Raw genomic sequence first — 56,340 nt, forward strand, 5'->3', positions numbered from 1 at the left:
GATTCAGCCCTTTTCAGGCCGCCGCGCCCTGCTTGAGGAGGCCCTTCCAGCCGCCCGCCGGACGCTGTCCGACGTCCAGCGTGCGCAGCTTCGCGAGCACCTCCGGCTTCTGTACGTCCATCCAGTCCACGAACTGCCGGAAGGAGACCAGCCGGACGTCGGCGCCCTTCTCCTTCTCCCGGGCGATGTGCTTGAAGGCCTGCTCGACGGCGTCCATGTAGATGCCGCCGTTCCACTGCTCGAAGTGGTTGCCTATGAAGAACGGCGCCCGGTTCGTCGTGTATGCCCGCTCGAATCCCGCTATGTACGCCTGGGCCGACTGGGTCCGCCAGCCCGGGTAGTTGTAGGCGGGGGCCTTGGTCGAGTTGACCGACTGGTTGGCGAGCATGTTGTAGTCCATGGAGAGGACCTCGAAGGAGTGGCCGGGGAACGGCACCTGTTGCAGCGGCAGGTCCCAGATGCCCAGCTTCTTCTCCGGCCAGACCTGCCGGCCGCCGGGCGAGGAGGCGTCGTAGCGCCAGCCGAGCTCGCGGGCGGTGGGCAGCAGGTTGTTCTGGCCGAGCAGGCAGGGGGTACGGCCGCCGACCAGCTCCTTGTCGTAGTCGAAGGGGAGCGAGGGCAGGTCGGTCCAGCCGGAGTTGGTGCGCCACTCCTTCACGAACGCCTTGGCCTGGTCTATCTCGCTGCGCCACTGCTTGGGCGTCCAGTTGCCGACGGTGCCGTAGCCGCCGCAGAAGTGGCCGTTGAAGTGGGTGCCGATCTCGTGCCCTTCGAGCCAGGCCCGGCGGACGTTGGTGAGCGTCGCCTTGATGTGCTCGTCGGTGAGGTAGCCGATGTCCGAGGCGCCGCGGGGGTTGTTCGGGGGGTTGTAGAGCCGCTTCTTCGACTCGGGGAGCAGGTACAGCCCCGAGAGGAAGAAGGTCATCGACGCGCCGTGTTCCTTCGCCAGGTCCAGGAAGCGCGGGAAGAGGCCGGTGCCGACCTCGCCGGCGCCGTCCCAGGAGAAGATCACGAACTGCGGCGGGGTCTGCCCGGGCTCCAGCGGCTCGGGGGCGGCGGGCTGGTGGGGCTGCTTGCCGGTGCGGGAGGTGGAGCCGTCACCGAGGGGGCGGGCGCTCGCCGTCGGCTTTTTCGAGGGCTGCCGGGTGGAACCGCCGGCGTGGTTCGCACCGTCCGACGGTGTGTGCGTGCCGCAGCCGGCGAGGCCGAGTCCGGCCGCGGCGCCCGCGCCGACGCCGAGTAGTCCCCTTCGGGTGAAGGTCCGCATGGTTCCCCGATTCGTCACGTCCTCTGGTGGTCACCCACTCAGAGGGCGGGACGAACGGGGAGGTTCCGCAAGGAACCGCATATTTTCAGACTAATTTCATGAAGCAGGGTTTGACGCCGCGCCGCAGGCCACCGCGCCGCAGGCCACCGCGGCGCAGGCTCCCTCGGCGCAGGCCCCCTCGGCGGCTCACGCCCCGAAGGCCTTGTCCTTCCCCTTCACCGGCTTGGCGCCGGCGCGGAGATGGGCCGGAACGAGGTCGATGGCCGGCTCGGAGTACCCCACGGAAACGATCCTGTCGCCCTCGTATGTGAAAGTCGTCAGGGAGGCCAGGGTGCACTGCCGCTTGCGCGGGTCGTGCCAGAGCCTGCGGTTCTCGACGTACGACCGCAGGATCCAGATCGGCAGCTGATGGCTGACCAGCACGGCCTCGTGCCCGCGGGCCCGGTCCCTGGCCGTGTCCAGCGCGCTCTTCATCCGTACGACCTGGTCGACGTACGGCTCGCCCCAGGACGGCCGGAACGGGTTGACGAGGTACTTCCAGTTGGCCGGGTTCTTCAGCGCACCGTCGCCGACGCCGAAGGTCTTGCCCTGGAAGATGTTCTCGGCCTCGATGAGCCGCTCGTCGGTGGCGAGGTCGAGCCCGTGCGCCTTGGCGATCGGGGTGGCGGTCTCCTGCGCGCGCTCCAGCGGGGAGGCGCCGACATGCACGACGTCCCGGCCGGCGAGGTGCTCGGCGACCCGGTCGGCCATCTGCCGCCCCAGCTCGGAGAGGTGGTAGCCGGGGAGTCTGCCGTACAGCACCCCGTCCGGGTTGGCCACTTCCCCGTGCCGCATCACGTGCACGACGGTGATGCCGCTGTCGGTGCTGCTGTCGGCGCCGCTGTCGATGCCCCTGTCGATGTCGCTCACGCGGTGGCCTCCGCAGCCGCTCGGGCCGCTGCCGGGAGGGCGTCGGCGATCTTCTGGACGGCCCGCTCGTCGTGGGCCGTGGAGACGAACCAGGACTCGAAGGACGACGGCGGCAGGTAGACACCGTCGGCGAGGAGGGAGTGGAAGAAGGCGGTGAACCGGAAGGACTCCTGGCCCCGCGCGTCCTCGTAGTTGCGCACCGGACGGTTGGTGAAGAAGACGGAGAACATGTTGGAGGCGGTCTGCACCTGGTGCGCGACGCCCTCCTTGTTCAGCGCCTCGCCGACGAGCCCCTGGATCTGCTCCGAGACGGCGTCGACCTTGTCGTAGGCCGCGTCGTCGAGCAGCCGCAGCTGGGCGAGGCCGGCGGCGGTGGCGACGGGGTTCCCGGAGAGGGTGCCGGCCTGGTAGACGGGCCCGGCCGGGGCGAGGTGCGCCATGACGTCCGCGCGCCCGCCGAAGGCCGCCGCGGGGAAGCCACCGCCCATGACCTTCCCGAAGGTCATCAGGTCGGGCACGACGCCGTCGATCCCGAACCATCCGGCGCGGCTCGTCCGGAAGCCGGTCATGACCTCGTCGGAGATGTACAGGGCACCGTTCTCGCGGCAGGCGTTCTTCAGCCCCTGGTTGAACCCGGGCGCGGGCGGTACGACGCCCATGTTGCCCGGCGAGGCCTCGGTGATCACGCAGGCGATCTCCCCGGGGTGCCGGTGGAAGGCCTCCTGCACCGCCTCCAGGTCGTTGTACGGCAGCACGATCGTGTCGCCGGCCTGGGCGCCGGTGACGCCGGGGGTGTCGGGCAGCGCGAAGGTGGCGACGCCGGAGCCGGCGGCGGCCAGGAGGCTGTCGACGTGTCCGTGGTAGCACCCGGCGAACTTGATCACCTTGGTGCGCCGGGTGAACCCGCGGGCGAGCCGGATGGCGGACATGGTCGCCTCCGTACCGCTGCTGACCAGCCGGACCTGCTCCAGCGGCTCGATCCGGGCGACCATCTCCTCCGCGAGGGCGACCTCGCCCTCACCGGGGGTACCGAAGGAGGTACCGCGGGAGACGGCCTCCTGGACGGCGGCGATGACCTCGGGGTGCGAGTGCCCGAGGATCATGGGCCCCCACGAGCACACGAGGTCGACGTACTCGCGCCCGTCGGCGTCCGTCAGGTAGGCCCCCTTGCCGGAGACCATGAACCGGGGGGTGCCGCCGACGGCGCGGAAGGCGCGCACCGGGGAGTTCACGCCGCCGGGCGTGACGGCGGAGGCGCGGTCGAAGAGCGCCTGTGAGACGGGCGCGTCGTAGGGATAGGGCGTTTCGCTCTGGGCACTCATGACGTGCGACTTCTCCGACTTCTCGGACTCCGGATGCTGGGTGACCTCCTCAGGGTAGGCGGAGGAGGGCCGTCCTCTCACAGCGGAGGACCGCGGTCCCCGCACGGCGCCCGGGGCATCTGCGAGACTGTGACCCGATACACCCAGCTCATCCGGTACGCAGGCGGCCGGAGGCTGTAAAGATCCTGCGGACTGATGTTTCGACGCACGTTTCGGCGGGCGGCCGTGGGGGAGGTCACTGACACGATGATCGGGTTGCGCGGCGGGGGCCACGCGTCCTAGAAAAGCAGTCGGGTGGAGATATGCATCGCGGTGGCGGACTGGGCGAGGGGACCGATGACCTGGGTCCTCGACGTGCCGAACGGGGAAGGCACCGGCGCGACGCGGAGGAATCGACCGAAGCAGCACGTCAGGAACAAGGCGTATCGAGTGAGTCGGAGCGGCGCGATCGACGTATCGATCAGCGGGACCGCGATCAGAGGGATCGGGGCCAGCGCAGCGATCGGCGGATCGACCGTCTGCAGACCGGGAGCAGGAATGGTGGTCGGGTGGGGGTGACGTACAAATACTTCGGCGCACCGGACGGCGCGACCGCGGCCCGGGTCCCGATCTCCATGCGCCCCGAGGAACTCGGCGGCGACGAGCTCGGCATGAACGGCATGTTCACGAAGATCAAGCCGGAGACCATGGCCGCGATGGTGCTGACGGGCATCGAAGGCGTGCCTCTGCACAAGGTGCCGCCGCTGGAGCTGGTGGTGCTGCACCCCGACTACGCGGTCGTGAAGCTCCCCATGACGGTCGTCGACCCGCTGCGCGGCATAGGCGAGGAAGCGGTCGGCGCAGCCGCCTTCATCTGGTCGACGGTCCCGGACCGCGGCGGCCCGCGCGACGCGTTCAACGTGTACCAGCTGCTCCACGAGTGGCAGGACTTCTCGCACCGGCTGCATGAGGCGGGGCATCAGCCGTACTGCCTCGTGTGGCCGTGAGCTGAGGTTTCACCGGTGTCGGGCGGGGTCTTCGGGCCTCGCCCCTTTTGCTGCCGCAGGAGCCGGCCGCGCTTCCGTACGCCTCGCACAGGAGGCCCGGGGCGAGGGCCACGCCGAGCGGATCGGACATCAGGACACGAGGACCGGCGCGGGTGTGGCCGTCGGCGTAGGGGATGACGGCGCCGTCGGCGGCCAGGTTGTCCAGTCCCGCGAGGGGACAGGTGAGGGAGCTGGGCTTGGTCTGCTCGCCGTCGGTCACCACCGGCGACCCCAGCGACGGGAGGGTCTCGACGGTCTCCTTGACGGCCTTGTCCTGAAGCGCGGCCGGCGCCGCGGCGTCCGGTCGGCCGCACGCGAAGTCGGCCATCGCGCTCAGCAGTTCGGGGGAACGGGGAATGCTGCCCAGGGGCTCGGAAGGGATCACGGCGGCAGCGTAGAAGCGGAACCGCCGCAAACCGGCCGAACGGGATCCGCCGGGCGACGTGGCCACCCGCCGGGGTGGTGGAAGGGGCAGCGGTTGACGGCCGGGGCGGGCCGTGAGGTGCCATCCGGACGCTTCCGGACGTCGTGATCCGCGTACCCGACCCCTCCGAGCGGGTGACGCACCCCGACACCCGGGCGCACAGCACGGATGTGAACGTGTGTCTGCGCTTGGATCCCGGTGTTCTCGGTCTCGCGCCCCTATCCGGAGAGAGCCGTGGTGCTGCACGCGGAAGTCGCGGTCGTCGGAGCCGGCATGTTCGGCTCGGCGGCGGCCAAGTATCTCGCCCGGGGCGGCGCCGACATCCTGGTGATCGGCCCCGGACAGCCGCCGCGGGACGGCACCCCGCCCTCGCCCGCCGCGTTCGGCGCCCATCACGACGAGGCGCGGATCGTACGACGCCTGGGGTGGGACCAGGTCTGGGGCACGCTGGACACCCGCTCGGCCGACCGGATGCGCGCCCTGGAGTGCGCGTCCGGGATCGGCTTCCTCACCGAGTGCGGCGCCCTGGCCCTGATGGGCAAAGGCGTACGGCACCGGACGGCCGAGATGCTCCGGCTCTCCGCCGCGGCCGGCGTCACGGTGGAGGAACTCTCCGGCTCCGCGCTGGGCCTGGACTTCCCCGACCTGGCCCTCCCTCCGGTGGCAGGCGGAGTCGACGGCCTCCTGGAGCGGCGGGGCGCCGGGTACCTGAATCCGCGGCTCCTGGTAGCGGCCCAGTTGCGACTGGCCGCCGCGGCCGGCGCGCGGTTGCTGGCCGGTGAGGTGACGGCCGTACGCAAGGACCCCTCTCCGGGCGGGCGTTGGCTGCTCCGGGCCACGACCGCAGACGGCGTCGCCGTTCAGGCGCGGGCGGAGCAGGTCGTCGTGGCGACCGGCGCCCTCGCCAACCAGAGCGGCGCCCTGCCCGCCGGGCAGCGGCTCGACCTGTACGCCTTCACCGAGCCCAACCTGCTCTTCGAGGTCCCGGCCGGGCAGCTGGAACGGCTGGGCGCCCTGCCCACGGTCGTGGTCGTCGACCCGGAGGACCGCGGCAACGACAACCTGTCCGTCTACCTCCTGCCGCCCGTCCGCCACCCGGACGGCAAGTGGTACGTCCGGATCGGCCCCGGCATGCAGCCCCTCGTCCGCGAACTGCGCACCGGCGAGGAAGCGCTGGCCTGGTGCACCGGCGGAACGCTCACCACTAAGCAGTCACGGTTCCTCACCACCATGCTGCGCACGCTGGTCCCCGCCCTGGAGCCCGTCTCCGTACGCCCGGCCTGCTGCGTCGTCGACAAGACGCCGACCCGCCACCCCTACATCGGCCCGCTCCGTGACCATGACGGTCTCTTCGTCGCCGTCGGCGGGAACGGCCACGGCGCCCGCGGCTCCGACGAGATCGGACGCCTCGCCGCGAACCTCGTCCTGGGCGGGGAATGGGACTTCCCCCTGCCCCGGGAGGTCTTCGCGCCCGTCGACGCTCCGTCGCCCCGGACGTCGGGGGCGGACCGCCCGGCGTTTCTCACCCCGCCCTTCGGACTCTGCTGACGTTCACCACCTTCGCGGCCACCGGCTGGGCCAGCGCCGGCGCCATCGCCCTCGTCCACGGCTACGACAACCGCATCCACGTCTTCATCCGCGGCACCAACGGCAACCTCTGGCAGATCCCCCCAGAGCTTCGTGTGACCAACGCCCTCGACGGCCCCGATCGCTCCACGAGTTCCCGGGTTTCCTGCGGACCGGGGGCGGGCGGGGGCCTCGGGCCTCGCCCTTTCTGGTCGTGGTGGCCGGGCCGGGGCACGCGGGCCGTGGAGTGACGTGAAGGTCACAAGGCCGCATCCCGCCGCGTGATGTTGGGCAGGTAACCCGGCCGGATCAACCCTGACACGAGGAGCGTCAAGGTCGTGACCGCCTCACCCGCCGCATCCGCCTCCGTCCCGACCGCGCCCGGCGGGCTCCCGCTGATCGGGCATGCCCATCTTCTGGCGCGGACCCCGCTGCCGTTCATCACCTCGCTCCGCGACCACGGCAGCGTCGTCCGCATCCGGCTGGGTCCGACCCCCGCGTACGTGGTCACCGATCCCGTGCTCACCCGCACCGTACTGGTCACCGAGGCGGCGCACTTCGCCAAGGGCGGGAAGATCTTCGACGTCCTGCGGGGTGTCTTCGGCGACGGTCTGGCCACTGTCGCCGACGGCGAAACCCACCTGCGCAACCGCCGCCTGATGCAGCCCATGTTCAACCGGGCCCACATCGCCACCCGCGGCAACGCCATGATCGACCAGGTAGGGGCCATGGTCGGCGCGTGGGAGGACGATCAGCTCCGCGACGTGTTCGCGGACATGAACGACGTCACCCTCGCCGCGTTCCTCGTCGCTCTCTTCGGCATGGATCTCCCCACGGACCTGCAACGGGAGTTCACCGTCCTCATGCCCGTGATAATGAAAGAAACGATTCGGCAGACCATCCTGCCGCCCTGGGTGACGCGGCTCCCGCTGCCCGCGAACCGCGCCCACCGGCGGCACATCGCCCGCCTGCGCGTCCTCATCGACCAGGCCGTCGACCACCACTCCGGCCGGTCGGCCGGCACATCCCTCGCGGCCCCCGACCCCGCCACCGCCCCCGACCCCGATCCCGCCCCGGCCGACGCCGCCGGGTGCCCCCACAAGGCCGCCGTCGGCGACGTACAGGCCGGGTTGTTCGAGACCCTGTCGGCAGCCGGGGACCAGTTCACCCGCCGACAGCTCCAGGACGAAGCCATCACCCTGATGAACGCGGCGATCGAGACCACGGCCACCGCCCTCGCCTGGACCTTGTACGAGCTCACCCGGCACCCCGAGATCGAACAGCGGCTGCGCGCCGAACTCGCCGCCGTCTGCACCGGCCGGTCCCTGCGCCAGGAAGACCTCGACCGGCTCCCCTACGCCCGGCAGGTCCTCCAGGAAGCCGTCCGCAAGTACGGGCCGGCCTGGATGGTGACGCGGACCGCCACCCGGGACGTCGACCTCGGCGGACACCGCATCCCCCGGGGCGCCGACGTCGTGTGGAGCCCCTACCTCCTCCAGAACGACCCCGCCCGGTTCCCCGAACCCACAGCCTTCGACCCCGACCGCTGGCCGCCCGACCGCGTACCCACGACCCGCGACTCCCTCTTCGCGTTCGGGGACGGCCGCCGCAAGTGCATCGGAGAGAACTTCGCCTGGACCGAAATGCAGATCATCCTGGCGACCGTCCTGCAGACCTGGCCCCGTCTCCGCCTCGCCTCCCGGCCTCCCCGCCCGCAGACGGCCATCACCGTCAAGCCGGACAGACTGGCCATCGCCTTCGGCACCTCGTGACCGCCGGGCGCCGTGCGGCCGGTATGCGCCGGGGGTACGGAAAGAGGTGCGGGCGATGCTGCGACCGATCGGAGCCGGGGGCGGTATGAGTAGCTCTGTCAGCCAGATCCTGGTCGCGGTTCTGGGCATCGGCGGCACCCTCGCGTCCGCGCTGCTCACCCAGCGCGGCGCCAACCGCGCCAGGGACCGTGAGCTGCGGCATGCGCGACAACTCCAGGCGGACGAACGCGAGTACGCCACCCGCCGGACCCAGCTCGAAGCGCGGCGCACCTGCTACGCGGCCCTCAACTCCGGTACGCGCGACCTCATCAACGTGATGACGAGACTCGTCCACGCACTGGAGAGGGACGAGGTGACCGAGGACCTGCGGTCGGAACTGGACCGGTCACGCCGGGACCACCGCCTGCGTCACGCGGAAGCCCAGATGGTGCTGCCCGATGCCGTGATGGCGGCGGCCAGCACCGCGAACCGGCACTTCGGTGACCTCTACGGGCTGCTGCTCCGGCTCGAAACAGGCACCGCCCGGCCGGGAGAGAACGTCGAAGCCGCCCGGGAGAGCATGGACCGGCTGTGGGACTCCCTGTGGAGAATGCGCCACGTCATGCGCGTCGACCTCGGCATCACGCCACCCGACCAGGGCTCGTAGCCCCGTTCCCGCGGGCCCAGGGCGCCGACGGGCCGGGGAGGCGGTTCGGTGGTCGGTGGTCGGTGGTCGGTGCGTCACTCGTACCGGTACTTCAGCGAGTCCGCCTCCGTCTGTTCGATGTCGGCGATCGTCAGCTCCGGCATGCGCAGCTGGGCCAGTGTGACCTCGGCCGAGGTCGGCTGGGCGTCCGCCGGCAGCCACTGGTCCGGCTTCCAGGCGCCGCTGCGCAGGAGGGACTTGGGGCAGTGCGGGTAGACCTCCTCGATGCCCACCACCAGCGCGCTGGCCGGCGGCTTGCCCACGGCGGTCAGCTGTGACAGCAGCTCGGGGCGGGTGGAGACGCAGGCCCGGCCGTTGACCCTGAGCGTCGTGGTGCGCCCCGGGACGACGAACAGCAGTCCGGCCCGTCCGGTGGCGATGACGTTCTGGAGGGTGTCCAGGCGCTTGTTGCCGGTCGCGTCCGGTATCGCCACGGTGCGTGCGTCCAGGACGGAGACGAACCCGGCGGGGCCGCCGCGCGGGGAGACGTCGCAGTTGCCCTCGGCGTCCGCGCTGGCGACCAGGACCAGCGCCGAGCATCCGATCAACCGCCGGGTCTCCGCGGTGAGTTCGGTCATCTGCTTGCGCACGGCCGCCGCGCCGGGAAGGGCGTAGACCCGGCGCAGCTCCTCCTGGTCGGACACGGCGTCGAGACGGAGCGAGTCGAAGGCACTGCCGGCCGGGGATGTCGTCATGCCCCCGACAGTAGTGGGCCGACCTGCGAACCGGCCGACGTGCCCGCCGTCGTCCCCGACCGGGCGGACCGGATGCGGCTCGTGCACCGGCTCACGGACCGCAACCGGCGTGAGGGGAACGGCGGTCCGTTCGCCGCGCTCGTCGCCGAGCCGGACACCGGCCGCATCGTCCCGGTGTCCGCCCTCCGGACGGGAACAGCCGTCGCCCGGGCAGCGATCGCCGAGGCCGTGCCCGCTCGAAACCGCACACTGCCCGAGGGCCAGTCGCTGCCGACCGCGTTCCCCGTCAGCGTCGTCTCGGTCTTCGGCACGTTCGTCGCCGCCCCGGTGCTCTTCCTCCGGGGCCGCCGTTACAACGGCGTCAGCATGCTGGACGCCCCCGAACCGCGCCGGAGGCACGGGATCGTCCCGGTCCGCGGCTGAGCACCGCCGGCCCCGCCCCGGGCCCGACGCACCACATCACGGCCACAGCTCAGTCGGCCTACTGAGCCGTCGTCGTGATGTGGTGCGGCCTGTTGCGGATCAGCAGGGCCGAGACCAGGGCCGCGCAGAGGAACACGGCGGCGACGACGGTCATGCCGGCGTGCACGCCGGAGGTGAAGGCGTCTCCGACCGCGGCGGTCACCGGGGGCGGGGTGGCCCCGTGGCCGCCGGTGCCCGTGGCGACGGCGTGCTCGACCGCGGGCCAGGCCGCCCGGGGGACGTGGTGCGCTTCGAGCCGGTCGGGCAGCCGGGACCGGAGCCGGCTCGCGAGCAGTGCGCCGAGGAGGGCGGAGCCGGTGACGGAGCCGATCTGGCGGAAGGCGTTGACGGCTCCGGAGGCCATGCCGGCGTGTTCGTGGGAGACGCTGACCAGCGCGGCGGCGGTGCTCGGCGCGGCCACCATCCCGGACGCGGCGCCGAAGAGCACGTACAGCCACCACACCCGGGCGTAGGGGGTGGCCGGATCGAGCGTGGTGAATCCGGCCGTGGCGGCGGCTCCGAGGAGGAAGCCCACGGTGAGCGGGAGCTTGAAGCCGGTACGGCGGATCACGCGTCCGGTCGCGTAGGCGACGACGACGTACACGCCGAAGAAGGCCAGCAGCCGCCAGCCCACGTCCAGGGCGGACAGCTGCTGGACCCGCTCGTAGAAGAGCACCGACAGGATCGCCACCCCCGTGAAGCCGAACAGGGAGACGGCCGCGACGAACATGACCGCGCTGAACGACGCCGACCGGAACAGGCTCATGTCCAGCATGGGGGTACGGGCGGACCGCTCGACGAGGACGAAGCCCCCGAGGGCCACGGCCGCGAGGATCCAGGCGGTGAGGATCCGGGGGCTGGTGTAGCCGTCGTGTCCGCCTTCGATGAGGGCGTAGACGAGGGCGGCGATGCCGACGGCGGCCAGGATCTGGCCGGGGATGTCGAGCTTGCCTGCGGGGCCGCGGGACTCGGCGACGAAGACGGCGGCGGCCATGGTGACGACGGCGAGGGCGGCGGTCGACAGGAAGACCGTGTTCCAGTGGAAGTGGCCCAGCAGGGTGCCGGAGATCAGCGGTCCGGCCGCGAGTCCGATGCCGGAGGCGGCGGCCCAGGCGGTGACGACCTCGGTGCGCCGGTGCGGGTCGGGGAAGGCGGCGCCCAGGATGGCCAGGCTGTTGGGCAGGATGAGGGCGCCGCCGACGCCGGAGATCAGCTGGCCGGCGATCACGCCTCCCGTCGAACCCGAGGCGTAGACGGTGAGCGATCCGACGATCATCACCGCGGCGCCGGCGAGGAAGGCGCGCTTGCGGCCGTAGAGGTTGCCGATGGTGCCCGCGGACATCACCAGACTGGCCACGAGCAGGGTGTACGCGGAGGGGATCCAGACCAGGCCGGTCGGCGAGACGTGCAGGTCGTCCTGGATGGCCGACAGCGCCGACACCGACGCGGTGATCAGCAGGAAGGTCGTCATGGCACCCAGGCACATGGCGACGAGCGTGACGGTCGCGGAGCGCCGGGAGGGCCGGTCGGGCCGGTGGGTCCGCTCGGCGGGGAGGGGGTCGCCGGGGTGCCGGCCGGCCGGCTTGAGCCGGCCCGGGGCGGGGGAAGGGGTCGGGGCGTCGGGGGCCATGGTGTCCTCGTCTCGGAGCCGGTCTGCGGGCAGCGCACAGCGGTCAGCGGAACGGCGGACGGCGGCGCCGTCGCAGGTCCCGGCTGACTTACGATTGCGGAAGTCAGCCGTGACGCTATAGGCTGACTTCGCATGAGGCAAGCCAGCAGTGGGGCACGGAGGGCGGAGCGATGGACGGCGAGCTGAAGGACCCGCTGAAGGACCGGGACGCCTGGTCCATGGCCAACTGCTCCGTCGCCCGGACGCTGGAGATCGCCGGCAACAGGACGGCGCTGCTGATCCTGCGCGAGGCGTTCCTCGGCACGCGCCGGTTCGACGACTTCGCCAGGCGGGTCGGCATCGGCGAACCCGCCGCCTCGGCCCGCCTGAAGGAACTGACCGCCGCCGGGCTGCTGGAACGCGTGCCCTACCAGGAGCCCGGCCAGCGCACCCGGTACGCCTACCGGCTGACCGGGAAGGGGCGGGACTTCCTGCCCGTCCTCACGGCGCTGCGGCAGTGGGGCGACACCTGGGCCGCGGACGAACAGGGGCCCCCGCTGGTCGTACGGCACAAGGACTGCGGCGCCGAGGTGCACGCGGTACTGCGCTGCGACGACGGCCACGACGTGCCGCGCGGGGCGTCGTTCGTCGAGGCCGGGCCCGGTCTCATCCGCGTCGCCCCGGACAGCCCCTGAACCTCACGGCACCGGGAAACACGCCACCGAAGCACTCGGACGCACTCGGACGCACTCGGAAGCACCACGAGGAAGCACCACGAGGAAGCACCAGGAGGAGTTGCCTTGACGCACGACGTCGGCCCCGGGCAGGGGTCCAGGTCACGCACGTTCGGCTGGGACGATCCCGCCGTCTCCGCCGCCGCGGTCCCGCACCACAGTGGCCTCGACTTCCTCCGGGAGATCCTGGCCGGGCGGCTGCCCGCGCCGCCGATAGCCGCCACCCTGGGCTTCACCCTGGAGGAGGCCGAGTACGGCCGGGCGGTCTTCGTGCTGGTCCCGGGCGAGGAGCACTACAACCCGATCGGCAGCGTGCACGGCGGCGTCTACGCCACGCTCCTCGACTCGGCGGCCGGCTGCGCGGTGCAGTCCGTGCTGCCACAGGGCACGGGGTACACGTCGATCGACCTGACGCTGAAGTTCCTGCGCCCGGTCACCGTCGACACCGGCAAGGTCCGCGCCATCGGCACGGTCCTCAACAGCGGCCGTCGCACGGCACTCGCCCAGGCCGAGCTGCGTGACTCCGAGGACCGGCTGCTGGCCCACGCCACCAGCAGCTGCATGCTCTTCCCGGTCCCGGCCCGCTGAGCCGGGGGTTCAGCGGACGCGGGCGACGCCCGCGTAGATGCCGGCGTCCGGTTCCTGGGCCGGGGCGGGGGCGGTGCCGAGCCACTGCGTCGACGTGACCAGGCCGGGGGAGACCAGGTCCAGGCCGTCGAAGAAGCGCTCCACCTCCGGGCGGCTGCGGAAGGCGAGCTTGATGCCGCCCTTCGCGTACTCGGCGACGACCTGCGCGGCGAGCTCCGGGTACACGTCGGACGCGGCGTGCGACAGGATCAGGTAGCTGCCCGACGGCAGGGTGTCGACCAGGGCGCGGACGATCCCGTGGGCGTCCTGCTCGTCGCCGATGAAGTGCATCAGGGCGATGAGGGAGAGGGCGACCGGGCGGTCGAAGTCCAGGACGTGCCGGGCGTGCCGGACGATCGCCTCCGGGTCGCGCACGTCGGCCTGGACGTAGTCGGTCGCACCCTCGGGCCGGCTGACCAGCAGCGCCTCGGCGTGCCGGAGGACGATCGGGTCGTTGTCGGTGTAGACGACCTTGGCCGCAGGCACGATCTTCTGCACGATCTGGTGGAGGTTCGGCTCGGTCGGGATTCCGGTGCCGATGTCCAGGAACTGGTCGACGCCCTGCCGGGCGAGGTACGCGGCGGCCCGGTTCATGAACTGACGGTTCTGCCGGGCGGCGTCCCGTGCCTCGGGCGGCAGCTTCTCGCCGACGGCCTCGTCGACCGGGTAGTTGTCCTTGCCGCCGAGCAGCCAGTCGTAGACCCGTGCGGGGTGCGCCCTGCTGGTGTCTATCGGCAGGGACGGCTGAGGGCTGGTCGTCATGGCAACTCCATCGCGCCGGGGAGACGGTGAGAGACCGGGATCGCAGTGATCGTACGGCGATCGTACTCGGGCCTCTCATCTGCCTTGGCCACGGGGCGACTTGGGGTGACGGCGGCGGGTGGGCCCCTCAGAGGGTGAGCAGTTCCTCGTGGAAGCCGCCGAACCGCCTTTCCGGGGCGAGGAGATGGATCTCCAGGATCCAGTGGCAGGTGCGGCCCGCCTTGTCGGTGCGGCGCAGCGGGGTGTCGTTGCCGGGCGTGATGTACGACTCGACGTCGGCGCCGTCGATCGTCTCGTGCGGGAACTCGCCGACCAGGTGCCCGGCGTGCCAGCCGCCCAGCTCCCAGCCCGCCTCCTCGGCGAGCCGCTCGACCTCGGCGTGGAGCCGCGCGCCGGTGATGTCCGGGTCGGCCTCGAAGAACCGGCGGCCGGCGGCGAACACCCGGGGGAGGTCGGCGCGGAGGCGGTGCTTGACCGGGTCGTCGCCGAGGACGAAGGTACGGCCGAAGTCGGCCTCGTACTCCTCGAAGATCGGCCCGAAGTCGGCGAAGACGATGTCGTCCGTGCCGATCACCCGGTCCGGCGGGTTCTCCCGGTACGGCAGCACGGTGTTCGGCCCGGAGCGCACGATCCGCTTGTGCCAGTGCCTGACCGTGCCGAACATCTCGTTCGCCAGGTCCCGGATCCGGTCGCTGACCGCCCGCTCCCCCGCGCCGGGCACGACGAGCCCGCGCGCCTCGATCTCCGCGAACAGCCGTACGGCCTTGCCCTGGGCATCGAGCAGGCGCGCCGCGCGCGTGTGTTCGTCATCCGCATCCGCCATGGGCCGAACCTAGTCAGCCCCGGTCGTCCCGGGCAACGGGGTTCTTCCGCAGGGCCGTGGCCAGCCGCAGGCTCTCGGCGACCGCGTGCGGGATGTCGACGACGGGGAACAGGACGTTCCGTACGGTCCGTTCGGCGTCGACGACCAGGATCAGGCGCTTGTGCCGCAGCCGGCCGGCACCGCGGAAGACCGGCAGGCGCAGGGCCGCGGCCAGCCGGTGGGACGCGTCGGAGAGCAGGGGGAACGGGACGCCCTCCGCCCTCGCGAACTGCTCCTGCTCGTGGACGAGTTGGGTGCTGATCCCGCGCACGTCCACGCCCACCCGCCGGAAGTCGGGCCACGCGTCCCTGAAGAGGCGGTTCTCCAGCGTGCAGCCGGGGGCTCCGGGGATGGACGGCTCACCCCAGTCGACTCCGGTACCGGGGTAGGTGAACAGGACCGTGGCGCGGGCATCCGGCGAGACGAGGGGCGTATCGGCGCCCGGCACCTGGAGGCCGTCCGGCAGGCGGGTGCCCGGCAGGGCGTGCACGCGGGCGTGTTCGGCGCCGTCGGCCTCCGCCGTCGCGGTGAGCGTGCCGTCGCCGAGGGCCCAGCGGTCGCCCCAGTCCTGCATGGCGACGAGCACCGGGAGCAGGGCCGTACCGGCGTCGGTGAGCAGGTACTCGTAGCGCACCGGACGCCGCTGGTAGAGGGCGCGCCGCAGGACGCCCTGGGCGACCAGCCCGCCGAGCCGCTCGGTGAGCACCTTCCGGGACAGACCGATCTCGGCGGCCAGCGCGTCGAACCGGACGTGCCCGCGGGCCACCTCCCGCAGCACCAGCACGTTCCACCAGTCCCCCAGGACCAGCGCGGCCTGGGCGACGCCACACGTCTCGTCGGCGTTGTGCATCCTCATGCGCCCATAGTAAGTTCCTTTTCGGGACTCACTTTGTTTCCGAATGGAACTTACCGCTCGCCGGTGCAGAGAACCGCGGGCCCAGCGTGAGGAGTGGCCGTGACCGCCATCAGCCGCGTCGTCGCACGCGAGATCATCGACAGCCGGGGCAACCCCACCGTCGAGGTCGACGTGGAACTCAGGGACGGCTCCCTCGGCCGCGCCGCCGTCCCCTCGGGCGCCTCCACCGGCGCCCGGGAGGCCGTAGAACTCCGCGACGGAGACCCGGCCCGCTTCCACGGCAAGGGGGTGCTGCGCGCGGTCGACGCCGTCAACGAGAGCGTCGCGGACGCCGTCGTCGGCCTCGACGCCGAGGACCAGGCCACCGTCGACCGGACGATGATCGAACTGGACGGCACCGACACCAAGTCCCGGCTCGGCGCCAACGCCCTGCTCGGCGTCTCCCTGGCCACCGCCAAGGCCGCGGCCACCGCCCACCGGCTGCCGCTGTACCGCTACGTCGGCGGGGTCGACGCCCGCCTCCTCCCGGTCCCGATGATGAACATCGTCAACGGCGGTGCCCACGCCGACAACCCGCTCGACTTCCAGGAGTTCATGATCGCCCCGATCGGCGCGGCCACCTTCGCCGAGGCCGTCCGGATGGGCTCCGAGGTCTTCCACACCCTGCGCGGCAACCTGCTCGCCGCCGGCCACAGCGTCAACGTCGGCGACGAGGGCGGCTTCGCCCCCGACCTGCGCACCGCCGAGGAGGCCCTCGACTTCGTCGTACGGGCCATCGAACAGACCGGTTACAAGCCCGGCACCGACATCACCCTCGTCATGGACCCGGCCAGCTCGGAGTTCTTCCGCGACGGGGTCTACGACTACACGGGCGAGGGCGTCCGCCGCACCCCCGCCGAGCACGCCGCGTACCTGGCCGACCTGGTCGACCGCTACCCGGTCGCCTCGATCGAGGACCCGATGGCCGAGGACGACCACGCCGGCTGGCGCGACCTGACCGCCCGGCTGGGCGACCGCGTCCAGCTCACCGGCGACGACGTCTTCTGCACCAACGAGACCCTGCTGCGGGCCGGCATCCGCGACGGCATCGCCAACTCCGTCCTGGTGAAGGTCAACCAGATCGGCACCCTCACCGAGACCCTCGCCACCGTCGCCACCGCCCACCGCGCCGGCTACACCGTCGTCATGTCCCACCGCTCGGGCGAGACCGAGGACACCACCATCGCCGACCTCGCCGTCGCCACCGGCTGCGGCCAGATCAAGACCGGCTCCCTCTCCCGCGCCGACCGCACCGCCAAGTACAACCAACTCGTCCGCATCGAAGAGAACCTGGGCCCCCAAGCCCGCTACGCAGGCCCCGAAGCCCTGGGCCTACGCCACTGAGCGCCCCGTCAAGGACGCGAGCCACAGCGCCCCGTAAGGGGCGCGGGGAACTGCGCGACCAGCCACAACGGCGCCGCAGACGGCAGACGGCACATCGCGGCGCTTCCAGCGGAACGCTGAGCGGTCAGGGTTGAGGTGACCGGAGCGGCAGCAGGCTGACGGCCTTCACGGCCAACCCGTCCCGGCCCCCGTCCCATCGGTCCCCGTCCCCGTCCCCGTCCCCGTTCGCCCCGTGCGTCGCCTCCGTGTCGGACCACCAGTCGGCGCCGTCCTCCAGGTAGCGCAGCAGGATGCCCTCGCGCAGGGCCCAGGGGCAGATCGAGAGGCTCTTCACGCCGCTCAGCTTCATCGCGGTGTGGCCGACCACCGCTCCCGCCAGGCTCTGCCGGGCCCGGGGCACGGAGATGCCGGGCAGGCCGGCGCGTTCGGTCACCGGCAGGGCGGCCAGCCGGTCGATCGCGCGGCGCAGGTCCCCCCGGCGCAGGGTCCGCTCGGCGAACGGGCCGTTGCGCCCCGGGGCCGCGCCGCACAGCCGGGCCAGCTGCTGGAAGGTGCGGGAGGTGGCGACGACGGTGTGCGGGTGCTCCCAGCGGATGCGGGAGGTGGCGTCGCGCAGCTGATGGCGGGCCCGGCGGCGCAGCGCGCGCAGTTCGTCCGGCGTCGGCGGGCCGTCGTGGCCGAGGAACTCGTTGGTCAGCCGGCCCGCCCCGAGCGGCAGCGACACCGCGAACTCCGGCATCCGGCCCCGCCCGAAGGCCACTTCGAAGGAGCCGCCCCCGATGTCGAAGACGGCCAGGGGCCCGGCCCGCCAGCCCATCCAGCGCCGGACGCCGAGGAACGTGAGCTCGGCCTCCACCTCGCCGGGCAGCACGCACAGCCGTACCCCGGCGTCCTGGGCCACGGCCCGCAGGACGGCCGCGCGGTCGGGTGCGTTGCGGACCACGGCGGTGGCGAACGCCAGGGGTTGCGGGGCGCCCCACCGGCGGGCGACCTCGACGGCCTTGCGGAGCGCCCTGACCAACTGCTCGGTGGCCTCCGCCCCGAAGTGCCCGTCGGCCCCGACCTGTTCGGACAGGCGGAGCTTCCACTTGGCGGTGTGCACCGGCAGCGGCACCCCGCCCGCCGCGTCGGTCACCACCAGCCGGACCGTGTTCGATCCCGCGTCCACCAGGCCAACTCTCATGGGGCTTCACGTACCCAGTGCGGCCGGGGTGATGCGGCACACGCGCGGACGGGTGCGCGGGAGGGCGCGAAGGTGTGCGCAGACGTGTGTGCACGCGGGCCCGCCGCGCCCGACCGGCTAACTTGGGGAGTCGACGTCAGGACGAAACCCAATAAACCATCCCTTTCACCACCGTTAGGCGGCCCGCCATGAACCTGAGCATCCGCAACCAGATCCCCGGCACCGTCACCGCCGTCACCCCGGGCGAGGTGATGGCGACCGTGAAGGTCCGGCTCGACGGCGGCCAGGAGCTGACCGCCGCGATCACCCTGGAGGCGGTCCGGGAGCTGGGGCTCGCCGAGGGTTCGGCCGTACGCGCGATGGTGAAGTCCACCGAGGTCGCGCTCGCCACCGGCCGGGTGCCGGGTGTGTCCATCCGCAACCAGCTCCCCGGCACGGTCAGCGACGTGGCCACCGGCGGGGCGATGGCCACGGTCAAGGTCGCCGTGGACGGCGGCCATGACCTCACCGCGGCGATCACCAGGGACGCGGTCGGCGATCTCGGCCTGACGGCCGGTGCACCGGTCGTGGCGCTGATCAAGGCGACCGAGGTGTCCCTCGCGACCGCGTGACCGCTCGGGCGCCCCGGTCACTTCTCGCCGTGCTGCCGCCGGATCCTGGCGGCCACCTCGTTCTCCTCCGTCTCCCACCAGGGGCGGACCCGCTCGGCGGCAGAGGCGGCAGCGGGGGCAGAGGGGGCAGCGGCGGGGGCGGCGGTCGTGACGGCCGCAGGGGCGGGGGAGGCCGCGGGGACGACGGCGAGCTGCTCGTCCAGGTGGCGGTCGAGGGCCGCCGTCTGGACGCGCTCCGCCCGCGCCCACTGGAAGAGAAGCGCCAGCAGGAACGGCAGGGCGACCAGCTCGGCGATGCTCAGCATCGCGCCGCCGCCGATCTGCTGGTCCTGCCGGACGTCGGGGGCCCAGGACGGGTGGTGGTGCAGGTACCACGCACCGGCGATCAGCGTGCCGTGCGTCATCACGACGACCCCGGGGATCGCGTCGATCACACCGTCCAGGAAGACCAGGGCCGCCCGCACCGGATGGGTGCACCAGGCCGGCAGGGTCTCCTCGCGGGTCAGGACCGGTACGACGAAGAGGCAGCCCGCGACCAGCAGGTGCAGGTACATCAGCTCGTGCAGCCAGCCCACGCGCAGCGCGGTGGCGAAGTACGGGGTGAAGTAGACCGTCAGCTCGGTGGCGAGGACGAGGGCCGTGCTGACCAGCGGGAAGGTCAGGAGGCGGACCACGCGTCCGGTCATCGCGCGGCGGACCCGCGCCGCGGCCCCCGCCGGCAGCGCCTCCACCGCCAGCCGCAGCGGGTCGCCGAGGGCCAGGCCCAGCGGGGCCAGGAGGTCGAGCAGGATGTTCTGCACGGCCGCGGGCCAGAACAGCACCTGGTCGTAGACGGCCAGCCCGGACATCGTCGCGACGACCAGCGCGCCCAGGCCCAGCACCGCGAAGGCCGCGGAACGCGCGGGCGACCAGGACCCGCCCCCGGCGCGCACGCGGCGCACGCCCCAGCCGTACAGCCCGCCCAGGGCCACGACCAGCAGCAGCGCGGGCACGTCGAGCTGCCACGACGTCAGCAGCCGGCCCACGGTCAGCTCGGCCATCGGGCTCACCCTCCTTCGGTCGGGGACGAAACGGGTCAGGACAGTCCACGCGACGCTATACCCGTCCTGCTTCACCGCCGCATCGGGGCTCGTGCAGAATCGGCGCGATCGCCGCGCGGTGATCGGCACGGTTCTCAAGGGGGGATTCATGTTCGGAAAGCGGCTCATAGTGAGCGGAGCCATAGCGATTCTGATCGGCGCGCTCGGCGCGTGCTCCGGGGGCACGGACGCGAACGGGAACGGGGTCGACAACGGCGTCACCTACGGACAGGACGACACGGGGACGGGAACAGGGGCAGGGACGGGCTCAGGCACCGGCTCCGGCTCCGGCTCCGGCTCCGGCGGCACCGCGTCCGCCCAGGACGACACCGTGCGCGGCCTGAAGGACTCCGTCCGGCACATCGCCGCGAAGACGACCCGGGCCACCCGCCCCCGCCTGGTCAAGAAGTGCACCACCGCCACGCGCCGGGTCCGGCACAGTTCCAGCAGCGGAACCGGCAGCAGGCGCAGGACCCGTACCTGGTACACGACCGAGCGGTACCGGTCCTGCACCAGGGTCCGCCGCGGCACCGAGACCTACCGGAAGACGGTCCGCACCGAGAAGTGGTGCGTGGAACTGGACGACGTGAACGGCGACAAGCGACGCGACGACGTCTGGTACCGGGTCGACCGCACGGTCTACGGCGACGCCCTCGCCGCGGACGGGCACGCCCGGCTGGAGTTCTCCCCGGTCGCGGACGGCTGCTGAGCCGTCCGCGACCGCGTCACAGTTCTGTGCCGGACCGAGGTGACCCTTGTCCGCTTTCGTTCGGCCGTGCCTAAAGTGATCAACGCGGCTCGCGGATCTTGACCACCTCCGCCGCCGCACAGGGGACGCGAGACCACGGGGGCTTTTTCATCATGGGGGAACGATCCGTCACGCCCCGGCGCGTGCCGACGCGGCCGGCCGCCGCACTGCTGGCCGCCGCCGGAATCGTCGCCGGGGTACTGGTCGGCAGGCCGGGGCTGGAGTCGGTGGCGGGGTGCGGGACGTCGGCGGACCTGTATCCGTCGCAGACCGCGAAGGACTGGGTGTCGTACGCCGACCACGTCGTGGTCGCCAGTCCGACCGGGGAGCAGGAGACGAACCGGCGGACCTACGCCAAGGGGCCCGTGGCCTACGCGATGGACCGGCTGGTGACCTTCCGGACGGACAGCAGGGTGTGGTCGCGCACCTCGCCCCGGCACGCCCTCGGCGCCACCTTCGACATGGTGGCGCCCGGCTGGGAGGTCTACCGGTCCTCCGGCACCCGCGTCGCCGAGATGGCGACCGACGCGCCCCGCCTCCAGGTCGGCCACACCTATCTGCTCGCCCTGCGCCGGCACGCGGGCGGCTGGGCGGTCCTCGGCGAGGGCGGGGCCGTGCCCTTCGACGACCACACCGGCGACCAGGGCGAGTGGTGCGGACGCGTGCTGAGCAAGGAGGACGTCGCCGAGGGCGAGCGCTTCTCCCGGCACGCCGACCACAGCCTGGAGAAGGCACTGCTGGGACAGGACGAGCAGGCCGCCAGGAACGCCCTCACCCGCGCGGCCCGCGGCTGAACCCCGCCCCACGCCTCTTCGTATCCGGTACGGCGGCTTCGTATCCGGTACGGCGGCATCCGGCCGCGCCCTGTCCCGCCTGACCCTCCAGTACACAGGCACCCACATCTCCCCCACTGAAATGGCATGAACAGTTCACCTGCTCTCCATGTTCGACGCGTTGGTGCGCAAGGAACCGGCCATTGACTCAACCCGCGCGGCAACCCGTTGGAGCCGTGTAGGGGGCAATTCGTTTCCGTATAGGGGGGGCACAGTGGTGTCCGCGCTCAAGGGTTCCGCAGGGGCGGAATCCGAAAGACCCGTGCCCAGGCAGCTTTCGGCCGCCCGGGGACTCGGGGACCGGATCTTCCGGGTCCAGTTGACGGCCTCCGGCGTCATCGTCCTCGCCATCATGGCTGCCGTAGGGCTGTTCCTTCTGCTCCGGGCCGGACAGGCGCTGCGGACCAGAGGGATCTGGGGCTTCCTCACCACCGCCGAATGGCAGCCGGACGTGCACCGCTTCGGTATCGCGGCCGTGCTCACCGGCACCCTGCTGATCGCCGCCGTGGCCGTCACCATCAGCGTGCCGCTGGCCCTCGGGACCGCCCTGTTCATCTCGGACATCGCGCCCCGCCCGCTCCGCCGCACGCTGGTCTCCATGGTCGACCTGATGGCCGCCGTGCCGTCCGTGGTCTACGGCCTGTGGGGCCTCTTCTTCCTCCAGCAGCACGTGATCGGGCTGTCCCGGTGGCTGTCGGACTGGTTCGGGTGGATCCCGTTCCTGCACGTCGACGGCACCCAGCCGGGCGAGCCGCTGGCCTCCCAGAGCGTCTACACCGCCTCCACCTTCGTGGCCGGCATCGTCGTGGCCCTGATGGTCGCGCCGATCCAGTGCTCGGTGATGCGCGAGGTGTTCGCACAGGCGCCGGCCGGTGAACGCGAGGGCGCCTACGCGCTCGGCGCCACCCGCTGGGGCATGATCCGCTCGGTCGTCCTGCCCTACGGCATGGGCGGGATCATCGGCGGCACGATGCTGGGCCTGGGCCGCGCGCTCGGCGAGACCATCGCGGTCTACCTGATCATCTCCCCGGTCTTCGACATCCAGCCGCACATCCTGCAGACCGGCGCGAACTCCGTCTCCTCCCTCATCGCCCTGCACTACGGCGACGCCTCGACCTTCGGCATGTCGGCGCTGATGGCGGCGGGCCTGGCGCTGTTCCTGCTCACCCTGGCGGTCAACTTCACCGCCTCCTCGATCGTGGCGCGGTCACGGTCCGGCGCACAGAGCGAGGCGTGACGATGACCGTCGTAGACCTTGAGAAGGGCGCTCCCCAGGACGCCCCGCAGGACGCCCCGCAGGACACCCCCACGAGCACGGTCGTGATCGCCCCCGCGGAGACCTCGGCAGCCTCGGCCGCCGCGCTTCCCGACCTGCCGCGCCGGATCGGCGGGGTCACCCGCTCCGGTGTGCTGTCGGTGTTCGGCGCCGCCGCCTCCGGGCTGTGCGTGACCGTCCTCCTGTTCGGCGAACTCGCGCCGTTCTCCGGCGGATTGGGGTTCTTCGTCACCGCCTACCTGTCTTTCCTAGGTATCTACGCGGTGTTGACAGGGCTTGAGGAGGACGGGCAGGCGGTACGGGACCGGGTGATGACCGTCGTCCTGTGGTCGGCGGGCGGCCTGATGTTCGCCGCGCTCACCATGGTCGTCGGCTTCACCGCGTGGCGCGGCCGGGAGGCCCTGCCGCACGCCAACTTCTTCACCCAGGACATGCAGGCGGCGGGCCCGCTCGACCCGCTGACCAACGGCGGCATCGCGCACGCCATGCTCGGCACGCTCATCATGATCGCCATCGCGCTGGCGATCACGGTCCCGCTGGGCCTGGCCTGCGCGGTGTACCTGAACCAGATCCCGGGCCGCTTCTCCCGGTTCGTCCGCACGATCGTCGAGGCGATGACCGCGCTGCCGTCCATCGTGGCCGGCCTGATGGTCTACGCCGTCTGGATCCTCAACCTCGGCATGCAGAAGTCGGGTCTGGCGGCCGGCTTCGCGATCAGCGTGATGATGCTGCCGATCGTGATCCGCGCGGCGGACGTCGTGCTGCGCCTGGTCCCCGGCACCCTCACGGAGGCGTCCGAGGCGCTCGGCGCCCCGCGCTGGCGGACGGTCTGGCACGTGGTCCTGCCGACGGCCCGCTCGGGCCTCGCCACCGCCGTCATCCTCGGCACGGCCCGCGGCATCGGCGAGACCTCCCCGGTTCTGCTCACGGCGGGCTTCACGGCTGCGCTCAACGCCGACCCGACGAACGGCCCGATGATCTCCCTCCCGCTGGCCGTCTTCAACTTCGTCAAGTCCCCCGAGCCCACGATGATCGCGCGCGGCTTCGGCGCGGCGGCGGTCCTGATGGCACTCGTCCTCGTCCTCTTCGTGATCGCCCGCGTGATCGGTGGCCGAGGCCCCGGCCACCAGAACAAGCGCCAGGCCCGCAGGGCCGCGAGGGCGTCCCGCCGGGACACCACAAGATTCGCCGAACTCCACACGCCGGGCCTGGAGTTGTTCGAGACCGGTTCCTCTGACGACTCCGGCGAGAACAACGAACCCAGGGGCGCGAGGCTGCATCAATCAGCGGCTCTGCCGCGGAGCGCGACCAGCCACGACGCACCGACACCCGACAACGGCGAGCAGTCCCCCGAAGACAACGCACCCGCAGCCGAGGACGGCGAAGGCCTCCCGCAGGGACCCGCTGCCGCCGACGGCGATCCCGCCCCACAGGGGCCACCCGCACCTGACAACGAAACTCGCACGGGTGGTGCGGGTGGGAACACAGACCCTGCTACAGGAGACGCGCACTGATGTCCAGCCTTGTGATCAACGCCCTGAGACGGCTGGGCATCCTGGCCGCACTCATAGGCATTCTCGGCACCATCGCCGGTACCCCGGCCGTCGCGGACAGCTACACCCCCATCGCCGGCGCCGGCTCCACCTGGGCCGAGAACGCCGTCGACCAGTGGCGGCGTGACGTCAACAAGAACGGCATGCGGATCAGCTACGCCGGCACCGGTTCGTCGGACGGCCGCCGCCAGTTCCTGTCCGGCACCGTCGACTTCGCCGTCTCCGACATCCCGTTCCAGACGAACCCGACCGACGGCAGCGCGGCCGAACGCCCCGCGCAGGGCTCGTACGCCTACATGCCGATCGTCGCCGGCGGCACGGTGTTCATGTACCACCTCACCGTCAACGGCAAGAAGGTCACCAACCTCCGCCTCTCCGGCGACGTGGTCACCAAGATCTTCACCGGGGTCATCAAGAGCTGGGACGACCCGACGATCAAGGCCGACAACCCCGGCCTGCAGCTGCCGCACCGCAGCATCGTCCCCGTCGTCCGCTCCGACGGCTCCGGCTCCACCGCCCAGTTCACGATGTGGATGGCGAACCAGCACAAGTCGCTGTGGAACGCCTACTGCGCCAAGGTCGGCCGCTCGGGATCGTGCGGACAGACGTCGTACTACCCCACCGTCTCCGGCATGATCGCCCAGTCCGGTGACCTCGGCGTCGCCGGCTACGTCGCCCAGAACTACGGCGAGGGCGCGATCGGGTACGTCAACTACTCGTACGCGCTCAACGCGCACTACCCGGTCGCCAAGGTCCTGAACCACGCGGGCTACTACACCGAGCCCACCCCGCAGAACGTGGCGGTCTCCCTTCTCAAGGCGAAGATCAACACCAACAAGAACTCGTCGGACTACCTCACCCAGCAGCTCGACGGCGTCTACAACGACAGCGACAAGCGCAACTACCCGCTGTCCAGCTACTCGTACATGATCCTGCCGCTCAAGGTGCAGGGCACCTTCACCGAGGCCAAGGGCAAGACGCTCGGCGCGTTCTCGTACTACTTCATGTGCCAGGGCCAGCAGCAGGCGCCGAACCTCGGCTACTCGCCGCTCCCGATCAACCTCGTCCAGGCCGGCTTCGACCAGATCCGCCGGATCCCGGGCGTGCAGACGCAGAACATCAACATCAAGAACTGCAACAACCCGACCTTCACGGCCAACGGCGAGAACCGCCTCGCGCAGACCGCGCCCTACCCGGCCGCCTGCGACAGGAAGGGTGCCGCGCCCTGCACCAGCGGCAGCGGCGGCGCCACCACCACCAACTCCGGCAACGGCAGCGGCGGCTCCACGGGCGGTTCGACCGGCTCCACCGGCACCGGCTCCAGCGGCAGCGCCACCGGCGGCGACTCCGGTGCGACCGGCGGCAACAGCGCCCAGCCCTCCGTCGACCCGGACACCGGCCAGACCATCTCCCCGAACGGCGGCACGGGTACCGCCTCCGGCGGCACCGGCGCGGGCGCCGACGGCACGGTGGCCCTCGCCCAGCCGGTGGCCGTGGCCACCGGGCACGGCTGGACCGGCACCCAGACGCTGATGCTGCTGGCCGCGGTCCTGGTCTTCGGCCTGCTCCTGCTGCCCTCGGTGGTCTCCCGCCTGGTCGGCAGCAGGGCCAACGGCAACGCGAACGGCGCCAAGCCTTCCGACGACGGGAGTTCGCGATGAGACGCACCCGGATACGCAACGCGCTGATACGCCTGCTGGCCGGCGCCACCGTCGGCGCCCTCGCCGGACTCGCGGTCGCCCAGACCGCCCCCACGGCCGCCGCGGCCACCGGCTCCGCGGTGACCGTCTCCGGGCGCGGCGAGTTCCAGGACATGAAGTTCACGGTCTCCCAGACCAAGGACCTCACCAGCCAGGCCGTCACGGTCAGCTGGACCGGCGGTACCCCGACCACCTTCGCGGGCACGTCGTTCAACACCGACTTCGTGCAGATCATGCAGTGCTGGGGCGACGACGACGGCACGGTCCCGTCCAACCCGGGCCCGTCGCGCACCCAGTGCCAGTACGGCGCCTCCCCGACCACCAACCGCACCAGCTGGCCGGGCAACGGGCAGGACGACACCCGGCAGATCTTCTACAGCGCCGACCCCACCAACTACGGCCAGGACAACCGGTACGGCGCCGCCAACCCGAACGCCCCGGGCGAGGTCCCCTTCAAGTCGGTGGACGGCACCACGATCACCACCAACACCCAGAACAACGCGCTGTTCAACTACAACACGACCAACGAGATCGACTTCGGCCGCACCGGCACCAACGGCACCGGCAAGGAGTACTTCGAGGTCCAGACCGCCAACGAGGCACCCCACCTCGGCTGCGGCATCCCCGTCACCACCGACGGCGTCACCAAGCCCCGCTCCTGCTGGCTGGTGATCGTCCCGCAGGGCCATCTGGACCTGGACGGCAAGCCGTACGCGGACCAGAGCCAGGTCAACGCAGGCTCCCCCGTCTCCTCCACCAACTGGAAGAACCGGATCGCGGTCAAGCTGGACTTCAACAGCGTCGGCAGCAACTGCGCCCTGGGCGCCGAGGAACGCCCCACCACCGGCAGCGAGCTGGCGGCGGACGCGATGACCAGCTGGCAGTCCCAGCTCTGCTCGGTCGGCAAGGTCTACGGCTACACCGAACTCGGTGAGCCCGACACCCGGTCCCGGCTGATCTCGGACCCCTCCTCCACCGGCCTGGCCTTCACCACCCGGAAACTGGGCGCGGACGCGGGCACCAGCGCACCGTCGGGGACCACGACCTACGCACCGGTCGCGCTCTCCGGAGCCGTCATCGGGTTCACGATCGAGCGCAGACCCAAGTCGGACGCACCGGACAGCATCAGGAAACTCGCCGGCACCAAGGTCGAGTCCATCAAGCTCGACCAGCGCCTGGTCGCCAAGCTGCTCACCGAGTCGTACCGCAACTCCCCCTGGGGTTCGGTCATCAACGGCACGGCGGCCAAGGGGTACGGCTGGACGAAGAACAACCCGGCCGGTATCGCCTCCGACCCCGAGTTCATCGCCCTGAACCCGGAGTTCCAGTACCTGTCGGTCGCCGAGACGCCGGCCACCGACACCGACCTGATCACCTCGCTCGGCCACTCCGACACCGCCCGCGCGATCTGGCAGTGGATCCTCGCCGACAAGGACGCCCGGCAGTTCCTCGCCGGTGTCCCGGACGACGACGGCATGCGGGTCAACCCGTACTACAGCACCAACGCCGACCTGAACCCGACCGGTATCGCCTTCGACCCGTCGAGCACCGACGACTACCCGAAGAGCGACCCGTGGTGCACGGTGCCGCCCGGCTCGGACGCGCCGTCCACGGCCACCCAGTGCATGACCGACTTCCACCCCTACGTGGACGACATGCACTCCGGCGCCCTGCACACCCGGCGCGCGGACACCCTGTGGAAGTCCAGCTGGGACGCGCTGTCCAGCCCGCAGTCGTACAAGAGCCCGGGCCCGCAGACGGTCGGTTCGCGCTTCATCATCACGATCACGGACACCGCTTCCGCGGCCCGGTACGGCCTGCAGACCGCCGAGCTGAAGAACACCGCCGGCAAGTACGTGGCCCCGAGCACCGCCGGCCTGACCGCAGCCGCCGCGACCGCCACCGGCTCCGGCGTCGCCGAGATCACCCCGGCCAACGCCACCGCGAAGGGCGCCTACCCGCTCTCCGAGCTGGTCTACGCGGCGGTCCGGCCCGGCAAGGAGAGCAAGGCGGCCCGCCAGGACTACGCGGCCCTGCTGCACTACGCCGCCGCGACCGGCCAGACCCCGGGCGCCGACCCGGGCAAGCTGCCCGACGGCTACGCCCCGCTCTCCTCGAAGCTGCGCGCCCAGACCGTCAAGGCGGCGAACTCGCTGCTCACCTACACCGGACCGACTTCCACCAGCGGCTCGGCCGACGGCGGCGGAACCGACACGAGCGGGGGCGGCGCCCCCAGCGGTACCGGCACAGTCGACGGCGGCACGACCGGCGGCGCCGGTACGGGTACGCCGGCCGACGGCACCAGCACCTCGCCCAGCGCCAAGCCGTCCTTCGACGGCGGCAAGGCGCTGGAGACCACCGCGGCCGGCAACACCCCGGCCGACCCGGCGAATCCGCTGCGCTATGCGGTGCCGGTCGGGGCCGCGCTCGGGGCGGTGGCCGGAGTGGGGGCGCCGTTCGCCGGTGGGCGTCAGCTGTCGGTGGCTTCCGTGACCGCAGCCGTGCGTCGGCTGCGGGCTCGTCGTGGCTGGTCGCGCAGTTCCCCGCGCCCCTGAAGGGGCGCCCACAGACGGCCGCCCGCCCCGAAAGGCAGTCGGGGCGGACGGCTCGCACCACCCTGCCAGATCCTCTGGCAACACCCAGCTAGCTAGCTCTCGTCAGGAGACTCTCGATGCGCAGAATGCGCTCTTCGGCGGCGTTCGTCGCCGCTGCCGTGGTGGCCGGCGGCCTCGCCCTCGCCACCCCGGCGGTCGCCGACCCCGACGCCGGTGCCTTCCGCCAGCTGGTCGGCGTGGGCTCGGACACCACCCAGGACGTGCTGAACGCCCTGGCCGGTGACACCGTCAACGGCACCAGCTACTCCGCCACCGCGGTGAAGTCGACGGACGGCGCGGGCATCGCGTCGTACGACGCGATCGAGCCCGGTACCGGCTCCACCACCTCGAACATCAAGACCCGGACCGACGGCCCGTCCTTCCTGCGCCCGAACGGCTCCGGCAACGGCCGTCTCGCCCTGAGCGAGGCGCTGACCGGCGACAAGTACCCGACCAGCGCCGGTGTCTCCATCAGCGGCCAGGTCGACTTCGCCCGTTCCTCCGGCGGCCCGTCCGTCTCCGGCACCGCGCTGACGTACATCCCGATGGCGCGTGACGCGGTCGGCGTCGCGGTCAAGGGCTCGGCCCTGGACACGCTGACGGCGGACCAGCTGCACGACATCTACTCGGGCACGCTCACCACGGTGAACGGCCAGACCGTGCACCCGAGGATCCCGCAGGCCGGCTCCGGCACGCGCAAGTTCTTCCTCGCGGCGATCGGCCTGACCGACGCCACGCTCTCCCCGAACGTCACCACCGTCCAGGAGAACCAGGCCAACGCGGCCCTCACCGAGGACGGGGCGCTCGTCCCCTTCTCGGTCGGTTCGTGGATCGCCCAGCTCAACGGCGTCTCCCCCGACTACAGCAAGACGGCAGCCGCGGCCGGCGGCCACCTGGCCTCCGTCCAGCTGCCCGGCGACACCGGCGGCGCCACCAGCCCGGTCACGACCGTCAACGGCAAGCTGGCCCCGGTCACCGCCTACTACGACAACTCCACCTTCGGCCGCGACGTCTACAACGTCGTGCCGAGCCGTGCGATCGACACCAACAGCATCTTCTTCGACAAGGACCTGTACGACGTCTTCGTCACCAGCGGCAGCCACACCGCCGCGCTGGCGTCGGACGCCGCCGAGGGGGTCATCTCCAAGTTCGGCTTCGTCAACGAGTCCTACAACGGCTCCATCCTCCTGACCAAGCACGCCAAGGTCGGCGGCCTGGAGGAGTCCGGCGTCGACGCGTCGGTGCCCGGTGCCCCCACGGTGAAGGCCACCGTCGGCGACGCGAGCGTGAAGCTGTCCTGGACCGCCCCGTCCGCCACCGCGCTGCCGGTCACCGACTACCGGATCGCGCTGACCGACGCTGACGGCGCCGTCGTCGCCGTCAAGGACGTCGCGGCCACCACCACGTCGCTCTCCTTCCCCAACCTGACCAACGGCACCTACACCGCCACGGTCACGGCCAACAACCTCAACGGCACCGGTGCCGCCGCCACCTGGACCGGCGCGGTCAAGTACGCGAGCAAGACCACGGCCACCGCCGCCACCACCGCCTACGGCAAGACCCCGAAGGTCGTCGTCACCGTCACCGGCTCGCACAGCGTGAAGCCGACCGGCAAGGTCACCGTCAAGGACGGCACCACCCTCGTCGGCACCGGCACCCTGGACTCGTCCGGCAAGGTCACCATCGGCCTGTCGAACCACCTCAAGGTCGCCACGCACTCGCTGTCGGTGTCCTACCCGGGCACCTCCAAGCTGAACGCGTCCTCCACCACCGTCTCCCTCAAGATCACCAAGGCGACGGCGGCGGTCTCCACCTCGCACCCGACCTCGGTGAGCCACACCGCCAAGGGCAAGGTCACCGTCAAGGTCACCGCGACCGGCACCACCCCGACCGGCACCGTCCGCATCTACCAGGGCTCCAAGGTCATCGCGACCGGCACCCTGAGCAGCGGCAAGGTCACCATCACCCTCCCGAAGCTGGCCAAGGGCAAGCACACCCTGCACGCCTTCTACGTCGGTTCCTCGACCGTGAACTCGAAGACCGGCGCCAACTTCACCATCACCAGCAAGTGACCGCCTGACGGGCCCGCCGGGAGCCTTCCACGGCTCCCGGCGGCCCCTCACTGACTCCCCGAAGGAGGCGGGCCGCCATGACCGTCGCCGTACCGACACCGAAAACCCTGGCTCCGGCCGTGCCCCGCAGGCCCGTCCGCAGCCTCACCTTCGTCCGCCACCTCTCGCGCGGCGGACTGCTCAGCCTCGCCGCCCTGCTGCTCGGCATCACCGCCCAGTTGCTCGTGTTCAGCAGCGCCCAGCAACACTCCGCCCAGCACGCCGACTTCGACCAGCTGCGCGAGCAACTCGCCCTCGGCACCGCCCCGGTGGCGCAGACCGACCAGGACGGCAAGCTGCTGGCGCCCGGCACGCCGGTCGCGATCGTCGAGATACCGAAGCTGGGCCTGAGCCAGGTCGTCCTGGAGGGCACCGACTCCTCCGTCATGACCGACGGCCCCGGTCACCGCCGGGACACCCCGATGCCGGGCCAGGCCGGCACCAGCGTGCTGATGGGCCGGGCGGCGGCGTACGGCGGCCCGTTCGGCAAGCTCTCCCAGCTCGCCACGGGCGACACGTTCACCGTCACCACCGGCCAGGGCAAGGCGAAGTTCCAGGTCATCGACGTACGGCGGGCCGGCGACCCGGCGCCGACGGCGCTGGCCTCGGGCAAGAGCCGGGTCGTCCTCATCACCGCCGCGGGCCCGAAGTTCATGCCCTCGGGCGTGCTGCGCGTCGACGCCGACCTGGTCTCCGCGCCGTTCCAGACCCCGTCGGCCGTGATCCGGGCCGGCACCCTCCCCGGCTCCGAGGAGCCGCTGGCCCGCCCCTCCGGGGTGCCGTGGCCGCTGGTGATGTGGATGCAGGCGCTGCTCCTGACCGCCGTGGCCGGCGTCTGGACCTGGCACCGCTGGGGCCGCCACCAGACGTGGATCGTCTTCGCCCCGGTCGTCGCGGTGCTCGGCCTCCAGGTCGCGACGCGGACCACCGAACTGCTGCCGAACCTGCTGTGACCGAGGTGAGTGAAGTGTCTGAAACAACCCAGGCAACCGAAGTGACCGAAGTACCCGAGCCAGCCGAAACGACCGAACCCGCCGAAACTGTCGAAACGACCGAAACCGCCGAGACTGCCGAGATCGCCGTGACCACCGAGATGACCGACACCGCCGTACTCCCCACCGCCACGGCCACCGCCACCGCCACCGCCGTGGTGGACGGCCCCGCGCCCGCCATGCTCGAAGCCCGGGCCGTCTCCGCCTGGTTCGGCTCCCACCAGGTGCTCAGCCAGGTGTCGCTGACCATGCCCGCGGGCGAGGTGACCGCGCTGATCGGCCCGTCCGGCTGCGGCAAGTCGACGTTCCTGCGCACCCTGAACCGGATGCACGAGCTGATCCCGTCGGCGCAGTTCGGCGGCGAGGTGCTCTTCGAGGGCGAGGACATCTACGACCCGTCCTGGCGGCTGACCGACGCCCGCCGCAGGATCGGCATGGTCTTCCAGAAGCCGAACCCGTTCCCGGCGATGTCGATCTACGACAACGTGGTGGCCGGCCTGAAGCTGACCGGCACGAAGGTGAACCGCCGGGAGAAGGACGTGCTGGTCGAGGAGTCCCTGACCCGCGCCGGCCTGTGGAAGGAGGTCCGCGACCGGCTCCGTCAGCCCGGCGGCGCCCTCTCCGGCGGCCAGCAGCAGCGCCTGTGCATCGCGCGGGCCCTGGCGGTCCGGCCCCGGGTCCTCCTCATGGACGAGCCCTGCTCGGCCCTGGACCCCACCTCCACGCGCCGTGTCGAGGAGACCATCCAGGACCTGGCCGGTCAGGTCACGATCGTCATCGTCACCCACAACATGCAGCAGGCGGCGCGCGTCTCCCAGCAGTGCGCGTTCTTCCTGGCGGAGCAGGGCACCCCGGGCGGCATCGTCGAGCACGGCGACACGGCGGCGGTCTTCAACTCCCCGCAGGACCAGCGCACGGCCGACTACGTGGCCGGCCGGTTCGGCTGAGCCCTCGGCCGGGCGTCAGCGGTACGGGGGCCGGCCGTCGCAGCCCCCTTCTCGACCGCCCGGCGGGCCTCCTCCGCCGGGCGCGGCCCGGCGGCGAACCGGTCCCGGGCGTACTTCACGGGCGCGGTGAGCACCGTTTCGTCCCGGGCCGTCATCTCCGCGCACGCCGCGTCGTCACCCGTGAGTGCCACGACCGGGACGCCGAGGGCCGCGGCGGTGGCCTGTCCTCGGCCTCGTGACCCGTGAAGCTGTGAAGCTGTGACGCTGTGACGCTGTGACGCTGTGACCGAGGACACCCGGGGCACCTGCCCGGAGTGGTGTCGACCCGGCCGACGAGCCCGGTGATGCCCTCGATGTCCACGCTGACGCACATACGCACGTCCTGAGGCCATCCAAACCCTACGTATTGTAGGTTCCCCATCGGCCACGGCGGCTCGTCAGCTCACGGGGGTACTCATGCAGGGCACGGACACACAGGAGGCGCGGCGCAGCATCGCCCCCACGGTGGCGGTGCTGGTCGCGAGCCTGCTGGTCGCGGCCGTCGGCGTGTACGAGCTGTCCGGCTTCGGCCTGCAGGCCCTCGACCGGCGCCCGCACCTGTTCAGCGACGGACTGGCGACCGGCGGGGTGATCGTGGCCGCGGTGGCGGCCGGGGCGGCCATCGGCAACCTGGCGTGGATGCTGGCGGCCCGGCGGCGCGCGGAGCGGGAACGGGCACAGGCCCTCGCGCGTCCGTAAGAGGTGGGACGGCCTTTCACACCGTTTTCCCTACCGCTTTCGTACCGCGGCGGACGCCTCCCCCGCCCTCCACCGTTACCCTACAGACTGTAGGGTCAGCCCTCCGTCAATCCGCTCCCCGTCCCCAAGGTGACCGGTCCCCATGCCCGCACAGCTGTCGACCCTGATCCCGCCCCGCGTCTCCGCCGCCTTCCGCGCCCCTTCCGGCGCCTCCGGCGGGGCACTGCACAGGCGGGCCGCCGACTTCACCGTCTGGTACCTGCGCGCGATCGCCGTACTGAACATAGTGGCGGTGCTGTCGCTCCCCTTCCGCCAGGAGGTCGACGAGCACAACAACGGCCGCATCACCCTGCACCTCCACCGGCAGCACGCGCACCACTCCGGCCAGTTCTTCACCCCGTACCTGGCCACGGCGGGCCTGGTGTCGGCCGCCCTCGCCATCTTCTTCGTCCTGGTGATGCGCCGCCGCAAGCGCGCGGCCTGGGTGGTCAACCTGGTCCTGTCCGCCCCGCTCTTCGCCCTCTACGTCCTCGCCCTCACCCAGCACGAGTACCGCGCCCACGCCTTCAACTGGGTCTCGGCGGCCCTCACCGGCCTCTTCGTGACCGCGCTGCTGGTCAGCCGCCGGGAGTTCAACGCGATCGGCGACCCGTCCAACCCGAAGACGGCGCTGGCGGTGGGCGCCGGCGGCCTCCTCGTGACCGGCGGCCTGGGCACGCTCCTCGTGCACGCCACGAACAAGCTGCCCGGCGCCACCCTGCCCGACGAGATCGCCTACACCCTCCTGCGGGGCGTCAGCGTCGGCCCGCTCGCCGACCACGTCACCGCGGTCCACGCCCCCCGCTGGACCGACATCGTCATCAACGTCCTCCTCGCCGCCGCCTTCTGCCTGGTCCTCTACGCAGGCTTCCGCTCCCCGCGGGGCCGCCGCCTGCTCAGCCCCGAGGACGAGTCCCGGCTGCGCGGCCTGCTGGAGCGGCACGGCGCCCGCGACTCCCTCGGCTATTTCGCGCTGCGCCGCGACAAGATGGCGATCTTCTCCCCCACCGGCAAGTCCGCGGTCACCTACCGCGTCGTCGGCGGCGTCAGCCTCGCCTCCGGCGACCCGATCGGCGACCCGGAGGCCTGGCCCGGCGCGATCGACGCCTGGCTGACGGAGGCCCGGCAGCACGCCTGGACCCCGGCCGTCATGGGCGCGAGCGAGGAGGCGGGCACCGTCTACGCCCGGCACGGCCTGGACGCCCTGGAACTCGGCGACGAGGCGATCGTCGACATCGCCGACTTCACCCTGGAGGGCCGCGCGATGCGCGTCGTCCGCCAGGCCCACAACCGGGTCCGCCGCGCCGGTTACACGGTCCGCATCCGCCGCCACGAGGACATCCCGGCCGACGAGATGGCGCACTTGATCGAACGGGCCGACAGCTGGCGCGACGGCGCCACGGAACGCGGCTTCTCCATGGCCCTCGGCCGCCTCGGCGACCCGGCGGACGGCCGCTGCATGATGCTGGAGTGCCGGGACGCGGACGACACCCCCCGCGCCCTGCTCAGCTTCGTCCCCTGGGGCGAGCAGGGCCTCTCCCTGGACCTGATGCGCCGCGACCGCGACTCCGAGAACGGCCTGATGGAGTTCATGGTCGTCGAACTCCTCCTCCGCGCCGCCGAGCTCAAGGTCGACCGCGTCTCCCTCAACTTCGCCATGTTCCGCTCGGTCTTCGAACGCGGCTCCCGCCTCGGCGCGGGCCCGGTCCTGCGCCTCTGGCACACCACCCTCACCTTCTTCTCCCGCTGGTGGCAGATCGAGTCCCTGTACCGCGCAAACGCCAAGTACCGCCCGGTGTGGGAACCCCGCTACATCCTCTTCACCAAGAGCAGCGACCTCCCGAGAATCGGATTGGCGAGCGCCCGAGCAGAGGGTTTCCTCACGGTTCCGTGGGGGTCGTGACGCCGAAGCTCACAGGTCCGACCTCCGGAACACCAGCAGCGCCTCTTCCCGGTACGCGTCCACGTCCTCGACCAGGGACGGTTCGTCGTCGCGCGCGAGAAAGAACGTCACCCGGGCAGTGACTCCCGGCTCCCCTTCCAGGGAGTTCGACAGCGACACGACAGCCGTCAGGCCGCCGGTGGCGGTCGTGGTCCCCGCCCGCTTCAGAGCGAACTTGGCATAGGAGACCGCGCGGACGAAGAGGTCGCGAGTGCGTTCACCGGCCTGCGTCTCGATGTCCCAGTCGGGGATACCCAGGCCGTTCACGGACGCTTCGAATCCCGTCGTGTCGGCGAACGCCGCTCGGGAGCCGTGGTAGCCGTCCCGGAGTGCGGCCAGGAGGCACGCGCCGTCCGTCTCGAGCACCCATCCCGAGTCGATCAGCGTGCGGAGCGGCGGGGGAAGGGCCTCCCAGGACGCCGCGTCCAGCGGACGGGCGCCCGCCAACTCCCGCATGGGGGTGTTCAGCCTGATCATGGAGCCTCTCCCAACCAACCCGGACCCTTGTTGACGGCCGCCTGGAAGGCCTGGTTGGACACCGGCTGCCGGGCCAGCCGGGCCAGCATGCCGGTGAATCCGCCGTCCTGGAAGTCCCACCGGCACTTCACACCCAGGTTGCTCTGGTCCTGGAAATACATCTGCCCGGTGGACGGTTCCGGCCGGATGGCTCCCGGAAAGTCCTCGCAGACCACCGCCTCCGCTCCTTCGGCGACGGCCCCGGCCACCGCTTCCGCGCCCTCGGCGACGGCGCCCGTGACCGGGCTGAGCGTGCCGATCGCCATGGCGTAGCCGAGCACGCGCGCCGACGGGCCGCCGACGGGCGGGTCGCCCGACGGGTCGTCGGCGGGTCGGTCAGACGCGGGGTGTGCCGCCCGCGAACCCCCCGCCCACCGTGAACCCGATCACCGCGCCGCCGCCCTCCCTGCGGAAGGCGAAGGGGGCGCCGCCGTGGGCCATGGCTACCTCGCGGACGATGGAGAGGCCGAGGCCGGAGCCGGGGAGGGAGCGGGCGTCGGCGGCGCGGTAGAAGCGGTCGAAGATGCGGATCAGGTCGCCCTCGGCGATACCCGGGCCGCGGTCGAGGACCTCGACGCGGACCGTGCCCGGGCGGGCGGGGCCGGTGACGCTGATCTCGATGGGGGCCTTGCCGTCCCGGTCGAACTTGGCCGCGTTCTCGACCAGGTTGGAGACGGCCCGCTGGAGCATGCCGGGCCGCCCGTCGGTCGTCGTGTCACCGGCCGCGCGCAGCACGATCTCGCGTCCGGTACGGCGCCGGGCCAGCCCCGCCACGTCCTCCGCGATGTCGGCCAGGTCCACGTGCTGCGGCGGCTCGGTGTCGGACTGCCCGGCCGCCAGGTCGACCAGCTCGTTGACCAGGTCGGTCAGCTCGCGCGCCTCCTGACCGAGGTCGGCGACGAGCTCGTCGCGGGTCGCGGGCGGGAGTTCGTCGATCCGGCGGAGCAGGGAGATGTTCGTACGGAGCGAGGTCAGCGGGGTACGCAGCTCGTGGCCCGCGTCCTGGACCAGGCGCCGCTGGTCCTCCTCCGACTGGGCGAGGCGGCCCAGCATCCGGTCGAAGGCGCGGCCCAGTCTGCCCACCTCGTCCAGTCCCGTCACCGGTACCTGGATGCCGAGCTGCCGGGTGCGGGCCACGTTCTCCGCGGCCGAGGTCAGGATCACCAGCCGCCGGGTGATCCGCCTCGCCAGCCACCAGCCGAACAGCCCGGCGGCCACCACCACGGCCGCCATCAGCAGCAGGGTCCGCTGCTGGAGCGCCTGGAGCAGGTCCTCGGTGTCGCTGAACTCCTGCGCCACCTGCACCGCGCCCCGCCCGCCGCCGAGCGCGACCGTGGCGATCCGGAACAGGTCCTCGCCTGCCTGGACGTCCTTGTGCTGGACCGTCTTCCCGGCCGCCGCGGCGCCGGCCGCCGCCCGGTCCGCGGCGGTGACGGGCAGCACCGGGCTGCCGCGGTCGATGATCTCGCCCTGCGCGCCGAGCACCTGCACGTCGGTGCGCGCGGGCCGGACCAGGTCATGGCCGGGCTGGGAGGAGGAGAAGTCGGCCGGCACCATCCTGTGCTGCTTGACCTCGTCCTGGACGTCGGAGACGACCTGCGTGAACACCGACTGCTGGTCGACGCGGACCAGCCGGGCGGCGGCGTTGTACGACAGGATGCCGACGACGATCGTGACGGCGGCCGTGACCGCCGCGAAGGAGACGACGAAGGTGGTCCGCAGGGAGACGAGCTTGGGCCGGCGCCGGGCCAGCATCCGCCTGAGCCGCGCGGGCAGCCCGGGGCGGCGGGCCACTCAGTCCTCCCGCAGCACGTAACCCACGCCCCGGACGGTGTGGATCAGCTGCGGGGCGCCCGGCTCGTCGAGCTTGCGGCGCAGGTAGCCGACGTAGACGGCGAGGTTCTTGGAGCCGGGGCCGAAGTCGTAGCCCCAGATGCGGTCGTAGATCGTGGAGTGGTCGAGGACGATCCCCGCGTTCCTGGCCAGCAGCTCAAGGAGTTCGAACTCGGTGCGGGTCAGCTCCAGTTCGCGCCGGCCGCGCCAGGCCCGGCGGGCCTGGAGGTCCATCCGCAGGCCGGCCGCCTCGACCTGCCGGTCGGAGATCTGCGGCTCGCGGCCTGACTCGGCGACCACACCGCCGCCACCGCTGCCGCCGCTGCCGCCGCCGGTGGTGACGGGCAGGGTCCGGCGCAGCAGCGCCCGCAGCCGGGCGAAGACCTCTTCCACGTCGAAGGGCTTGACGACGTAGTCGTCGGCGCCGGCGTCCAGTCCCGCGATCCGGTCGGCGGTCTCCACCAGCGCGGTCAGCATGAGGATCGGGGTGCGGTCCCCTTCTGCCCGCAGCACGCGGCAGACCTGGAGGCCGTCGATGCCGGGCATCATCACGTCGAGGACGAGGACGTCCGGGGCGATGCGGTGGGCGTGCGCCAAGGCCTCCACGCCGTCCGCGACCGCCGTCACCTCATAACCCTCCAGGGTGAGGGCCCGCTCCAGGGCGTGGCGGATGGCGCGGTCGTCTTCGGCGAGCAGCACAGTCTGGGGCACCTCACCAGTCTGCCAAGGCCTCCGGCGGTTCTGCCGTGGTGAGCGGGCCTACGATCACCCTTTTTACCTGCCTCTCACCGTCACAGCGGAACCCACGTCGAATCCCGGCCGCGGGTGGGTGGGGGTTGCTCGCGCAGTTCCCCGCGCCCCTCACGGGGCGCTGCCCAGCCGCGTACTGCATACATAGCTGCGGGCAGGCGTGCCGCGGGGCGGCACGGGTGGGCGCGGCGGCACCCGGCAAGCGCCGGTGAGCGTGCCCACCCCCCGGCCCCAGCCCCCTCAGCTCGCGGCCAGCCTCGCAAGCTGCTCCGCGAACGGTACGACCGGCAGCGCCTCCGGCTCGACGGGCCCGGTGCCGGACAAGCCGGTCATCAGCCCCGCCAGCTCACCGGCCGCCCGCTCGACCCGCCCCTCCAGGCCCTCCGCGCCCCAGTCCTCGGACGCCGCGTACACGCCCGTCGGCACGACCACCGCCCGCAGGTACGTGAACATCGGCCGCAGCGCGTGGTCCAGGACCAGCGAGTGCCGCGCCGTACCCCCGGTCGCCGCGATCAGCACCGGCTTGCCCGCCAGCGCGTCCTTGTCGAGCACGTCGAAGAACGACTTGAACAGCCCGCTGTAGGACGCCGTGAACACCGGCGTGACCGCGATCAGGCCGTCCGCCCCGGCCACCGCCTCCTGCGCGGCGGCCAGCTTCCGCCCCGGGAACCCGTTGGTGAAGTTGTGCGCGATCTCGACCGCGAGGTCGCGCAGCTCCACCACCTCGACCTCCACCTCGGCCGCGGCCTGCCGGCCCACGGCCGCCGCCAGCCGGTCGGCCAGCAGCCGCGTGGACGACGGCACGCTCAGCCCCGCCGAGACCACGACGAGCTTCATGCCCCGACCTCCTTCTTCTCCGACGCCTTCTCCGACGCCTTGTCCGCAGCCTTCTCCGCGGCCTTCTCCGCGGCCTTCTCCTCCGCCGCGGCGACCCGCAGCGACGCGTGCGTCGGCGCCTCCGGGACGTCCGCCGGACGGCCCTTCGCGAACTCCTTGCGCAGCACCGGCACGACCTCCTCGCCGAGCATGTCGAGCTGCTCCAGGACCGTCTTCAGCGGCAGCCCCGCGTGGTCCATCAGGAACAACTGGCGCTGGTAGTCGCCCGCGTACTCGCGGAAGCCCAGCGTCCTCTCGATCACCTGCTGCGGCGAACCCACCGTCAGCGGGGTCTGCTCGGTGAAGTCCTCCAGGGACGGCCCGTGCCCGTACACCGGCGCGTTGTCGAAGTACGGCCGGAACTCGCGCACCGCGTCCTGCGAGTTCTTCCGCATGAACACCTGGCCGCCGAGCCCGACGATCGCCTGCTCGGGCGTGCCGTGCCCGTAGTGGGCGTACCGCTTCCGGTAGAACTCGACCATCCGCTTGGTGTGGTCGGCGGGCCAGAAGATGTTGTTGTGGAAGAAGCCGTCACCGTAGTAGGCGGCCTGCTCGGCTATCTCGGGCGAGCGGATCGAGCCGTGCCAGACGAACGGCGGCACGTCGTCCATCGGCCGCGGGGTCGAGGTGAAGCCCTGGAGCGGCGTGCGGAACTTGCCCTCCCAGTCGACGACGTCCTCGCGCCACAGCCGGCGCAGCAGGGCGTAGTTCTCGATGGCGAGGTTGATGCCCTCGCGGATGTCCTGCCCGAACCAGGGGTAGACCGGCCCGGTGTTGCCACGGCCCATCATCAGGTCCACCCGGCCGTCGGCCAGGTGCTGGAGCATCGCGTAGTCCTCGGCGATCTTCACCGGGTCGTTGGTCGTGATGAGGGTGGTGGAGGTGGAGAGGATCAGCTTCTCCGTCTGCGCGGCGACGTAACCGAGCATGGTGGTCGGCGACGACGGCACGAACGGCGGGTTGTGGTGCTCGCCGGTCGCGAAGACGTCCAGGCCGACCTCCTCGGCCTTCAGCGCGATCGCGACCATCGCCTTGATGCGCTCCCGCTCGCTCGGCGTCCGGCCCGTGGTGGGGTCCGGCGTGACGTCGCCGACCGTGAAGATCCCGAACTGCATGCTCGCTCACCCTCCAGGTTGTTTACGATTCAACTATACCCACAGAACGAGACCCCACCGCCACCTATTCCCCACGCCACGGCAGGCGCCCCCGAAGGGGCGCTGGGGGTACCCCCGGCCGAAGGCTGGGGGAGGAACTGCGCGAGCAACCCTCACCGGCCCGCAGCCAAGGCACCAACACCACGCACCCCGTTTCCCACCCGGGGCGTGAGCCCCTCCGCTCAGCGTGCCGCCTGGAAGGCCCGGCCCGCCGCCGTGGCCGCCGTACCGCTCGTGAAGAGCCCGCTGCTCGGCTTCGCCGGATCCGCGCCGAGCCCGAACCACGCGTACCGCTGTACGTACGGCAGCGCGTCGAGCGCCTTCGTGGACGCGGTGACGAAGTCCGCCTGCTGCTGCGCGGACGGGAACCTGGTCCCCTGCGAGAAGTCGATCAGCGCGTACTCGGTGAGCCAGATCGGCTTGTGGTAGCGCGCGTACACCGCCGCCAGGTACGAGGTCAGCTGCTGCACGGCCTGCGGGGTGCGGAAGTCACCGCCGTACCAGTGCAGCGTGATGAAGTCGACCCGGTACCCCTTCGCCTGCGCCCCGGACATGAACCGGTCCAGCCAGCCGCCGGCGGTGTCCCCGCCGTACGCCACCGCCGGGCTGCCCAGCACCTTGCCCGCCGCCATCAGCCTGGGCCACAGCCCCAGCGCCTGGTCGACGGTCATGTTCGACTGCTGCGCCATGTCGGGCTCGTTGAAGCCGAGGAGGTACGGCCCCGCCGCGCGCGCCTGCGCCAGCGCCGCGTCGGTGACGGACGCGGTGCCCCAGATCATCGGCACGAAGGAGGCCGAGGACGGGGTCGTCACGCCCTGGTGCCGGGTGTTCCAGGTGTAGTACCAGCTCGCCCCGCTCGCGGCGAGCGCCTGGCTCACCCCGTCGAACGTCCACACCCCGACGCCCTTCTTCGCACCGGAGGCCACCTGCACCGGGGCCGCGGTGTGCTTCGACGGGGTCGGCTTGACGGAGGGGCTCGGGGACGCGCTGCGGGTGGGGGAAGGGGAGGCCGAGTGCGTCGGGACGGGGCTCGGACTCGGGCTCGGGCTCGGGGAGGCCACGGCCACCGGCGTCGGCGGCGGGACCGGGTCCGCGGCGGGCGCGGACGGGCCCGCCGTCATCCGGGCGGCGACCAGCGCGACCGCCGCGACGACCGCGACCGCCGCCGAACCACCCACGACCGCCTGCCTGCCCATCAGTCGCCCGCCCACCCGCTTGCCCGCACGGCTCCCCGCCCGCCCGTGCCGCCCCCGCGGGTGCCTGCCCCCGCCACCGGAACCGGCGGGATCGGCGGAACCGGCGGGATCGGTGACGCGGGCCCCGACGCCATGGGCCCCGACGCCATGGGCCCCGCTGGCCTGGGCCAGTACCCGCGCCGGGTCCAGTCCTGCCGGTACGGCCACCAGGGGCAGGCCGCTCAGCAGCCGGTCCATCGGCAGCAGGCCCCGGTCCAGGCCCGCGCAGCCCCCGCAGCCCCGTATGTGACGCCCGAACCGCTTGCGCCACAGCGGACTCGGCGTGCCGTCCCAGGGCGCGGCGATCCCGTCCAGCTCGGCACAGCGCGGGTCGGCCGCCAGCCCCCGCACCACGCACCGCGAGACCTCCATCTGCTTCTTCATCCGCTGCACCCGCACCGCCGCATGCCGGTCGGACAGCCCCAGCGCACCGGCGAGTTCGGCGCGCTCCAGGTCGCCGGTCTCCTCCAGCCACCACAGGGACAGCAGCTCCTGGTCGTCCGGGTCGAGCCAGCGCGTCGCCTCCGCGACCTCCCGGCGCTGCTCGGTCAGGCCCAGCCGCAGGATGGTCAGCCCGGCGAAGTCGAGCGCCGGATCCGTGATCGTCTCCGCGTCGTCGAGATGTGCCCGGCGGTCCCGGTCCGTGGCCCGCGACTGCTCCCGGTTGCGCACCTGCCGGATCGTGATGGCGACGAGCCACGACCGGAACGCGGACGGGTCCCGCAGCTTCTCCAGCCCCCGCACCATGCGCAACAGCGTCTCCTGTACGACGTCGTCGACATCGGCATGACCGTTCAGGGCCCGGCCGACGATGTTGTAGACCAGCGGCAGGGACGCGGTCACCAGGCGCTCCAGGGCCGCTCCGTCCCCCGCGCGGGCGGCCGTCACCACGCCGGGGTCGGGTCCGCTCCGATGGTTCTCGGTCATGTGGGCTGTTCCTCCGCGCAGAGTCCGGCTGTCGAAACGGAGACCCCGCGCACGACGCGGGGACAACAGAAAAAACGGCGGGTCGGCTTCGCAATTCTTGTTGTACGGCCCCCGTCGAGGAGGTCACCGAAAGGCAGGCACACGACAGGCAGACATCAGGCACCGCCCGAGGAAGGCATCAGGATGGCACGAGGACGCAGGAGACACGGCGCGCGACCACCGCGACGCCGCTGGTGGTACGCCGGCACGGCCGCCCTCGCGACGACCGCCGCGGTCATCGTCACCTACGGCATGGGGACACCGTCCGGCACGCCCACCGCGAACCCGGACCGGCAGACGGCCGCGGCCCTCCCGTCCGCGCCGTCCGGCACCCCGCTCGCCCCCTCGCCGAACCCCAGCGCCTCCCCGTCCCCCTCGGCCTCGGCCTCGGCGAGCGCCAGGACCCCGGCGCCAGCACCGGCATCCGCATCCGCATCCGCATCCGCGAAGACCACGCGCGAACCGACGACCGCCGCGTCCCGCCGTGCCGCCGAGGCCGCGCCGCCCACCACGGCGCCCGCCGGCAGACGTCTGATCACCGTCGTCAACAAGACCCCTAAGACGGTGTGGGCGGTCGTCACCAACACCTCCGTCTACCCGGCGGGCCGCAGGCTCGCCCCCGGCCAGAGCCTCTCCGTGACCGTCGCGAACAACTGGGGCGGCCGCATCTGGGGCCGTACCGGCTGCACCGACGGCACGGCGGCCGGACCCTGTTCCTCCGGCGACTGCACCAGCGTCTGCAACGGCGGCAACCCGCCCACCACCCTCGGCGAGTTCACCTTCGACGCGTACGCGGGCATGGACTTCTACGACGTGAGCATGGTCGACGGCTCCAACCTGCCGATGTACATCAACGTCTCCCACACCACGACCACCGACCCGGTCAGCGCCACCGGCTGCTACCAGGGCACCTGCACCACGGAGGTCGACTGCCCCAAGGCCATGCAGGCCCTCTCCGGCGGCCGGCAGATCGGCTGCAAGCCGCCCTGCGCGGCGTTCGGCGGCGACACCTACTGCTGCCGCGGGGCCTGGGCGGGCCGCGACAACTGCGTCCCCTCGAAGTGGCCGGTCGACTACACCCGGGTCTTCAAGCGGGCCGCACCCTACGCCTACTCCTACGCCTTCGACGACGGCGCGACCATGCCCTGCAAGGGCGCCTGCTACTACCGGGTGACCTTCGGGACGACGGCCGGCTCCACCTGAGCGGGACCGACGGCGCGGTCACCCCTTCACCCGGACGGCCCGCGCTCGGGGGACACGCCGACGGCTCTCCTCGACGCTGGAATCCCGGGCGTCGCCGACGCCTCGCACCGAAGGACCAGCATGCGAATACCGCGCGCGTCCCGCCGTACCTTCAACGCCGTCCGCTGGGGGGCCGCCCTCCTGGCACTCTCGGGAACCACCGCCGTCCTCGCCCCCACGGCGGCCCGGGCCGGCGGCCCGAGCGGCGATCCCGGCCGGGAGAAGCCCACCATCGTGCTCGTGCACGGCGCCTTCGCCGACGCGTCGAGCTGGAACGGCGTCGTACAGCGGCTCCAGCAGAACGGCTACACGGTGGCCGCACCGCCCAACCTGCTCCGCGGGATCCCCGAGGACTCGACCTACCTCGCGAGCTTCCTGAAGTCGATCACCGGGCCGATCGTCCTGGTCGGCCACTCCTACGGCGGCGAGGTGATCTCCCAGGCCGCCGTGGGCAACGACAACGTCAAGGCCCTCGTGTACATCAACGCGATCATGCCCGACACCGGGGAGTCGTTCGCCGGCCTCTCCGCGAAGTTCGCGCCCGCCCCGCTCACCAAGGCGCTCAAGCAGGTGCCGTTCCGCAACGGCGCCCGCGCCGCCGGCACGGACGTGTACGTGCAGCCGGCCCTCCTGCGCCGGGTCTTCGCCGCGGACCTGCCCGCGAGCCAGACGGCCGTCCTGGCGGCCACCCAGCGCCCGATCGCGCTGTCGGCGTTCACGGACAAGGCGACCGGCGCCGCCTGGCGGAACAAGCCCGTGTACGTCCTCGTCGGCAGGCAGGACAAGGCGATCAACCCGGACCTGGAACGCTTCGAGGCGAAACGCGCCAACGCCCGGAAGACGGTGGAGATCGACTCCTCGCACGTCTCCCTCGTCTCCCACCCGCAGGCGGTCAAGGACCTGATCGTCGAAGCCGCCGAGGACTACACCTGGAAGAAATAGGGCGCCCGCGCCCGGTGCGCCGCCACGCCTGACACCCCCTACGCGGCCCACGCGGCCTGTGCGGCCTACGCGGCCCGCTCGAAGGTGCCGTACATCGTCGCCCGCGCGATCGCGTGGCTGAACAGCAGGAAGTCGAGGTAGGCGGGGGTCGTCGACTCCGACACCTCCAGTTCCTCCGCGTCCACGGCGTGCACCACGAGGAAGTAGCGGTCGGGGCCGTTGCCCGGCGGGGTCGCCGGACCGAGGTATCTCCGGTACCCGGCGTCGTTGGCCAGCGTCACCGCCGCGCCGGGCAGCTGCCTGCCGTCTCCCGCCCCGGCCGGAAGGCCGGTCACGGAGGCGGGCAGGTTGGCCACGGCCCAGTGCCAGAACCCCGAGGCGGTGGGCACGTCAGGATCGAACATCGCCACCGTGAAACTCCGCGTCTCCTCGGGGAAACCGGACCAGCTCAGCTGCGGCGAGACGTCCGCCCCGCCGGCCCCGAGAATGCCGCTCACCTGCTCAAGGGCCAGTTCCCCGCCATGGGCCACGGATTCCGAGGCCACCGAAAAGACCCTGATCGACGGCAGGAAATCATAAGGACCATAGGGTTTGATCATGGCAATCCCTCGACCCGCCATCCCTCGACCCGCCGGAAAAACACCCCCACAAGAATACCCGTAACGCGAACGACCGGCGCATTTCCCGCCCGGCGGCCCCGAGTTGCGGCCTCCGGAACACCCGCCAAGACTTGATGGGCGCATTTGAACGAATCCCCGAATTCGTGTCCCGGAGGAGCGTCCCATGGCCAAGATCCTGTGTGTACTGACCGGCGCGAGTTACTGGACCCTCAAGGACGGGCACCGGCATCCCACCGGCTACTGGGCCGAGGAGTTCGTGGCTCCCTACCGCGTGTTCACCGAAGCCGGACACGAGGTCACCGTGGCGACCCCGCACGGCGTCGTACCCGTCGTGGACACGATGAGCCTGCGGCCCCGCATGGCGGGCGGCGAGGAGAACTCCCTCCGGGAGGAAGCCGTCATCGAGGAGGCGGAGGCGCTGCGGTACGCGATCCCCCTCACGGAGATCCGCCTGGAGGACTACGACGCGGTCTACTACCCCGGCGGCCACGGCCCGATGGAGGACCTCTCCACCGACGCGGACTCCGGCGCGCTGCTGCGCGAGGCGCTCGCGTCCGGCCGTCCGCTCGGCATCGTCTGCCACGCCCCGGCCGCCATTCTCGCCACCCGTGACGCGAACGGCGACACGCCCTTCGCCAACTACCGGCTGACGGGCTTCTGCAACGAGGAGGAGGCCGGGGTCGGATTCGCCGACAAGGCCAAGTGGCTGCTGGAGGACGAGCTGCGGAAGCTGCCCGCCGAGTATTCGCGGGGCCCTGCCTGGGAGCCGTACACGGTCGTCGACCGCAACCTCTTCACCGGGCAGAACCCCGCGTCCTCGGGCCCGCTCGCCCAGGAACTCGTCGAGGCACTCGCCTGACCTGGAGGTGACGGAAAGGACCTGGAAGTGATCTAGAAGACGATGACCTGACGCCCGACGACGTCCCCCCGGCCCAGGGCGTCCAGGTTCTCGTTGATGTCCTCCAGGGCCACCTTGGTCACGTTGTGCCTGACCAGGCCGGCCTCGGCGAGCGAGAGCACCTCGACGAGGTCCAGGTGGTTGCCCCAGAACGAGCCGAGGTAGGACAGCTCGGTGCCGACGAACGGGAACTGCCGGTGCTCGACGCGCTGGCTCATCAGACCGACGGCCGCCAATGCCCCCTCGGGGCCCAGCAGGTCGAAGCCCATGGAGATGGACGGCTCGCTGCCGACGCAGTCCAGGATCGCGTCGATCGTCCGGCGCCCGGTCAGCCGCTCCAGTTCGTCCTGGATGGCCTCCGTGGACTTGTTCCGCACGTTGATCCCGTGGTCCGCGCCGTTCTCCCGCGCCACCTCCAGCTTGCTGTCCGTCCGCGCCAGCGCCACCACGGTCGCACCGCCGCCGAGCAGCTTCGCGTACTGGATCGCGTAGCTGCCCAGCCCGCCGATGCCGGTGACCGCGACGGTCCGGCCGGGGCCGAGCTTGCCTGCGTCGCGGAGCTTGCGCATGCCCCGGTACGGGGTCATGCCCGCGTCGGTCATCGGGGCGAGGAGCTCCGGCGCCCGCGCGGCCTCCTCCGAGACCGGGATCGCGTGGCGGCACTCCACGGCCATGTACTCGGCGAAACCGCCCGGCGGACCGAAGCCCACCCACCGGCCGTCACCGCTGCACAGCTGTTCGTTGCCCTCCCGGCACTGCCGGCACGTGCCGTCCCCCCAGCTGGGGTTGACGACGACCATGTCGCCCTCCGAGTAGCCCACCGTCGCGGGCACCTCGCCGCCGAGCCCGGCCACCCGGCCGGTGACCTCGTGACCGGGGATGTAGGGCAGGTCGACCGGGAACGGTCCCTCGAAGTAACCGTTGAGAAGCTGGTAGTCGCTCCGGCACATGCCGGTCGCGGCGACCTTCAGGAGTATCTCGTCCGGCCTCGGCTCGGGCACCGGGACCTCTTCGATCCGCAGGGGCTCCTTGTATCCGTGCATCCGGGCTGCCTGCATCATCTGCTGCGTCATGGGCGTCTCGCTCTCGCCGACCGGCGGAAGGGCGGCCGGCGGCTGCGACGCGGGCAGGAAACGGGTCCCGGCGCCGGTCACCACGGCCGCCGCTTCGGACCCCACCATGGTCGCGCGCCCGCCCATGCCACGCATCCGCAACTGCCGCACCCTCGGCTCAGAACGCGTACGGGTCCCCCGTCGCCAGCACCAGCACCCGCTGCCGGTCATTCGTACGGTCCTGGTCCACCGCGCCCCCGCCCCACGCCACGTCCACCGCCAGCGTCACCTCCGCCGGCCGCTCCCGCAGCCGTACCGGCACCACCAGCTGCTCGCCGGGCACCTCGACCGCGAGCGGCCCGGTGTCGCACACCACCTCCCGGTCACCGGTGCGCGTGCACCCGGCCGGCAGCTGCTGCGCGTCCGCCAGCGGCGCCGACGAGGTCAGCCGCACACTGGCCCCGGTCACCCCGTCCGGCCCGTGGTTGCGCGGGGTCACCCTGACCTCCACCAGGTCCCCGCTCAGCACCGCGGCCCCGTGCACCTCCAGATCGGCGCTCCCGGCCCAGGCGTTACCGCCGCCGCCCACGACCAGCACACCCACCGCCACCGCCACCGCACCGGCCACCGCCGGCCCACCACGACGCTTCGCCATGCCACCCGTCCCGTCCGTCCGTCGGTTCGCACTCGTACGGATGTATGCCACCGGGGCCCCGCCGCAGGCGCCCCCCATCAGGTGACACCCGCCGCGCGTGGCACGCTGCACGCATGCTGATCCTCCGCTCCGCCGCCCTGTTCGTCGTCGCCGCGTTCTTCGAGATCGGCGGCGCCTGGCTGGTCTGGCAGGGCGTGCGCGAACACCGCGGCTGGCTCTGGATCGCCGGCGGCATCCTCTCCCTCGGCGCCTACGGCTTCGTCGCCACCTTCCAGCCCGACGCCCACTTCGGCCGCATCCTCGCGGCCTACGGCGGCATCTTCGTCGCCGGCTCACTCCTCTGGGGCGCCGTCGCCGACGGCTACCGCCCGGACCGCTGGGACCTCACGGGCGCGGCGATCTGCCTCGCGGGAATGGCCGTGATCATGTGGGCCCCCAGAAACTGAGGCGAGGGCAGTTCCCCACCGGCCCTCAGCCGCCGAACCACCGAAACCGCCCCCCACCTATCCTTGGCACGAACAGGCCCGCACACGTACACCCCGCTGAGGAGCACACCCCATGGCCCCGTCCCGCATCGCGGTAGTCACCGGCGCCAGCAGCGGCATCGGCGCCGCCACCGCCCGCAGGCTCGCCGAGGCCGGCTACCGCGTCGTCCTCACCGCCCGCCGGGAGGACCGCATCGAGGCCCTGGCCAAGGAGATCAACGACGCGGGCCACCAGGCCACCGCCTACCCCCTCGACGTGACGGACCGCGCGGCGGTCGACGAGTTCGCGACGGCCTTCAAGTCGGTCTCCGTCCTCGTCAACAACGCCGGCGGAGCGCTCGGCGCCGACCCGGTCGCCACCGGCGACCCGGCCGACTGGCGCACGATGTACGAGACGAACGTCATCGGGACCCTGAACCTCACCCAGGCCCTGCTCCCCAGGCTGGAGGCGAGCGGCGACGGCACGGTGGTCGTGGTCTCCTCCACCGCCGGCCACGGCACCTACGAGGGCGGCGCCGGCTACGTCGCCGCCAAGCACGGCGCCCACGTCCTCGCCGAGACCCTCCGCCTGGAGATCGTCGGCAGGCCGGTCCGGGTCATCGAGATCGCCCCCGGCATGGTCAGGACCGACGAGTTCGCCCTGACCCGCTTCGGCGGCGACGAGGAGAAGGCCGCCAAGGTCTACCAGGGCGTCGCCGAACCCCTCACCGCGGACGACGTCGCCGACACCATCACCTGGACGGTGACCCGCCCCAGCCACGTCAACATCGACCTCCTCGTCGTCCGCCCCCGCGCCCAGGCCTCCAACACCAAGGTCCACCGGGAACTGTGATGCCGGACGAGGACCCGGCACAGGCCCTGGAAAAAGACCTGGAAAACGCCCGCCTGAAGCAGGAGACCAAAAACGAACGCCAGGTCTGGTACTTCCTGGCCTACTTCCTCTTCGGCATCCACTTCATCGCCTTCATCATGATCTACGCGGTCCGCCACGCGAAGTGACGGACCGCGCGGTCACCCCTTGACGCAGACGACCTGCTTGAGCTTCGCGACAACCTCCACGAGGTCCCGCTGCTGGTCGATGACCTGGTCGATCGACTTGTAAGCGCCCGGGATCTCGTCCACGACACCGGAGTCCTTGCGGCACTCCACGCCCCGGGTCTGCTCCTCCAGGTCCCGGGTCGAGAACCGGCGCTTGGCCGCGTTGCGGCTCATCCGCCGGCCGGCGCCGTGCGAGGCCGAGTTGAAGGACAGCGGGTTGCCGAGGCCCTTCACGATGTACGAACCGGTGCCCATGGATCCCGGGATGATCCCGAACTCCCCGCTCCCCGCCCGGATTGCGCCCTTGCGGGTGACCAGCAGGTCCATCCCGTCGTAGCGCTCCTCGGCGACGTAGTTGTGGTGGGCGCTGATCTCCGGCTCGAAGGACGGCTTGGCCTTCTTGAACTCCTTACGGATCACGTCCTTCAGGAGCGCCATCATCAGCGTGCGGTTGTGCTTCGCGTACTCCTGCGCCCAGAAGAGGTCGTTGCGGTACGCCGCCATCTGCGGGGTGTCCGCGACGAAGACGGCGAGGTCGCGGTCGACGAGGCCCTGGTTGTGCGGGAGCTTCTGGGCCACGCCGATGTGGTGTTCGGCGAGTTCCTTACCGATGTTCCGGGAACCGGAGTGCAGCATCAGCCACACCGCTCCGGTCGTGTCCGTGCACACCTCGACGAAGTGGTTGCCCGATCCGAGCGTCCCCATCTGCTGATGCGCACGCTCCTCGCGGAACTTGACCGCCTCCGCGACCCCGTCGAACCGCCCCCAGAACTCACCCCAGCCGGCCGCGGCCAGCCCGTGGAAGTCGTCCGGCTCGACCGGATCGGTGTGCATCCCCCGCCCCACCGGAATCGCCTGCTCGATCTTCGAGCGCAGTCGGGACAGGTCACCCGGGAGGTCGTTGGCCGTCAGGGACGTCTTCACCGCGGACATCCCGCAGCCGATGTCGACCCCCACCGCCGCCGGGCACACCGCGCCCTGCATGGCGATGACCGACCCGACCGTCGCGCCCTTGCCGTAGTGGACGTCCGGCATGACCGCGAGGCCCTTGATCCACGGCAGGGTCGCGACGTTGCGCAGCTGCTGGAGCGCGACGTCCTCGACGGTCGCCGGGTCGGTCCACATCCGGATCGGTACCTTCGCGCCCGGCATCTCCACGTACGACATAACTTCCCCATTCCCCCGCGAACGGCACATCAAAAAGGACAAACAGCTTAAATTCAGCAAAACGCAAATGCGGCGCCATAGGTCCGGAAACCAGACAGGGGACCGGCGTTCACAGCAGTGCGTGCGATAGACATTGTCTCCAGGGGGCGCCCCGCTGCGGCAAGCGATTAACCAGCGGGGACACTGGAGCAGGACCCAGCGGACCAGTGAACGGAAGGAGCCTGACCGTGCAGCGGAAGGCGTACGTAACCGGCATCGCCGCTCTTCTCGCGGTCCTGCTGGCCGGCTGCACGAGCGGTTCCAGCGGTGGCGACGACGCGAGCGACAAGAACGCGGACACCAGCACCTCCACCGTCGCCGCCCAGCCCGGCAAGTACCGCACCCTCCCGGAGGCCTGCGGCGCGGTCGCTCACGGCACCCTCGACTCCCTGCTTCCGGGCATCGCCCAGATCACCGACACGGAGCAGCGCGACAAGGCGTACGCGGGCGAGGCGGCGCTCACCTACGACACCGACCGCAAGGTCGGCTGCCACTGGAAGATCGAGTCCACCGACGCCACGGACCGGCTGTCCGTCGACTTCGAGCGCGTGGTGTCGTACGACAACGCGGTCAGCGACGACACCGAGGCGCAGACGATCTACACGCAGCTGGAGTCGGCGGCCGACATCCCGGAGCCCACGTCCCCGACCCCGACCGACACGGAGTCGCCGTCGGCAACGGCGTCGACATCGGCGTCGGACTCCCCCTCGCCGTCCGCGTCCACGTCGTCCACCGGGTCCGCGGACCCGTCCGCCCCGGGCTCCGGGTCCGCGTCCGCGTCGTCCTCGACCACCCCGGCCGCTCTCCAGCCGCGCACCCTCGCCGATCTCGGTGACGAGGCGTATCTCGACGATCAGCTCAGCGGCTCCGGTTCGACGGCCGAACAGCGGACGGTGACTGTGGTGTTCCGCACGTCCAACGTCGTCGTGACCATCGTGTACGAGGAGCAGCCGATGGCCACCGGGACGGTGCCGGACAGCAAGGAAATGCAGGACAGGGCGCAGAATCTGGCCGCGCAACTGGCCGAGGCGCTCAACGGCTGAGGCCGTCGGCACACCCTCCGCACCCCGTCCGCAAAGGGTGCGAACCAGAACCGCACAGCTCCCTCACCGCGTACCGTGGCCCCTCGGACCCGATCCGACCGCAGGAACCCCGAACGTATGAGTGAAGGAACCATGCAGCGAGTAGCAGTCCAGTCAGACGACCAGCGCGCCCGGAACGGGCGGAACGCACAGCGACGGGCAGGGCGCCTGCGCCGCGGCCTGGTCTGCGCGGCCGTCGTCCCCGCCGTGGCGCTGTTCGCGACGGCCTGCTCCTCGGACTCGGACGCGGCGGCCCAGGGGACGGGCAGCGGCTCGAACTCGGCGGTCGGGTCGACCGGTTCCGGTGACTCGACGGCCGCTTCGCCGACCGTCCAGGCGGCGAAGTACGCGAAGCTGCCGGAGCCGTGTGCGGTGCTGTCGAAGAAGACGCTCACCTCGCTCGTGCCGAAGGGTGTGAAGTCGGGCAAGGAGGGCACGTCGGACGACGTGGCGACGCGGGGCAGCTGCTCGTGGAGCAGCCTGGACAGCAACGGTGTGAAGGGCTCGCAGTTCCGCTGGCTCAACATCTCCTTCCTGCGGTTCGACTCGGACGCCGGCCGTGGTACGGGGGAGAAGCAGGCCGAGGCGTACTACGCGAGCCAGGTGCAGGGTGCGCAGTCGGTGTCGGGGGCGAAGAACACGAAGACGGTGCCCGTGTCCGGGGCCGGTGACCAGGCGACGGCCGTGCGCTACGACCTGAAGAAGAAGGAAGGCGCGTTCAAGCAGCAGACGGTCGTGGCCCGGGTCGCGAACGTCGTCGTCACCCTCGACTACAACGGCGCGGGTCTGGCGGGTGCGAAGGCGCCGGACGCGGACACGCTGACGAAGGTGGCGGAGAAGGCTGCCGCGGAGGCGGTGGCGTCGGTGGCGACGGCCAACGGGTCTGGTTCCGCTCCGAGTTCACCTGCGGCGACGCCCTCGAAGGAGGCCTCCGAGTCGGCCTCGCCGTCCGCGTCGCCCTCCAAGTCGTCAGCCAAGAAGAGCTGACCGGCCATACGTGCGCCGCACTGATGTGCCACCCTGTTGCGCGCAACAACACGCAAGGGGAGGGGAGTACCGGTGGCCGCGCCAATGCAGCTGACTCGGATGCACCGCGTTCTCATCGGCGTGGTCGTGACCGGCGCGATGATCATCGCCGGCATCGGCTTCGCCGGCTCGTACGCGGCCGTCCGTGAGCTGGCCATCAAGAAGGGTTTCGGGAACTTCGCCTATGTGTTCCCGATCGGCATCGACGCGGGCATCTGCGTCCTGCTCGCCCTTGACCTGCTGCTGACCTGGATCCGCATCCCCTTCCCGCTGCTGCGGCAGACGGCCTGGCTGCTGACCATCGCGACGATCGCCTTCAACGGCGCGGCGGCCTGGCCGGACCCGCTGGGTGTGGGCATGCACGCGGTGATCCCGATCCTGTTCGTGGTGGCCGTCGAGGCGGCCCGGCACGCGATCGGGCGGATCGCCGACATCACGGCGGACAAGCACATGGAGGGGGTGCGCCTGACCCGCTGGCTGCTCTCCCCGGTGCCGACGTTCCTGCTGTGGCGGCGGATGAAGCTGTGGGAGCTACGCTCCTACGACCAGGTGATCAAGCTGGAGCAGGAACGTCTCGTCTATCAGGCGAGGCTCCGCTCGCGCTTCGGCCGGGCCTGGCGCAGGAAGGCGCCCGTGGAGTCCCTGATGCCGCTGCGGCTGGCCAAGTACGGCGTTCCGCTGGCGAACACGGCTCCGGACGGCCTGGCGGCGGCGGGCATCGACCTCCCGGCACTTCTGCCGGCGGCGCCGGATGCCGTGGCGGTGGGCGGTCGTGGCGGCCCCGAGGCGGTGCCGGCCGGCGAGCAGCGTCCGGTGCTGATCCCCGGTCCCCGGGCCGAGCAGCCGGAGTTCCCGCAGCAGGCGGTGCCGGAGTCCGAGCCGGAGGTCAATCCCTGGCTTCAGTCCAGGGACCCCCAGCAGATCGACTACCAGGGCGGCTACGACCCGACGTACGACCCCCGGTACGCCGCCTGGCTGGCGCAACAGCAGCAGTACCAGCAGGAGCGGTACCAGCAGGAGCAGTACCGGCAACAGCAGTACCAGCAGGAGCAGTTCGCACAGGAACAGTTCCCGCAGGAGCCGTACCAGCAGGAGCAGCAGCCGCTGCCCGCGGAATCCGCTTCGGAGACCACCGGCAGCTTCCCCATCCCGTCCGGTCCGGGCCGCACCCGTGAGCTGGGCGAGGGCGGCGGGCCTCCGGAGCCCCCGGCTCCGTCGGAGGAGGACTACTACCTGGTCTTCCGCGAGTCGATAAAGAGCGGCAACGGAGCTCCCACCCCGCGCGGTTTCATCGCCGATGTCGAGGCGACCTACGGCGTCGCCCTCGACGAGGCCGAGTCCAAGCGCATGGTGACCCGCTTCTCCAACCGTCTCAACGCCGAGCTGGCGGACGAGCACATCGCCTGACGGACGCGCAGAAGGCACACAGCAGGAACGCGGCAGGAAAACGGAAGGGGCCCTCCGGAGAACCGGAGGGCCCCTTCCGTGCGTCGGACTACTCGCCGAGCAGCAGCCGTACCCGCTCCTGTCCCACCGCGAGCAGCAGGGTGGGCAGCCGGGGCCCGGTGTCCCGCCCGACCAGCAGGTGGTACAGCAGGGCGAAGAACGTCCGCTGGGCCGTCTTGATCTCCGGCGGCAGCTCCTTGGGCGTGGCGTCGGCGGAGAACCCGGCCTGGACCTTGGGCACGCCGTAGACGAGGTGGGTGAGCCCGTCCAGCGACCAGTGCTCGGCGAGTCCGTCGAGCAGGAGTCGTACCGACTGCTGGGAGGCCTCGTCGAGGGACTTCAGCAGTTCGGCGTCGGGCTCGCCGCGGACGACGGTGCGCTGGTCGGCCGGCACCTGGGTGTTGATCCAGGCCTCGGCCTTGTCGTACCGCGGCCGGGCCTCGTCCACCGAGCCGAGCGGGCTCTCCGGGTCCAGCTCCTTGAGGATGCGCAGTGCCTGGTCCTCGTGGCCGGCGGTGATGTCGGCGACGGAGGCGAGGGTCCGGTACGGCAGCGGGCGCGGTGTCCGGGGCAGCTCGCCGCCGGCCGTACGGACGGCACGCGAGTGCGCGGCGATGTCGCCGGGCAGCGCGGACCCGTCCGCGACCTTGCCGTCGAGCTTGTCCCACTCGTCGTAGAGCCGCTGGATCTCCTGGTCGAAGGCGATCTTGAAGGACTGGTTGGGGCGGCGCCGGGCGTAGAGCCAGCGCAGGATCTGCGGCTCCATGATCTTCAGCGCGTCGGCAGGGGTGGGCACCCCGCCCCGGGACGAGGACATCTTGGCCATGCCGCTGATGCCCACGAAGGCGTACATGGGTCCGATGGGCTGCTCGCCCCCGAAGATCCCGACGATCTGTCCGCCGACCTGGAAGCTGGATCCCGGCGAGGAGTGGTCGACGCCGCTGGGCTCGAAGATCACGCCCTCGTAGGCCCACCGCATGGGCCAGTCGACCTTCCAGACCAGCTTGCCGCGGTTGAACTCGCTGAGCCGGACGGTCTCGGCGAACCCGCACTCGGTGCAGGTGTAGGTCAGCTCGGTGGTGTCGTCGTCGTACGCCGTGACGGTGGTGAGGTCCTTGCCGCAGCCCCCGCAGTACGGCTTGTACGGGAAGTACCCGGCGGAGCCGGCGGATCCGTCGTCCTCGCCGGCCGCGCCCGAGCCCTCCTCGGCCTCCAGCTCGGCCTCGTCGACGGCCTTCTGCTGCTGCTTCGCGGGGGCCTTCTTGGTCCGGTACTGGTCGAGGATCGCGTCGATGTCCCCGCGGTGCTTCATGGCGTGCAGGACCTGCTCGCGGTACACGCCGGAGGTGTACTGGACGGTCTGGCTGATCCCGTCGAACTCCACGCCCAGCTCGGCCAGCGACTCGACCATGGCGGCCTTGAAGTGCTCGGCCCAGTTCGGGAACGCGGAGCCCTTCGGCGCGGGCACGGAGGTCAGCGGCTTGCCGATGTGCTCGGCCCAGCTCTCGTCGACCCCGGCGATACCGGCGGGCACCTTGCGGTACCGGTCGTAGTCGTCCCAGGAGATCAGGTGCCGGACCCGGTACCCGCGGCGCCGCACCTCGTCGGCGACCAGGTGCGGGGTCATGACCTCGCGCAGGTTGCCGAGGTGGATCGGCCCGGACGGCGAGAGCCCGGACGCGACGACGACCACCGGAGCGGTAGCGACTGATGTCACTGCGCCCGGGGCCCGACGCTCCGACTCCTCGATGACCTCATCCGCGAAACGGGAGACCCAGTCGGTGGTCTCGGTGCTCTGAGCCACGATCGGCACGTCCTTCTTTCTGGCACGGAACAACCGGTACGGTCGCACGGCTGACCGCTCCATTCTCCCAGGCACCCCCACATCCACGAAAACGGGTTCCCGAGCTGTATCCGATCGGCGGCGCAGCCGCCGTCTGGGGGCGCGGGGAACTGCGCGGCCAGCCCCCACACACCCGCACCCGGCAGCGCACCGCGCCACCCCACCCCGT

The 56,340-nt window shown here is 71.5% G+C and carries 51 protein-coding genes and 1 pseudogene; 29 read left to right on the forward strand and 23 right to left on the reverse strand.

Annotated elements, in window-relative coordinates; genetic code table 11:
* Positions 1 to 13: 13 nt before the first annotated feature.
* The 3 genes from AB0D74_RS25005 to hemL form a co-directional block, all read right to left on the reverse strand.
* Positions 14 to 1,267, reverse strand: a complete 1,254-nt coding sequence (locus AB0D74_RS25005; RefSeq protein ID WP_362591001.1) for a hypothetical protein — start codon at positions 1,265 to 1,267, stop codon at positions 14 to 16.
* Between the two features lie 186 nt (positions 1,268 to 1,453).
* Positions 1,454 to 2,101 (reverse strand): histidine phosphatase family protein, encoded by a 648-nt coding sequence (locus tag AB0D74_RS25010; protein ID WP_362591208.1) that lies wholly within the window; start codon positions 2,099 to 2,101, stop codon positions 1,454 to 1,456.
* 71 nt (positions 2,102 to 2,172) lie between these two features.
* Positions 2,173 to 3,498, reverse strand: a complete 1,326-nt coding sequence (hemL, locus tag AB0D74_RS25015; protein ID WP_362591004.1) for a glutamate-1-semialdehyde 2,1-aminomutase — start codon at positions 3,496 to 3,498, stop codon at positions 2,173 to 2,175.
* A 302-nt stretch (positions 3,499 to 3,800) separates the two neighbouring features.
* On the opposite strand from hemL, the gene AB0D74_RS25020 reads away from it, so the two are divergent.
* The 4 genes from AB0D74_RS25020 (at position 3,801) to AB0D74_RS25035 (ending at position 8,931) form a co-directional block, all read left to right on the forward strand.
* A complete protein-coding gene (locus AB0D74_RS25020; protein WP_362591007.1) occupies positions 3,801 to 4,484 on the forward strand; it encodes a hypothetical protein in 684 nt (227 codons plus the stop codon).
* 697 nt (positions 4,485 to 5,181) lie between these two features.
* Positions 5,182 to 6,495 (forward strand): FAD-binding oxidoreductase, encoded by a 1,314-nt coding sequence (locus AB0D74_RS25025; RefSeq protein WP_362591010.1) that lies wholly within the window; start codon positions 5,182 to 5,184, stop codon positions 6,493 to 6,495.
* Positions 6,496 to 6,851: 356 nt separating this feature from the next.
* Positions 6,852 to 8,285 (forward strand): cytochrome P450, encoded by a 1,434-nt coding sequence (locus tag AB0D74_RS25030; protein ID WP_362591013.1) that lies wholly within the window; start codon positions 6,852 to 6,854, stop codon positions 8,283 to 8,285.
* A gap of 85 nt (positions 8,286 to 8,370) precedes the next feature.
* Positions 8,371 to 8,931, forward strand: a complete 561-nt coding sequence (locus tag AB0D74_RS25035) for a hypothetical protein (protein ID WP_362591016.1) — start codon at positions 8,371 to 8,373, stop codon at positions 8,929 to 8,931.
* Between the two features lie 74 nt (positions 8,932 to 9,005).
* On the opposite strand, the gene AB0D74_RS25040 is transcribed toward AB0D74_RS25035, so the two are convergent.
* The gene (locus AB0D74_RS25040) at positions 9,006 to 9,665 is read right to left on the reverse strand and encodes an MSMEG_1061 family FMN-dependent PPOX-type flavoprotein (protein ID WP_362591019.1); all 660 of its coding nucleotides are present in this window, start codon (positions 9,663 to 9,665) and stop codon (positions 9,006 to 9,008) included.
* A 27-nt stretch (positions 9,666 to 9,692) separates the two neighbouring features.
* On the opposite strand from AB0D74_RS25040, the pseudogene AB0D74_RS25045 reads away from it, so the two are divergent.
* Positions 9,693 to 9,842: pseudogene (locus AB0D74_RS25045) on the forward strand (nucleoside deaminase); the annotation flags it as partial.
* Between the two features lie 304 nt (positions 9,843 to 10,146).
* Here AB0D74_RS25045 and AB0D74_RS25050 read toward each other — a convergent pair.
* Entirely contained in the window at positions 10,147 to 11,757 is a 1,611-nt protein-coding gene (locus tag AB0D74_RS25050) for an MFS transporter (RefSeq protein ID WP_362591022.1), read from the reverse strand.
* A gap of 170 nt (positions 11,758 to 11,927) precedes the next feature.
* On the opposite strand from AB0D74_RS25050, the gene AB0D74_RS25055 reads away from it, so the two are divergent.
* Positions 11,928 to 12,431 (forward strand): helix-turn-helix domain-containing protein, encoded by a 504-nt coding sequence (locus AB0D74_RS25055; protein ID WP_362591025.1) that lies wholly within the window; start codon positions 11,928 to 11,930, stop codon positions 12,429 to 12,431.
* Between the two features lie 105 nt (positions 12,432 to 12,536).
* Entirely contained in the window at positions 12,537 to 13,058 is a 522-nt protein-coding gene (locus AB0D74_RS25060) for a PaaI family thioesterase (RefSeq protein ID WP_362591028.1), read from the forward strand.
* A 9-nt stretch (positions 13,059 to 13,067) separates the two neighbouring features.
* On the opposite strand, the gene AB0D74_RS25065 is transcribed toward AB0D74_RS25060, so the two are convergent.
* From AB0D74_RS25065 to AB0D74_RS25075, 3 genes are all read right to left on the reverse strand, one after another.
* Positions 13,068 to 13,859 carry an SAM-dependent methyltransferase gene (locus AB0D74_RS25065; protein ID WP_362591031.1) on the reverse strand — a complete coding sequence of 264 codons (792 nt, stop codon included), beginning with the start codon at positions 13,857 to 13,859 and terminating at the stop codon, positions 13,068 to 13,070.
* Between the two features lie 127 nt (positions 13,860 to 13,986).
* Positions 13,987 to 14,682, reverse strand: a complete 696-nt coding sequence (locus AB0D74_RS25070; protein ID WP_362591034.1) for a M24 family metallopeptidase — start codon at positions 14,680 to 14,682, stop codon at positions 13,987 to 13,989.
* A 13-nt stretch (positions 14,683 to 14,695) separates the two neighbouring features.
* A complete protein-coding gene (locus AB0D74_RS25075; RefSeq protein WP_362591037.1) occupies positions 14,696 to 15,577 on the reverse strand; it encodes a winged helix-turn-helix transcriptional regulator in 882 nt (293 codons plus the stop codon).
* A gap of 99 nt (positions 15,578 to 15,676) precedes the next feature.
* Here AB0D74_RS25075 and eno point away from each other — a divergent pair, with 99 nt between their 5' ends.
* On the forward strand, positions 15,677 to 16,960 hold the full coding sequence (gene eno, locus AB0D74_RS25080) for a phosphopyruvate hydratase (protein ID WP_362591040.1): 1,284 nt from the start codon (positions 15,677 to 15,679) through the stop codon (positions 16,958 to 16,960).
* Positions 16,961 to 17,084: 124 nt separating this feature from the next.
* Here eno and AB0D74_RS25085 read toward each other — a convergent pair whose 3' ends face one another.
* Entirely contained in the window at positions 17,085 to 18,143 is a 1,059-nt protein-coding gene (locus AB0D74_RS25085; protein WP_362591042.1) for a Ppx/GppA family phosphatase, read from the reverse strand.
* 188 nt (positions 18,144 to 18,331) lie between these two features.
* On the opposite strand from AB0D74_RS25085, the gene AB0D74_RS25090 reads away from it, so the two are divergent.
* Positions 18,332 to 18,754, forward strand: a complete 423-nt coding sequence (locus AB0D74_RS25090) for a TOBE domain-containing protein (RefSeq protein WP_362591045.1) — start codon at positions 18,332 to 18,334, stop codon at positions 18,752 to 18,754.
* A gap of 17 nt (positions 18,755 to 18,771) precedes the next feature.
* Here the strand turns inward: AB0D74_RS25090 and AB0D74_RS25095 are convergent, their stop codons facing one another.
* On the reverse strand, positions 18,772 to 19,794 hold the full coding sequence (locus tag AB0D74_RS25095; protein WP_362591048.1) for a cytochrome c oxidase assembly protein: 1,023 nt from the start codon (positions 19,792 to 19,794) through the stop codon (positions 18,772 to 18,774).
* Between the two features lie 148 nt (positions 19,795 to 19,942).
* On the opposite strand from AB0D74_RS25095, the gene AB0D74_RS25100 reads away from it, so the two are divergent.
* The 9 genes from AB0D74_RS25100 (at position 19,943) to pstB (ending at position 32,587) form a co-directional block, all read left to right on the forward strand.
* Positions 19,943 to 20,542 (forward strand): hypothetical protein, encoded by a 600-nt coding sequence (locus AB0D74_RS25100; RefSeq protein WP_362591051.1) that lies wholly within the window; start codon positions 19,943 to 19,945, stop codon positions 20,540 to 20,542.
* A 182-nt stretch (positions 20,543 to 20,724) separates the two neighbouring features.
* Positions 20,725 to 21,375 (forward strand): hypothetical protein, encoded by a 651-nt coding sequence (locus AB0D74_RS25105; protein WP_362591054.1) that lies wholly within the window; start codon positions 20,725 to 20,727, stop codon positions 21,373 to 21,375.
* A 301-nt stretch (positions 21,376 to 21,676) separates the two neighbouring features.
* Complete coding sequence (pstC, locus tag AB0D74_RS25110) at positions 21,677 to 22,651, forward strand: phosphate ABC transporter permease subunit PstC (RefSeq protein WP_362591057.1); 975 nt, start codon at positions 21,677 to 21,679, stop codon at positions 22,649 to 22,651.
* Between the two features lie 2 nt (positions 22,652 to 22,653).
* Positions 22,654 to 24,204 (forward strand): phosphate ABC transporter permease PstA, encoded by a 1,551-nt coding sequence (gene pstA / locus AB0D74_RS25115; RefSeq protein ID WP_362591060.1) that lies wholly within the window; start codon positions 22,654 to 22,656, stop codon positions 24,202 to 24,204.
* A complete protein-coding gene (pstS, locus tag AB0D74_RS25120; protein ID WP_362591063.1) occupies positions 24,204 to 25,904 on the forward strand; it encodes a phosphate ABC transporter substrate-binding protein PstS in 1,701 nt (566 codons plus the stop codon). Before pstA ends, pstS begins: the two co-directional genes overlap by 1 nt.
* Positions 25,901 to 28,498 (forward strand): hypothetical protein, encoded by a 2,598-nt coding sequence (locus AB0D74_RS25125; protein ID WP_362591066.1) that lies wholly within the window; start codon positions 25,901 to 25,903, stop codon positions 28,496 to 28,498. The genes pstS and AB0D74_RS25125 overlap by 4 nt, the downstream gene beginning before the upstream one ends.
* A gap of 116 nt (positions 28,499 to 28,614) precedes the next feature.
* Entirely contained in the window at positions 28,615 to 30,609 is a 1,995-nt protein-coding gene (locus AB0D74_RS25130; RefSeq protein ID WP_362591068.1) for an Ig-like domain repeat protein, read from the forward strand.
* A 77-nt stretch (positions 30,610 to 30,686) separates the two neighbouring features.
* Positions 30,687 to 31,601 (forward strand): sortase, encoded by a 915-nt coding sequence (locus tag AB0D74_RS25135; RefSeq protein WP_362591071.1) that lies wholly within the window; start codon positions 30,687 to 30,689, stop codon positions 31,599 to 31,601.
* Positions 31,602 to 31,819: 218 nt separating this feature from the next.
* A complete protein-coding gene (gene pstB, locus AB0D74_RS25140; RefSeq protein ID WP_362591211.1) occupies positions 31,820 to 32,587 on the forward strand; it encodes a phosphate ABC transporter ATP-binding protein PstB in 768 nt (255 codons plus the stop codon).
* On the opposite strand, the gene AB0D74_RS25145 is transcribed toward pstB, so the two are convergent.
* The gene (locus tag AB0D74_RS25145; protein WP_362591074.1) at positions 32,563 to 32,979 is read right to left on the reverse strand and encodes a M55 family metallopeptidase; all 417 of its coding nucleotides are present in this window, start codon (positions 32,977 to 32,979) and stop codon (positions 32,563 to 32,565) included. The two genes, pstB and AB0D74_RS25145, sit on opposite strands and share 25 nt — an antisense overlap.
* A gap of 64 nt (positions 32,980 to 33,043) precedes the next feature.
* On the opposite strand from AB0D74_RS25145, the gene AB0D74_RS25150 reads away from it, so the two are divergent.
* Both AB0D74_RS25150 and AB0D74_RS25155 read left to right on the forward strand, forming a co-directional pair.
* On the forward strand, positions 33,044 to 33,325 hold the full coding sequence (locus AB0D74_RS25150) for a hypothetical protein (RefSeq protein ID WP_362591076.1): 282 nt from the start codon (positions 33,044 to 33,046) through the stop codon (positions 33,323 to 33,325).
* A gap of 142 nt (positions 33,326 to 33,467) precedes the next feature.
* Positions 33,468 to 35,267: a phosphatidylglycerol lysyltransferase domain-containing protein gene (locus tag AB0D74_RS25155; protein ID WP_362591079.1), complete on the forward strand. Its 1,800-nt coding sequence runs from the start codon at positions 33,468 to 33,470 to the stop codon at positions 35,265 to 35,267.
* Positions 35,268 to 35,276: 9 nt separating this feature from the next.
* Here the strand turns inward: AB0D74_RS25155 and AB0D74_RS25160 are convergent, their stop codons facing one another.
* From AB0D74_RS25160 to AB0D74_RS25190, 7 genes are all read right to left on the reverse strand, one after another.
* On the reverse strand, positions 35,277 to 35,783 hold the full coding sequence (locus AB0D74_RS25160) for a hypothetical protein (protein ID WP_362591082.1): 507 nt from the start codon (positions 35,781 to 35,783) through the stop codon (positions 35,277 to 35,279).
* Entirely contained in the window at positions 35,780 to 36,103 is a 324-nt protein-coding gene (locus AB0D74_RS25165; protein ID WP_362591085.1) for a hypothetical protein, read from the reverse strand. The genes AB0D74_RS25160 and AB0D74_RS25165 overlap by 4 nt, the downstream gene beginning before the upstream one ends.
* A 55-nt stretch (positions 36,104 to 36,158) precedes the next feature.
* Complete coding sequence (locus AB0D74_RS25170) at positions 36,159 to 37,577, reverse strand: HAMP domain-containing sensor histidine kinase (RefSeq protein WP_362591213.1); 1,419 nt, start codon at positions 37,575 to 37,577, stop codon at positions 36,159 to 36,161.
* Positions 37,578 to 37,616: 39 nt separating this feature from the next.
* Positions 37,617 to 38,366, reverse strand: coding sequence for a response regulator transcription factor (locus AB0D74_RS25175; protein ID WP_362591088.1), 750 nt, complete (start codon positions 38,364 to 38,366; stop codon positions 37,617 to 37,619).
* Between the two features lie 279 nt (positions 38,367 to 38,645).
* Complete coding sequence (locus AB0D74_RS25180) at positions 38,646 to 39,242, reverse strand: CE1759 family FMN reductase (protein ID WP_362591090.1); 597 nt, start codon at positions 39,240 to 39,242, stop codon at positions 38,646 to 38,648.
* Positions 39,239 to 40,396 (reverse strand): LLM class flavin-dependent oxidoreductase, encoded by a 1,158-nt coding sequence (locus AB0D74_RS25185; RefSeq protein WP_362591093.1) that lies wholly within the window; start codon positions 40,394 to 40,396, stop codon positions 39,239 to 39,241. Before AB0D74_RS25185 ends, AB0D74_RS25180 begins: the two co-directional genes overlap by 4 nt.
* Positions 40,397 to 40,617: 221 nt before the next feature.
* The gene (locus tag AB0D74_RS25190; RefSeq protein WP_362591096.1) at positions 40,618 to 42,597 is read right to left on the reverse strand and encodes a sigma-70 family RNA polymerase sigma factor; all 1,980 of its coding nucleotides are present in this window, start codon (positions 42,595 to 42,597) and stop codon (positions 40,618 to 40,620) included.
* A 183-nt stretch (positions 42,598 to 42,780) separates the two neighbouring features.
* On the opposite strand from AB0D74_RS25190, the gene AB0D74_RS25195 reads away from it, so the two are divergent.
* On the forward strand, positions 42,781 to 43,839 hold the full coding sequence (locus AB0D74_RS25195) for a thaumatin family protein (protein WP_362591099.1): 1,059 nt from the start codon (positions 42,781 to 42,783) through the stop codon (positions 43,837 to 43,839).
* A 120-nt stretch (positions 43,840 to 43,959) separates the two neighbouring features.
* Complete coding sequence (locus tag AB0D74_RS25200; RefSeq protein WP_362591102.1) at positions 43,960 to 44,820, forward strand: alpha/beta hydrolase; 861 nt, start codon at positions 43,960 to 43,962, stop codon at positions 44,818 to 44,820.
* A 65-nt stretch (positions 44,821 to 44,885) separates the two neighbouring features.
* Here the strand turns inward: AB0D74_RS25200 and AB0D74_RS25205 are convergent, their stop codons facing one another.
* Entirely contained in the window at positions 44,886 to 45,419 is a 534-nt protein-coding gene (locus AB0D74_RS25205) for a YbhB/YbcL family Raf kinase inhibitor-like protein (RefSeq protein ID WP_362591105.1), read from the reverse strand.
* Positions 45,420 to 45,603: 184 nt separating this feature from the next.
* Between AB0D74_RS25205 and AB0D74_RS25210 the strand changes: the two genes are divergently transcribed.
* Entirely contained in the window at positions 45,604 to 46,299 is a 696-nt protein-coding gene (locus tag AB0D74_RS25210; protein WP_362591108.1) for a type 1 glutamine amidotransferase domain-containing protein, read from the forward strand.
* A gap of 32 nt (positions 46,300 to 46,331) precedes the next feature.
* Here AB0D74_RS25210 and AB0D74_RS25215 read toward each other — a convergent pair whose 3' ends face one another.
* Positions 46,332 to 47,537: an NAD(P)-dependent alcohol dehydrogenase gene (locus AB0D74_RS25215; RefSeq protein ID WP_362591111.1), complete on the reverse strand. Its 1,206-nt coding sequence runs from the start codon at positions 47,535 to 47,537 to the stop codon at positions 46,332 to 46,334.
* Between the two features lie 31 nt (positions 47,538 to 47,568).
* Positions 47,569 to 48,045 (reverse strand): hypothetical protein, encoded by a 477-nt coding sequence (locus tag AB0D74_RS25220; RefSeq protein WP_362591114.1) that lies wholly within the window; start codon positions 48,043 to 48,045, stop codon positions 47,569 to 47,571.
* Between the two features lie 113 nt (positions 48,046 to 48,158).
* Between AB0D74_RS25220 and AB0D74_RS25225 the strand changes: the two genes are divergently transcribed.
* From AB0D74_RS25225 to AB0D74_RS25235, 3 genes are all read left to right on the forward strand, one after another.
* Entirely contained in the window at positions 48,159 to 48,491 is a 333-nt protein-coding gene (locus AB0D74_RS25225; protein ID WP_362591117.1) for a YnfA family protein, read from the forward strand.
* A gap of 112 nt (positions 48,492 to 48,603) precedes the next feature.
* On the forward strand, positions 48,604 to 49,362 hold the full coding sequence (locus AB0D74_RS25230) for an SDR family NAD(P)-dependent oxidoreductase (protein ID WP_362591120.1): 759 nt from the start codon (positions 48,604 to 48,606) through the stop codon (positions 49,360 to 49,362).
* The gene (locus AB0D74_RS25235) at positions 49,362 to 49,529 is read left to right on the forward strand and encodes a hypothetical protein (protein WP_362591123.1); all 168 of its coding nucleotides are present in this window, start codon (positions 49,362 to 49,364) and stop codon (positions 49,527 to 49,529) included. Before AB0D74_RS25230 ends, AB0D74_RS25235 begins: the two co-directional genes overlap by 1 nt.
* 12 nt (positions 49,530 to 49,541) lie before the next feature.
* Here AB0D74_RS25235 and AB0D74_RS25240 read toward each other — a convergent pair whose 3' ends face one another.
* Complete coding sequence (locus tag AB0D74_RS25240; RefSeq protein ID WP_362591126.1) at positions 49,542 to 50,735, reverse strand: RtcB family protein; 1,194 nt, start codon at positions 50,733 to 50,735, stop codon at positions 49,542 to 49,544.
* Between the two features lie 227 nt (positions 50,736 to 50,962).
* Between AB0D74_RS25240 and AB0D74_RS25245 the strand changes: the two genes are divergently transcribed.
* The 3 genes from AB0D74_RS25245 (at position 50,963) to AB0D74_RS25255 (ending at position 54,289) form a co-directional block, all read left to right on the forward strand.
* Complete coding sequence (locus tag AB0D74_RS25245; protein WP_362591129.1) at positions 50,963 to 51,817, forward strand: DUF3558 domain-containing protein; 855 nt, start codon at positions 50,963 to 50,965, stop codon at positions 51,815 to 51,817.
* A gap of 132 nt (positions 51,818 to 51,949) precedes the next feature.
* Entirely contained in the window at positions 51,950 to 52,843 is an 894-nt protein-coding gene (locus AB0D74_RS25250; protein WP_362591132.1) for a DUF3558 domain-containing protein, read from the forward strand.
* A 99-nt stretch (positions 52,844 to 52,942) separates the two neighbouring features.
* The gene (locus tag AB0D74_RS25255; protein WP_362591135.1) at positions 52,943 to 54,289 is read left to right on the forward strand and encodes a DUF2637 domain-containing protein; all 1,347 of its coding nucleotides are present in this window, start codon (positions 52,943 to 52,945) and stop codon (positions 54,287 to 54,289) included.
* 88 nt (positions 54,290 to 54,377) lie between these two features.
* Here AB0D74_RS25255 and lysS read toward each other — a convergent pair whose 3' ends face one another.
* On the reverse strand, positions 54,378 to 56,141 hold the full coding sequence (gene lysS / locus AB0D74_RS25260; RefSeq protein WP_362591138.1) for a lysine--tRNA ligase: 1,764 nt from the start codon (positions 56,139 to 56,141) through the stop codon (positions 54,378 to 54,380).
* Between the last annotated feature and the right edge of the window lie 199 nt (positions 56,142 to 56,340).

Origin of the sequence: Streptomyces sp. NPDC048278 (assembly GCF_040652195.1) — a bacterium.
GTDB lineage: Bacteria > Actinomycetota > Actinomycetes > Streptomycetales > Streptomycetaceae > Streptomyces.

Excerpts from the sequence above, each read along its gene's own strand:
- AB0D74_RS25135 (WP_362591071.1), top strand. The coding sequence starts at position 30,687 with ATGACCGTCGCCGTACCGACACCGAAAACCCTGGCTCCGGCCGTGCCC.
- pstS (WP_362591063.1), top strand. The coding sequence starts at position 24,204 with ATGTCCAGCCTTGTGATCAACGCCCTGAGACGGCTGGGCATCCTGGCC.
- AB0D74_RS25130 (WP_362591068.1), top strand. The coding sequence starts at position 28,615 with ATGCGCAGAATGCGCTCTTCGGCGGCGTTCGTCGCCGCTGCCGTGGTG.
- AB0D74_RS25235 (WP_362591123.1), top strand. The coding sequence starts at position 49,362 with ATGCCGGACGAGGACCCGGCACAGGCCCTGGAAAAAGACCTGGAAAAC.
- AB0D74_RS25145 (WP_362591074.1), bottom strand. The coding sequence starts at position 32,979 with ATGGCCTCAGGACGTGCGTATGTGCGTCAGCGTGGACATCGAGGGCAT.
- AB0D74_RS25005 (WP_362591001.1), bottom strand. The coding sequence starts at position 1,267 with ATGCGGACCTTCACCCGAAGGGGACTACTCGGCGTCGGCGCGGGCGCC.
- AB0D74_RS25225 (WP_362591117.1), top strand. The coding sequence starts at position 48,159 with ATGCTGATCCTCCGCTCCGCCGCCCTGTTCGTCGTCGCCGCGTTCTTC.
- AB0D74_RS25185 (WP_362591093.1), bottom strand. The coding sequence starts at position 40,396 with ATGCAGTTCGGGATCTTCACGGTCGGCGACGTCACGCCGGACCCCACC.
- AB0D74_RS25205 (WP_362591105.1), bottom strand. The coding sequence starts at position 45,419 with ATGATCAAACCCTATGGTCCTTATGATTTCCTGCCGTCGATCAGGGTC.
- hemL (WP_362591004.1), bottom strand. The coding sequence starts at position 3,498 with ATGAGTGCCCAGAGCGAAACGCCCTATCCCTACGACGCGCCCGTCTCA.
- AB0D74_RS25090 (WP_362591045.1), top strand. The coding sequence starts at position 18,332 with ATGAACCTGAGCATCCGCAACCAGATCCCCGGCACCGTCACCGCCGTC.
- AB0D74_RS25215 (WP_362591111.1), bottom strand. The coding sequence starts at position 47,537 with ATGGGCGGGCGCGCGACCATGGTGGGGTCCGAAGCGGCGGCCGTGGTG.
- AB0D74_RS25220 (WP_362591114.1), bottom strand. The coding sequence starts at position 48,045 with ATGGCGAAGCGTCGTGGTGGGCCGGCGGTGGCCGGTGCGGTGGCGGTG.
- AB0D74_RS25240 (WP_362591126.1), bottom strand. The coding sequence starts at position 50,735 with ATGTCGTACGTGGAGATGCCGGGCGCGAAGGTACCGATCCGGATGTGG.
- AB0D74_RS25065 (WP_362591031.1), bottom strand. The coding sequence starts at position 13,859 with ATGACGACCAGCCCTCAGCCGTCCCTGCCGATAGACACCAGCAGGGCG.
- AB0D74_RS25160 (WP_362591082.1), bottom strand. The coding sequence starts at position 35,783 with ATGATCAGGCTGAACACCCCCATGCGGGAGTTGGCGGGCGCCCGTCCG.
- AB0D74_RS25085 (WP_362591042.1), bottom strand. The coding sequence starts at position 18,143 with ATGAGAGTTGGCCTGGTGGACGCGGGATCGAACACGGTCCGGCTGGTG.
- AB0D74_RS25170 (WP_362591213.1), bottom strand. The coding sequence starts at position 37,577 with ATGCTGGCCCGGCGCCGGCCCAAGCTCGTCTCCCTGCGGACCACCTTC.
- AB0D74_RS25020 (WP_362591007.1), top strand. The coding sequence starts at position 3,801 with ATGCATCGCGGTGGCGGACTGGGCGAGGGGACCGATGACCTGGGTCCT.
- AB0D74_RS25190 (WP_362591096.1), bottom strand. The coding sequence starts at position 42,597 with ATGACCGAGAACCATCGGAGCGGACCCGACCCCGGCGTGGTGACGGCC.
- AB0D74_RS25150 (WP_362591076.1), top strand. The coding sequence starts at position 33,044 with ATGCAGGGCACGGACACACAGGAGGCGCGGCGCAGCATCGCCCCCACG.
- AB0D74_RS25070 (WP_362591034.1), bottom strand. The coding sequence starts at position 14,682 with ATGGCGGATGCGGATGACGAACACACGCGCGCGGCGCGCCTGCTCGAT.
- AB0D74_RS25010 (WP_362591208.1), bottom strand. The coding sequence starts at position 2,101 with ATGCGGCACGGGGAAGTGGCCAACCCGGACGGGGTGCTGTACGGCAGA.
- AB0D74_RS25195 (WP_362591099.1), top strand. The coding sequence starts at position 42,781 with ATGGCACGAGGACGCAGGAGACACGGCGCGCGACCACCGCGACGCCGC.
- pstA (WP_362591060.1), top strand. The coding sequence starts at position 22,654 with ATGACCGTCGTAGACCTTGAGAAGGGCGCTCCCCAGGACGCCCCGCAG.
- AB0D74_RS25035 (WP_362591016.1), top strand. The coding sequence starts at position 8,371 with ATGAGTAGCTCTGTCAGCCAGATCCTGGTCGCGGTTCTGGGCATCGGC.
- AB0D74_RS25155 (WP_362591079.1), top strand. The coding sequence starts at position 33,468 with ATGCCCGCACAGCTGTCGACCCTGATCCCGCCCCGCGTCTCCGCCGCC.
- AB0D74_RS25055 (WP_362591025.1), top strand. The coding sequence starts at position 11,928 with ATGGACGGCGAGCTGAAGGACCCGCTGAAGGACCGGGACGCCTGGTCC.
- AB0D74_RS25210 (WP_362591108.1), top strand. The coding sequence starts at position 45,604 with ATGGCCAAGATCCTGTGTGTACTGACCGGCGCGAGTTACTGGACCCTC.
- AB0D74_RS25180 (WP_362591090.1), bottom strand. The coding sequence starts at position 39,242 with ATGAAGCTCGTCGTGGTCTCGGCGGGGCTGAGCGTGCCGTCGTCCACG.
- AB0D74_RS25200 (WP_362591102.1), top strand. The coding sequence starts at position 43,960 with ATGCGAATACCGCGCGCGTCCCGCCGTACCTTCAACGCCGTCCGCTGG.
- AB0D74_RS25100 (WP_362591051.1), top strand. The coding sequence starts at position 19,943 with ATGTTCGGAAAGCGGCTCATAGTGAGCGGAGCCATAGCGATTCTGATC.
- AB0D74_RS25255 (WP_362591135.1), top strand. The coding sequence starts at position 52,943 with ATGCACCGCGTTCTCATCGGCGTGGTCGTGACCGGCGCGATGATCATC.
- AB0D74_RS25040 (WP_362591019.1), bottom strand. The coding sequence starts at position 9,665 with ATGACGACATCCCCGGCCGGCAGTGCCTTCGACTCGCTCCGTCTCGAC.
- AB0D74_RS25230 (WP_362591120.1), top strand. The coding sequence starts at position 48,604 with ATGGCCCCGTCCCGCATCGCGGTAGTCACCGGCGCCAGCAGCGGCATC.
- AB0D74_RS25125 (WP_362591066.1), top strand. The coding sequence starts at position 25,901 with ATGAGACGCACCCGGATACGCAACGCGCTGATACGCCTGCTGGCCGGC.
- pstB (WP_362591211.1), top strand. The coding sequence starts at position 31,820 with ATGCTCGAAGCCCGGGCCGTCTCCGCCTGGTTCGGCTCCCACCAGGTG.
- AB0D74_RS25095 (WP_362591048.1), bottom strand. The coding sequence starts at position 19,794 with ATGGCCGAGCTGACCGTGGGCCGGCTGCTGACGTCGTGGCAGCTCGAC.
- AB0D74_RS25250 (WP_362591132.1), top strand. The coding sequence starts at position 51,950 with ATGCAGCGAGTAGCAGTCCAGTCAGACGACCAGCGCGCCCGGAACGGG.
- AB0D74_RS25075 (WP_362591037.1), bottom strand. The coding sequence starts at position 15,577 with ATGAGGATGCACAACGCCGACGAGACGTGTGGCGTCGCCCAGGCCGCG.
- AB0D74_RS25050 (WP_362591022.1), bottom strand. The coding sequence starts at position 11,757 with ATGGCCCCCGACGCCCCGACCCCTTCCCCCGCCCCGGGCCGGCTCAAG.